48 protein-coding genes are annotated in these 52,878 nt (G+C 45.6%); 12 read left to right on the top strand and 36 right to left on the bottom strand.

Going from position 1 to position 52,878, the window contains the following annotated elements; all coding sequences use genetic code 11:
• Positions 1-298 (top strand): transposase (locus G519_RS44285; RefSeq protein WP_244280112.1); only part of this gene is annotated, 298 nt, incomplete at its 5' end.
• On the opposite strand, the gene G519_RS0123960 is transcribed toward G519_RS44285, so the two are convergent.
• Complete coding sequence (locus tag G519_RS0123960) at positions 299-916, bottom strand: PDC sensor domain-containing protein (RefSeq protein WP_029196857.1); 618 nt, start codon at positions 914-916, stop codon at positions 299-301.
• A 293-nt stretch (positions 917-1,209) separates the two neighbouring features.
• Between G519_RS0123960 and G519_RS44280 the strand changes: the two genes are divergently transcribed.
• From G519_RS44280 to G519_RS0123935, 5 genes are all read left to right on the top strand, one after another.
• Positions 1,210-2,544 carry a circularly permuted type 2 ATP-grasp protein gene (locus G519_RS44280; RefSeq protein WP_084160305.1) on the top strand — a complete coding sequence of 445 codons (1,335 nt, stop codon included), beginning with the start codon at positions 1,210-1,212 and terminating at the stop codon, positions 2,542-2,544.
• 41 nt (positions 2,545-2,585) lie between these two features.
• The gene (locus tag G519_RS0123950) at positions 2,586-3,506 is read left to right on the top strand and encodes an alpha-E domain-containing protein (RefSeq protein ID WP_029196856.1); all 921 of its coding nucleotides are present in this window, start codon (positions 2,586-2,588) and stop codon (positions 3,504-3,506) included.
• Entirely contained in the window at positions 3,503-4,366 is an 864-nt protein-coding gene (locus G519_RS0123945; RefSeq protein ID WP_029196855.1) for a transglutaminase family protein, read from the top strand. Before G519_RS0123950 ends, G519_RS0123945 begins: the two co-directional genes overlap by 4 nt.
• A gap of 128 nt (positions 4,367-4,494) precedes the next feature.
• Entirely contained in the window at positions 4,495-4,797 is a 303-nt protein-coding gene (locus G519_RS0123940) for a hypothetical protein (protein WP_029196854.1), read from the top strand.
• Between the two features lie 593 nt (positions 4,798-5,390).
• A complete protein-coding gene (locus G519_RS0123935; RefSeq protein ID WP_029196853.1) occupies positions 5,391-5,630 on the top strand; it encodes an AbrB/MazE/SpoVT family DNA-binding domain-containing protein in 240 nt (79 codons plus the stop codon).
• 73 nt (positions 5,631-5,703) lie between these two features.
• Here G519_RS0123935 and G519_RS0123930 read toward each other — a convergent pair whose 3' ends face one another.
• From G519_RS0123930 to G519_RS0123825, 22 genes are all read right to left on the bottom strand, one after another.
• The gene (locus tag G519_RS0123930; RefSeq protein WP_029196852.1) at positions 5,704-5,979 is read right to left on the bottom strand and encodes a hypothetical protein; all 276 of its coding nucleotides are present in this window, start codon (positions 5,977-5,979) and stop codon (positions 5,704-5,706) included.
• Between the two features lie 120 nt (positions 5,980-6,099).
• A complete protein-coding gene (locus G519_RS0123925; RefSeq protein ID WP_029196851.1) occupies positions 6,100-6,666 on the bottom strand; it encodes a peroxiredoxin in 567 nt (188 codons plus the stop codon).
• A gap of 36 nt (positions 6,667-6,702) precedes the next feature.
• Positions 6,703-6,942 (bottom strand): glutaredoxin family protein, encoded by a 240-nt coding sequence (locus G519_RS0123920; RefSeq protein ID WP_029196850.1) that lies wholly within the window; start codon positions 6,940-6,942, stop codon positions 6,703-6,705.
• A gap of 29 nt (positions 6,943-6,971) precedes the next feature.
• The gene (locus tag G519_RS0123915; RefSeq protein ID WP_029196849.1) at positions 6,972-7,895 is read right to left on the bottom strand and encodes an NAD(P)/FAD-dependent oxidoreductase; all 924 of its coding nucleotides are present in this window, start codon (positions 7,893-7,895) and stop codon (positions 6,972-6,974) included.
• Between the two features lie 162 nt (positions 7,896-8,057).
• The gene (locus G519_RS0123910) at positions 8,058-9,188 is read right to left on the bottom strand and encodes a glycosyltransferase (RefSeq protein ID WP_127528184.1); all 1,131 of its coding nucleotides are present in this window, start codon (positions 9,186-9,188) and stop codon (positions 8,058-8,060) included.
• Positions 9,189-9,472: 284 nt separating this feature from the next.
• Positions 9,473-9,841, bottom strand: coding sequence for a hypothetical protein (locus G519_RS50440; RefSeq protein ID WP_154669608.1), 369 nt, complete (start codon positions 9,839-9,841; stop codon positions 9,473-9,475).
• Between the two features lie 123 nt (positions 9,842-9,964).
• The gene (locus G519_RS0123900) at positions 9,965-10,282 is read right to left on the bottom strand and encodes a hypothetical protein (RefSeq protein ID WP_029196846.1); all 318 of its coding nucleotides are present in this window, start codon (positions 10,280-10,282) and stop codon (positions 9,965-9,967) included.
• A 343-nt stretch (positions 10,283-10,625) separates the two neighbouring features.
• Entirely contained in the window at positions 10,626-12,521 is a 1,896-nt protein-coding gene (locus tag G519_RS0123890) for a PrkA family serine protein kinase (protein WP_029196844.1), read from the bottom strand.
• Between the two features lie 199 nt (positions 12,522-12,720).
• Complete coding sequence (locus G519_RS0123885; protein WP_029196843.1) at positions 12,721-15,009, bottom strand: glycoside hydrolase family 95 protein; 2,289 nt, start codon at positions 15,007-15,009, stop codon at positions 12,721-12,723.
• 2 nt (positions 15,010-15,011) lie between these two features.
• The gene (locus G519_RS44275; protein ID WP_051253630.1) at positions 15,012-16,856 is read right to left on the bottom strand and encodes a cache domain-containing sensor histidine kinase; all 1,845 of its coding nucleotides are present in this window, start codon (positions 16,854-16,856) and stop codon (positions 15,012-15,014) included.
• Positions 16,853-17,872: a response regulator transcription factor gene (locus G519_RS0123875; protein WP_029196842.1), complete on the bottom strand. Its 1,020-nt coding sequence runs from the start codon at positions 17,870-17,872 to the stop codon at positions 16,853-16,855. Before G519_RS0123875 ends, G519_RS44275 begins: the two co-directional genes overlap by 4 nt.
• 64 nt (positions 17,873-17,936) lie before the next feature.
• A complete protein-coding gene (locus G519_RS0123870; RefSeq protein WP_029196841.1) occupies positions 17,937-20,066 on the bottom strand; it encodes a TIM-barrel domain-containing protein in 2,130 nt (709 codons plus the stop codon).
• Positions 20,067-20,084: 18 nt separating this feature from the next.
• Positions 20,085-21,047 carry a Gfo/Idh/MocA family protein gene (locus tag G519_RS0123865; protein ID WP_029196840.1) on the bottom strand — a complete coding sequence of 321 codons (963 nt, stop codon included), beginning with the start codon at positions 21,045-21,047 and terminating at the stop codon, positions 20,085-20,087.
• Between the two features lie 16 nt (positions 21,048-21,063).
• Complete coding sequence (locus G519_RS0123860; RefSeq protein ID WP_029196839.1) at positions 21,064-22,086, bottom strand: glycoside hydrolase family protein; 1,023 nt, start codon at positions 22,084-22,086, stop codon at positions 21,064-21,066.
• 167 nt (positions 22,087-22,253) lie between these two features.
• Positions 22,254-23,828: an extracellular solute-binding protein gene (locus G519_RS0123855; protein ID WP_029196838.1), complete on the bottom strand. Its 1,575-nt coding sequence runs from the start codon at positions 23,826-23,828 to the stop codon at positions 22,254-22,256.
• A gap of 360 nt (positions 23,829-24,188) precedes the next feature.
• Positions 24,189-25,760 (bottom strand): extracellular solute-binding protein, encoded by a 1,572-nt coding sequence (locus G519_RS0123850; protein ID WP_029196837.1) that lies wholly within the window; start codon positions 25,758-25,760, stop codon positions 24,189-24,191.
• A 28-nt stretch (positions 25,761-25,788) separates the two neighbouring features.
• Positions 25,789-26,658: a carbohydrate ABC transporter permease gene (locus tag G519_RS0123845; RefSeq protein ID WP_029196836.1), complete on the bottom strand. Its 870-nt coding sequence runs from the start codon at positions 26,656-26,658 to the stop codon at positions 25,789-25,791.
• 28 nt (positions 26,659-26,686) lie between these two features.
• Positions 26,687-27,643 carry an ABC transporter permease gene (locus tag G519_RS0123840; protein ID WP_029196835.1) on the bottom strand — a complete coding sequence of 319 codons (957 nt, stop codon included), beginning with the start codon at positions 27,641-27,643 and terminating at the stop codon, positions 26,687-26,689.
• A gap of 121 nt (positions 27,644-27,764) precedes the next feature.
• Positions 27,765-28,964, bottom strand: a complete 1,200-nt coding sequence (locus G519_RS0123835; protein WP_029196834.1) for a hypothetical protein — start codon at positions 28,962-28,964, stop codon at positions 27,765-27,767.
• A gap of 184 nt (positions 28,965-29,148) precedes the next feature.
• Complete coding sequence (locus G519_RS44270; RefSeq protein WP_051253629.1) at positions 29,149-30,405, bottom strand: glycoside hydrolase family 36 protein; 1,257 nt, start codon at positions 30,403-30,405, stop codon at positions 29,149-29,151.
• Entirely contained in the window at positions 30,321-30,644 is a 324-nt protein-coding gene (locus tag G519_RS53645; RefSeq protein WP_161632954.1) for a helix-turn-helix domain-containing protein, read from the bottom strand. The genes G519_RS44270 and G519_RS53645 overlap by 85 nt, the downstream gene beginning before the upstream one ends.
• Positions 30,645-30,845: 201 nt before the next feature.
• On the bottom strand, positions 30,846-32,150 hold the full coding sequence (locus G519_RS0123825) for a sn-glycerol-1-phosphate dehydrogenase (RefSeq protein WP_029196833.1): 1,305 nt from the start codon (positions 32,148-32,150) through the stop codon (positions 30,846-30,848).
• Positions 32,151-32,295: 145 nt separating this feature from the next.
• Here G519_RS0123825 and G519_RS0123820 point away from each other — a divergent pair, with 145 nt between their 5' ends.
• Complete coding sequence (locus G519_RS0123820) at positions 32,296-33,042, top strand: DUF2161 domain-containing phosphodiesterase (protein WP_029196832.1); 747 nt, start codon at positions 32,296-32,298, stop codon at positions 33,040-33,042.
• On the opposite strand, the gene G519_RS0123815 is transcribed toward G519_RS0123820, so the two are convergent.
• The 5 genes from G519_RS0123815 to G519_RS0123795 all read right to left on the bottom strand — a co-directional run bounded on the left by G519_RS0123815 (position 33,039) and on the right by G519_RS0123795 (position 38,593).
• Positions 33,039-33,989 (bottom strand): NAD(P)/FAD-dependent oxidoreductase, encoded by a 951-nt coding sequence (locus tag G519_RS0123815; RefSeq protein ID WP_029196831.1) that lies wholly within the window; start codon positions 33,987-33,989, stop codon positions 33,039-33,041. The genes G519_RS0123820 and G519_RS0123815 overlap by 4 nt on opposite strands.
• Positions 33,990-34,057: 68 nt before the next feature.
• Positions 34,058-35,290 (bottom strand): MFS transporter, encoded by a 1,233-nt coding sequence (locus tag G519_RS0123810; RefSeq protein WP_029196830.1) that lies wholly within the window; start codon positions 35,288-35,290, stop codon positions 34,058-34,060.
• A 101-nt stretch (positions 35,291-35,391) separates the two neighbouring features.
• On the bottom strand, positions 35,392-36,711 hold the full coding sequence (locus G519_RS0123805; protein ID WP_029196829.1) for an ABC transporter substrate-binding protein: 1,320 nt from the start codon (positions 36,709-36,711) through the stop codon (positions 35,392-35,394).
• Between the two features lie 161 nt (positions 36,712-36,872).
• Positions 36,873-37,709: a carbohydrate ABC transporter permease gene (locus G519_RS0123800; protein WP_029196828.1), complete on the bottom strand. Its 837-nt coding sequence runs from the start codon at positions 37,707-37,709 to the stop codon at positions 36,873-36,875.
• On the bottom strand, positions 37,709-38,593 hold the full coding sequence (locus G519_RS0123795; RefSeq protein ID WP_029196827.1) for a carbohydrate ABC transporter permease: 885 nt from the start codon (positions 38,591-38,593) through the stop codon (positions 37,709-37,711). Before G519_RS0123795 ends, G519_RS0123800 begins: the two co-directional genes overlap by 1 nt.
• 248 nt (positions 38,594-38,841) lie before the next feature.
• Here G519_RS0123795 and G519_RS0123790 point away from each other — a divergent pair, with 248 nt between their 5' ends.
• From G519_RS0123790 to G519_RS0123775, 4 genes are read left to right on the top strand one after another with little or no spacing between them, the layout of a single operon-like run.
• Entirely contained in the window at positions 38,842-40,578 is a 1,737-nt protein-coding gene (locus G519_RS0123790; protein ID WP_161632953.1) for a cache domain-containing sensor histidine kinase, read from the top strand.
• On the top strand, positions 40,575-42,203 hold the full coding sequence (locus G519_RS0123785; RefSeq protein WP_029196825.1) for a response regulator: 1,629 nt from the start codon (positions 40,575-40,577) through the stop codon (positions 42,201-42,203). The genes G519_RS0123790 and G519_RS0123785 overlap by 4 nt, the downstream gene beginning before the upstream one ends.
• Before the next feature lie 52 nt (positions 42,204-42,255).
• Positions 42,256-42,690, top strand: a complete 435-nt coding sequence (locus tag G519_RS0123780; RefSeq protein ID WP_029196824.1) for a hypothetical protein — start codon at positions 42,256-42,258, stop codon at positions 42,688-42,690.
• Complete coding sequence (locus tag G519_RS0123775) at positions 42,690-43,763, top strand: phosphodiester glycosidase family protein (protein ID WP_029196823.1); 1,074 nt, start codon at positions 42,690-42,692, stop codon at positions 43,761-43,763. The genes G519_RS0123780 and G519_RS0123775 overlap by 1 nt, the downstream gene beginning before the upstream one ends.
• Positions 43,764-44,037: 274 nt before the next feature.
• Here the strand turns inward: G519_RS0123775 and G519_RS0123765 are convergent, their stop codons facing one another.
• Both G519_RS0123765 and trmL read right to left on the bottom strand, forming a co-directional pair.
• Complete coding sequence (locus tag G519_RS0123765; RefSeq protein WP_029196822.1) at positions 44,038-44,292, bottom strand: AbrB/MazE/SpoVT family DNA-binding domain-containing protein; 255 nt, start codon at positions 44,290-44,292, stop codon at positions 44,038-44,040.
• Positions 44,293-44,474: 182 nt separating this feature from the next.
• Positions 44,475-44,939: a tRNA (uridine(34)/cytosine(34)/5-carboxymethylaminomethyluridine(34)-2'-O)-methyltransferase TrmL gene (trmL, locus tag G519_RS0123760; RefSeq protein WP_029196821.1), complete on the bottom strand. Its 465-nt coding sequence runs from the start codon at positions 44,937-44,939 to the stop codon at positions 44,475-44,477.
• Between the two features lie 143 nt (positions 44,940-45,082).
• Between trmL and G519_RS0123755 the strand changes: the two genes are divergently transcribed.
• Entirely contained in the window at positions 45,083-45,796 is a 714-nt protein-coding gene (locus tag G519_RS0123755; RefSeq protein WP_029196820.1) for a response regulator transcription factor, read from the top strand.
• A 105-nt stretch (positions 45,797-45,901) separates the two neighbouring features.
• On the opposite strand, the gene G519_RS0123750 is transcribed toward G519_RS0123755, so the two are convergent.
• From G519_RS0123750 to G519_RS44265, 6 genes are all read right to left on the bottom strand, one after another.
• A complete protein-coding gene (locus tag G519_RS0123750; protein WP_036633682.1) occupies positions 45,902-46,537 on the bottom strand; it encodes an SGNH/GDSL hydrolase family protein in 636 nt (211 codons plus the stop codon).
• Between the two features lie 31 nt (positions 46,538-46,568).
• Positions 46,569-48,767, bottom strand: coding sequence for a glycosyl hydrolase family 95 catalytic domain-containing protein (locus tag G519_RS0123745; RefSeq protein WP_029196818.1), 2,199 nt, complete (start codon positions 48,765-48,767; stop codon positions 46,569-46,571).
• A gap of 15 nt (positions 48,768-48,782) precedes the next feature.
• The gene (locus tag G519_RS0123740; RefSeq protein WP_029196817.1) at positions 48,783-49,661 is read right to left on the bottom strand and encodes a carbohydrate ABC transporter permease; all 879 of its coding nucleotides are present in this window, start codon (positions 49,659-49,661) and stop codon (positions 48,783-48,785) included.
• 15 nt (positions 49,662-49,676) lie between these two features.
• The gene (locus tag G519_RS0123735; protein WP_029196816.1) at positions 49,677-50,633 is read right to left on the bottom strand and encodes an ABC transporter permease; all 957 of its coding nucleotides are present in this window, start codon (positions 50,631-50,633) and stop codon (positions 49,677-49,679) included.
• A 109-nt stretch (positions 50,634-50,742) separates the two neighbouring features.
• Positions 50,743-52,377, bottom strand: coding sequence for an extracellular solute-binding protein (locus G519_RS0123730; protein ID WP_029196815.1), 1,635 nt, complete (start codon positions 52,375-52,377; stop codon positions 50,743-50,745).
• 217 nt (positions 52,378-52,594) lie between these two features.
• On the bottom strand, positions 52,595-52,878 hold a 284-nt coding region (locus G519_RS44265; RefSeq protein WP_244280199.1), incomplete at its 5' end, for a transposase.

Here is a 52,878-nt window from a genome sequence, read left to right as displayed (position 1 = left end):
CAGCGATAGATATCGTTCTTATCAAGCTTTGGCCAAAAATGGCTTCCACCATGAAGCCAAAAAGTACGACCTGAAAGAAAATCCAGATCATCTAAAGTGGCTTCATACGATCATCTCTAATGCGAAAGCTTTTATTGGTGGTACCTACCACGGCTTAGATCCTAAGCACCTACAAGCATATCTCGATGAGTTTTGCTATCGATTCAACCGCCGTGAGGTCAAAAGCGAGTTATTCAATAGGTTAGTTCATTGTTGCCTATCGTCTACGACGATTACCTATCCTGAGCTAGTTGGATAATCAAAATAAATAATTATCTCCGGAGTCCGGATACACATGCCCTGACTCGCGCTGGATCAGATCCCCGAGCACATCGTTCGGAACACGTCCGCAAATAGCCCCTTTCCATATTCCGTTTACCATGATAGGAGCAATAAAAGCAAGTGTCATAGCATCGTGAAAAGGCGAAGTGCTTGGACCTAGCTGTAATGTAAGGGGATCGGAATAAGGTCCGAATAAGCATTTCTTGCCTTTGCGTGCTTCCTCTAGCCCTTTTGTAAGATCACTTCCTGAATCATAAGATTTCCCAATATGAGTGGGGGACGTGGAATATATCACTGCTGCCTTTTCATTCACTATGAAAATCTCAGAGAAATCAGAACCGCTTTTTAATGCTGCTGCCAGCAACCGCTGAACCATCGAGTCATCCTGCCTCGTTGGTCCAGGTTTAGAATCAGAGAGCTGCTCAAGCAAGCGATCCAAATTGGACCAATAGGCTTCCACCCAGCCTCGTAAAATTTCAGTTCTCGTATGCGCAATCCCTTCGAAGATATGTTCCACATCCTCCTTGAGGTGACGATTCAGACGATACGACCACCACAAAGATAGACCCTTTCGAAATCCCAGCCAATCAAACATACCCCAACCCCCTATATTCACAATTCATGTGTGACTTTACTGTTACTTTATATAACATTTACTTATTCGACATTCTATAGCTGATTCCGACGTAAAGCAAGATAAAAACAGAAAATTCTCGAAACTTTCAACCAATTGAACTATTTGCGCATTTCTTGTCAGTTAATTTATATGTCATGTATATTGACATAATTTTCTGATAAATTTACAATATAAGAAAAATCATTATTATTAAATTAATTAACGTTATATTTTCTTACACAAAATTAAGAGCTTAGATCAGAAAGGAGGCCATGAAGGCGGGGAATTTGAGCAAGCGCCAGACGGCCACCATGAAACGCATGATGGAAGAAGGAATTACGTTTACACTCTACAGCCCTGATCAAGCGGAAGCATTGGAACGAACCATCCCTTTCGATCCGATCCCACGAATCATTCCACGGGATGAATGGCTCAAGCTAGAACGAGGGCTTCAGCAGCGCGTTAAGGCGCTTAATCTATTTCTCAAGGATATTTATCATGACCAATGCATCTTAAAGGAAGGGATTATCCCTAGAAAAATGGTTCTTTCCAACTGCTATTTCCGACCTGAAATGATGCGACTATCCATCCCGAATGATGTGTACGTAACGGTATCAGGTATTAATTTAATTCGAGATGAGCATGGCGAATACTTCGTTTTGGAGGATAATCTACGGTCACCTTCAGGCTTCTCCTATTTGTACAAAAGCCGTTCCATCATGACGCATTTATTCCCTGAGCTTGTTTTTAGCCATTCGATCCAAGATATTGAGCATAGTTTAAATGTATTTTTATCCGCGTTACGCAGGCTAAGCCCCTCGGGCAAATCCGATCCTGTCATTGGCTTACTGACCCCAGGCTGCTACAATTCGGCCTACTTCGAACATACGTTCCTTGCGCAGCAAATGGGCATACAGCTTGTTGAAGGACATGATCTCGTCGTCATTGATCATAAAGTATATATTCGCGGGATCAAGGGACTCCGCCAAATCGATGTCTTATATCGAAGAATCGACGACGATTTCTTGGATCCGCTCGCTTTTGATCCGAACTCGATGCTAGGTGTTGCTGGGATCATGAATGCCTATCGCGCCGGTAATATTAACATCGTGAATGCCCCTGGGACCGGCGTGGCTGACGACAAAGCCATCTACGCCTATGTTCCAGACATGATTCGATACTATCTGAACGAAGAACCAATCCTGAATAATGTGCCTACTTATATCCTTTCTAGACCGGAAGAACGTGATCACGTATTGCAGCATTTAGATAAAATGGTCGTCAAAGAGACTTCGCTCTCCGGCGGTTACGGTATGCTCATTGGGCCTTCGGCTTCTGAGAGTGAGTTGGCTGATTTTCGGCTTAAAATTATAGCGAATCCCGATCGTTATATCGCTCAACCCACGATCCAGCTTTCCAGAGCTCCTGTCATGATGGATGGTCAAATGACTGCGCGGCATATCGATCTTCGGGCCTTCGTCATCGCTGGCGAGAGCATTCAGGTTATACCTGGCGGACTCACTCGGGTAGCGCTTAAAGAAGGTTCACTTGTGGTGAACTCCTCGCAAGGCGGGGGATGTAAGGACACGTGGGTCACTAATTCGTAGTGAAACAAATATAGATTGGAGGCTAGCGGACATGGTTCTGGATCGGCAGGTATACGGAGAGAACGGAGAATCACGCGAGGCTAATCGACGTGTATTATCATATTCGCGAGGAGAAGGAGAATAGCAGCGATCAATCGTGGAGCCGTTTAATTGATACGATTGGCGATCGTGCCGCATTTACGGAGCAATATGGGAGCTTCACCGAGCAGCATGTCCTCCAGTATATTACACTCGATAAAAATAATTCGAATTCTTTGCTCGCTTGCACCAACCATGCTCGCTCCAACCTTCGTAATATTCGCGAGAAAATGCCCGCAGAGCTGTGGGATATTATGAATGGCTTATATCTGTGGCTAAAAGAAAAAGAAGTCCGAGATATCACAAACGATTCACCTCATTTGTTCTATCGCTTTATTCGCGACACCTTGTCTATGTTTCAAGGAGCAGCCACATTCGTCATGCCGCGTCAAAATGAATGGCACTTCGTGGAAGCAGGAAGATATTTGGAGCGTGCTGAGAACTTGCTGCGCTTACTCCAATCGTTATGCCATGATTACGCTAGGGAAGAGCTCTCTTCTTACCCGCTCATGCTTTCCGTTTTGAAGTCGGTTAGCGGATATGAGTCGTATCGCCGGGAACATGCAGACACGGTTAACCTAAGCAGCATTATTAAATTCCTGATGCTTCACGAAACATTTCCGCGCTCGGTTAGCTTCTCCTTCCAATCCTTGGAGCGTTCCTTGCAGGGCATTCAAATGGAGGACCCCGATTTAAACCTGGCTGTACACCGACTTGCTAAGCTAGCGGGGAAAGTAAAGGCTAATCTTGCTTGCATGGACGAAGAGGATATTTTATCCGGCAAATTGGAAATGACGTTGAGTGAACTTCGGGAATCCTGCAACGTGATGGGTTTAAGGATGTCCAAAGTCTTTTTTCCCTCCCGAGAAGAGGTCATCGCATGAAAAAACTGGAGATTACGCATATCACACGCTATTCCTACACCAATACAGCGCAGGACAGTGTCAATGAAGTCCGTTTGACGCCTCTCACTGACAATCGTCAAGCCTGTTATCACCACGCCATCACCACGGAGCCTGCTTCAGCTTTCTTTACCTACTCGGATTTTTTTCATAATCGCGTACATGCTTTTACCGTCAATAAGCTTCATCGCGAGTTAACGATTAAAATGGTGTCCACTGTCGTGACGAACGACAACGATAACATCCCATCAGTCGTTGCTTCACCCTTACAGGAGAAAGCGATGAGACTTAGCGATGACTTCCAAAATCAGCATGCAGAGTACTTGCTTCCTACCAGTTACACGGGGTTGACCCCTGAACTTAAGGCTTACTCAGATGCCATTTCCGATCAAAATATCCGTTTATACGAATTACTACGTACGATCTACACAACGATTCATCGCGACTTCACTTACGATCCCTCAGCCACTTCTGTACAGACCACCGTCGGAGAAATGCTTCAATTTAAGCGTGGTGTTTGCCAGGACTACTCTCATTTCATGATTGCCATTTGCCGAGATAAAGGGATTCCTGCTAGGTACGTTAGCGGTTATCACTTTGTTGGCGATCTACAAGGAGGCAGCACGGAATTCACCCAAGCCTCCCACGCATGGGTGGAGTGCCTGATCCCAGGAACCGGTTGGTTCGGCTACGACCCTACGAACAATTGTGAGGTCAATTGGCGCTATGTTAAGCTCGGACACGGCCGCGACTACAACGATATCGTTCCCGTCAAAGGCGTCTATCGCGGTGCCGGGCAGCAAAACCTGGAAGTCATTGTTGATGTAAAGCTGATTGAGTAGTTCATTCCACGTGCATTCAGCGTTGCTGCCCCGCTTCACCCTCCTCTTTTTATCCTCTTTTGGCACGGACCATGTATTTAGTGTAGAATGGTGTCGAAGCTACACTAAATTGCTAAGAGGTGTTTTGAATGGCTATAAGTTTCACTTTATCTATCATAAATCGATTAAAAAAAGAAATTACTGAAACTCAACAAAGAAGTAATGACGAACAGAAAAAAAAGGAAAAAGCACTTTCAAAAATAAATCAATTACAAAAGGATATAAAAATAAGTACTTCACCCAGTGATTTAAGCAGCAAGATGTCTCGACTTAGTAAATTAAAAGATGAAATCAATAAAATCGACCTTTTACAAGTTGAATTATCCAAACAGTTGGTTATTAAAAATGCGGCGCTTAAAGAGCAAATTTCCAAAGATCAACTACAGAACTAGATAAAACCTCAGGCTCTGCCTCAGGCCCTTGGTGTAAACACATTCTTTTGTGCATAGGGAAGGATGCGGGGTTCCATGCGCTGTTGAATTCGTGGTACGAGGAGAACAATTATTCAACGTCCCACATTTACTGCGAAAGTGCAGGTATTTTTGTTAAAATCGTTTGAATAGAGGAAAAGCCTGCTATTATGCAGGAATTTTTAGCTTTTCAATCCTAAGATTAAAAAAACCACAAAAGCCTGCACGATTGCAGGAATTTAGGATTAGGAGTGATTCAAAGAAAAAAGCATGTACAATTGCAGGCTTACCACAACCGTAGTCACTCCTTCTCGTTAAAGTTCGCTCCAACCATAAACTTACACTTTCTTATCTGTGAACAAAAACTAGATCCTTATGTTGAAAAATAAATATAGAGGGTTTCCACGTGTTTATTGAAATACGTGAAAGCCCTCTATTTGTCGTCCATTTTCATGCATTTCACAGATAATTCACTAAAATATTTGAAGTAAATAAAAGGAATTCAAGTTTATATGTGGAATTGAATATACAACATAATTGATCGAAGTCTAATGAAATAATTAGGAGGCTTTCAGATGAAATCGACAGGAATAGTGAGAAAAGTAGACGAGTTGGGCCGGATTGTTTTACCGATTGAGCTGCGACGAACACTTCATATCGATATCGGCGACGCGATCGAGGTTTATGTCGATCCGGAGCGCATTACACTCAAGAAGTATATGCCAGCCTGTGTATTCTGCGGTAATTTCGAGAATATGACCTATTTCAAAGGCAAGCTGGTCTGCAGCTCCTGCGTAGAAGAAATTGTTGTTTAAATCCTCATTCCGGTTAAAATGGGATACAAAAAGGCGCATAACACTCATCCCGAGGGTTATACGCCTTATATTTTTATTTAGAGCTAAACCAAGAAAGTCCAATGGATATGAGAATGCCTGCTATCGCGATCCAAAATAATTTTGAACGCAGCACACGTCCCAAGCTCTTATCTTGCCGATCCATTACGGCTTTCTTGCGAGAGCCGCTTCCTTGCGTCTCCCCATCCAACTCATCTGTAACTTGTGCGCGCCAATTCACGAATTGAAATCCAATTCCGCTAACAACAATGGAAATCATGAGTAAAATCAAAGAACCCATAAACAGTTTGTCCGATAAGGACTGCATCATGCATCTAACCTCTCTGTCTTCACCTATATTGTTCTTCTATTATACTTCAAAACAGACTTTGAATACATACAAAAGCCCCAATCGAGTGAGAGTCGATGGGGGCTTGTTTATTTGTGCAGCTTAAAGTGTTTTATCGCCTGGCTTCCAGTTCGCTGGACAAAGTCCACCAGCCTGAAGGGCTTGAAGCACGCGCAGCGTCTCATCTACAGAGCGCCCAACATTCATATCCGTGACCACTTGGTAGCGCAGCACGCCTTCTGGATCGATAATGAACAATCCGCGATGCGCAGCGCCGCTTTCGTCATCTAACACGCCATATGCGCGTGCTGTTTCTTTGGAGAAATCACTGACCAATGGGAACCTCACAGGACCGATGCCGTTCTGGTCGCGCGGCGTTTGAGTCCAAGCTCTGTGTGTAAACACACTGTCGACCGATGCCCCTACAATTTCACAATCCAGTTCAAGGAACTGCTCGTAATTGTCGCTGAAAGCTGTAATTTCGGTTGGACACACGAACGTAAAGTCGAATGGCCAGAAGAAGAAAACAAGCCATTTTCCTCTATAATCTTCAAGCGTTATTTTCTCTTCTAAGGTTTCCATATTTTTCGTCGACAGCAAGGAAAATGAAGGTGCTGGAAGCCCTATTTTAGCAAAAGTATGTGCAGGTTGTACGGTTGATTGTGTCATGGTTTGCTCTCCTCTATCTATTTATATGGTATGAAATTAGCTTGCGATTTCAGCCAAAGCTTTTTTGAGTTTGGTAACGTTGAGACCCAGAATTTTGTGTTCGCCAATGACCGTCACAGGCAAAGACATCAAGCCTAAGTCGTGAAGCTCTTGTCCAAATTGATCATTCAGATCAATGTTTCTTTCTTCGTAGGAGACATTTTGTTCCGTTAAATACTTCTTCAACTGTTGGCAATATGGGCAATTTGTACTTGAATAAACAATGACATTAGACATCGGAATTCATCTCCTTGTAGGGTATAAGATTATTTGTATTGCGGGATCAGTTGAGCCCGTTTATTAATAAATTTATCAACCGCCATGGCCGCGATGGCTCCATCAGCGGCGGCAACAACCGCTTGCTTCACCGGTGTGCGTCTAACTTCTCCAGCCCCGAATACGCCTGCAACAGGTGATTGCATCGAGCTATCCAGAATCATAAAACCATCCACGTCCAGCGGAACCTGATCCTGTAGGAAATCTGTGCCTGGCTTACTGCCGGATAGGAAGACAAACACACCATCCACTTGGAGTACTTCCTCAGCACCAGAACTCGTACGTATTCTAAGCCCCTCTACATGCTTGTCTCCAAGCACTTCAAGCGGTTTGGCTTTGTAGAGAAAGTCAGTTCCCGGCAATTCTGGAACATGATGAACGCCTTGCAGTTCAGGTCGTGGAACAATGAAGTATATTTTATCCGTAAATTTACTTAACGCTTGCGCTTCTTCTAAGGCTTCCTCTGAATCGCCAATGACAGCGACCGTTTTGCCATCGAAAAAGGCTCCATCACACGTTGCACATGTGCTAACGCCGCGCCCTAACAAGCTTTCTTCCCCCGGCAGCATACGGTTGCGTCCTTTGGACCCCGTCGCGATAACGATCGACTTGCTTTCATAGATCCCGTCAGCCGTAAATACATACTTTGTATCGCCTTCCACATCTACAGCTGTAATCGTTGTTTGGATGAACTCCGCCCCAAAGCCCTTCGCTTGCTCCCGCATCGTATCGAGCAAATCTTTACCTGATAACTCCCCAATGACCCCCGGGTAATTCGCAATTTTGTGAGTGATGGCCAGAGCTCCTGTGTTCGGTGCCTTGTCAATAACGAGTGTCTTCAGATTTCCTCTTGCTGTATAGATAGCAGCCGAGGCTCCTGCTGGTCCAGCCCCAATAATAATGACATCATACATCGCTGTGCACTCCTTTTAGCCCATAAAGACGGTTTGTCCAATGAGAACTCATATCAGATAATAATTATTATAAATAAAAAATAATAAAAGTCAATCCTTTTTAATAATTATTATAAATAAGAAAAGAACCCTCATGTCATCCATAAGGGCTCTCACTATTTTCTATTGGAAAGCATAGACTTCTTCTAATTCTAGAGCTGCTTCTTTAATATCATACCCAGCTTGTCTAATTGCACGGATTCGTTCATCAACCGGAACAGGATCGCTGCGCAATGCCCTCATTAACCACTGCACCCATACGGCAATGTCTTGTTTCAAACACACGAATGCGAAAAAACCTGCCCTCAGATTCACCTCTGCCGGCAAAGCATCGGATACCACACAGGGAACACCCGCGGCTTGCGCTTCTATCAATACCATAGGTAAACCATCTTTGAATGAAGGAAGGACCATGCAATCAAATTCCTGAAGAAGCTCATGAATATCGTCTCGAAGTCCTAATAGATGAACGCGGTTTTGGATCCCTTTTTGCTCGATCAGCGCTATAATCTGAGGTCGCAACGCACCATCCCCCACCAAAATAAGCCTCGCATTTGGCACACGGTACAGCAGCTCTTCAAAAATCTCAATCAGAAATGTATGATTTTTTGCTGAGCTAAACCGTCCAATATGGCCAATAATTGGTTCCTCTAATGAAATATGCAATTCCTCCCGGAGCGTCATGGGATTGTACATTCTACTTGTAAATCGACCGACATCTATCCCATTACGCACCATTCTGCCGCGTTTATCGTTAGACCATTGATACCCAAATAATGCCTGACTTACCGTGATCGAGCTGCTTACCCATCTGGTGGCAAATTGCCGTATCATGTTCCTTTTTAGCCATCGAGATATCTTAGTTATTAAGGAAGAGTATGTATAATCACTGATGCTGTGACAATGTACAATACGAATATCAATGCCAAACAGCCTTGATGCTAACAAAGTTAAGACACTAGCCTCAAAGTTATGGCTATGTAGAGCATGGAAAGGACCGTGATGCTGAATCGTCGACTTTAACTCATACAGGTAACCCATCCAGCCTGCTCTAGGATTCTGCAGGATGAAAATCCTCCCGCCTAATGCTCGTATTTCTTCCTCATAATCACAAGGATTATAGGAGTGGACAACGAAATCGAATTGAATCTTAGATCGATCCATGTGCCGATACACATTCATAATAAAGCTTTGCGCTTCTCCACGATTCATATCACTAATATGATGTAATATCCGAACGGGTTGATTGCTCAACACACTTTCCCCCCTAGATTTGCACAAGTGAATTCCTCATAAGCAAAAGCCAAGATGGTTTAATCATCGTACCGATGAAGGCTGAGTAAACGAGAAGGAAATTAATGTAAACGCTGTATAAATTGAATTGTAGCATGAAAACGACACAATGCCTATAGGAATATAAAGATTTGATAAAGTTTTATAGTACTCAACACCCATTTTTAGTAAAAAATAGCAAAATACAGAGGAACTCTCTGGACAGAAAGTTTCTCTGTTTTGTTTAAGTGTGCAAGTAAATTTTTTTAAATACCTGGATAACCTGGGGAATATGGTGGGTATGGATAAGTCTGGTATGGATATGGACATTGACATGGATAATCCTGGTATGGATATGGACATGGACATGTTGGATATGGATATGGATAGTAAGGCTGTGTCGCATATAAATAAGGGGCTACAACAATTGGCAGCAGATTGTTCACTCCACCATGTCCAAAGTGATGAAACCCGCCATGCTCTGGGAAGCCATGATGACCAGGACCTCCGAATCCTGGCCCACCATGACCAGGACCACCATGTCCGGGGCCACCATGTCCGGGGCCACCATGTCCTGGACCGCCTCCGTGCCCACCTACTGGTGGACGAAATTCTTGCTCTTCTGGTTTCGTCATCTTCTAAATCACTCACATTCCTGTATAGTTAATTGCCTATTATACAGTATGTGTGTGATTGCCTAGTTGGTGACCGCTTCCCCTGAAATTGGGCTTATTTTCATTTGCTTTGTAACAAGCTTATTACTTCCGGTCTTTCCAGATATCGCAAAGACCGAAGAAAAAAACAACAATTGTCGTGATCACTATAAATCGAATATCCCATGCGTTGGGAAAATCATTCACCTTCGTACCCGAAGCACGGAGAGCAAGAACAAATAAGAGCAGCACTAAATCAAAAAACATACAGTAGGCCATACGAGCTGAAAGCTTATGAAGCGGTAATTTATCCAACATTTTGCCGAATCCAAAGACGTCTGACCATCTTCCAGGTTGGTTGGATTTTTTCTGGGGGGAATTGTCCTCTTGTCGATCAGAGATCGGCTTTTGCTCGTTTCGCATCTTTCTTGCCAGCACCTTGCATCGATTCATGGACATCCAGCCACATCAGAATGGCTCCGCCGAAGCTAAACCCCACTATACATATTCCCCCCAAAGGGGATAATAACCCCACCTCCCAAGTCATCACGAAAGCTAGTAAACTCACTAAAAGTAAAAGAAATGAACCAGTCTTTTTCATTGAGTTGCCTATCATACTCTCTTGCACCTCCCTTATCGTAAGATCTTATAGTATATGAGAGATTACTAGATTCGGTGATATATAGTAGACGGTGTAATTTACACAAAGAAAAAGACCTGAGGGATCGTCATCGCCTCAAGTCCTTTTAACTTCCACTATGAAGTTTTACCTATTCAGCAAGCTCCCTACATAACGCAGCAGCTCATTCGCACATACAGGACAATAGCCGTGCTCATCAATCAATTGCTTTGTCACATCATTAATTTTCTTCAACTGCTTCTCATCCGGCGTCTTCGTGGAGGTCGTTATTTTCACGATATCTTTCAAATCAGCGAAGAGTTTCTTCTCAATCGCTTCACGCAGCCGTTCGTGACTGCTGTAATCAAATTTCCGGCCTTTACGGGAATAGGATGAAATGCGGATCAGGATCTCTTCTCGGAATGCTTTCTTCGCATTTTCAGAAATGCCGATTTGCTCTTCAATCGAGCGCATCAGCCGCTCATCTGGATCCATTTCCTCACCGGTCAGCGGATCCTTAATTTTCCCCCAATTACAGTAAGCTTCAATATTATCGAGATAGTTATCGAAAATAGTTTTGGCTGACTCTTCGAAGGAGTAGACGAACGCTTTCTGCACTTCTTTCTTAGCAATATCATCGTATTCCTTGCGCGCCACGGAAATGAAATTGAGGAACCGTTCACGCTCATCCTTCGTAATCGACGGATGCTGATCCAAACCATCCTTCAGGGCCCGCAGGACATCTAGCGCGTTAATGCACTGAAGATCTTGGCGAATCAATGCACTTGAAATTCGGTTAATAACATAACGCGGATCGATGCCGCTCATACCTTCTTCTTGGTATTCGTTTTGCATTTCTTTGAGATCTGCTTCTTTGTAACCTTCCACAACTTCACCATCATACATGCGCATTTTCTTGACTAAATCCATCCCTTGCTTCTTCGTTTCTTTCAAGCGGGTAAGAATGGAGAAAATCGCAGCAACTCGGAGCGCATGCGGAGCAATATGAATATGGGACATATCACTCTGCCCGATGAGCTTATAGTAAATTTTTTCTTCATCTGAAACCCGCAGGTTATACGGAATTGGCATCACAATCATCCGCGATTGCAGAGCCTCATTTTTCTTGTTCGCAATGAATGATTTATACTCGGTTTCATTCGTATGCGCAATGATCAGCTCATCGGCACTTATGAGGGCGAACCGTCCTGCCTTAAAGTTCCCCTCTTGTGTGAGAGACAGTAAGTTCCAGAGGAATTTCTCGTCGCATTTCAGCATTTCCTGGAATTCCATGATACCCCGATTTGCCTTATTCAGCTCCCCGTCGAACCGATAGGCACGCGGATCGGATTCGGAACCAAACTCCGTGATGGTAGAGAAATCGATACTACCCGTCAAGTCGGCAATATCCTGTGATTTCGGATCGGATGGACTGAACGTACCGATACCTACACGCGATTCTTCTGAAACGAATACACGCTCAACATGAACATCTTCAATACAGCCGTTGTACTCGGTCTTTAAACGCATCTGGCAGGAAGGACATAAGCTGCCTTCAATCTTTACCCCCAGTTCTCGCTCGATCTCAGGACGCAGTTCCATAGGGATCAAATGGAGTGGCTCCTCGTGCATCGGACAACCTTTAATTGCATAGACAGCCCCTAAGTCAGTTCTAGCAAATTGCTCCAGCCCTCTTTTCAGCATGGTCACAATGGTTGATTTACCACCGCTTACAGGACCCATCAGCAGTAATATCCGCTTACGAACATCCAATCGACGGGCAGCGGAATGGAAATATTCTTCCACCAGCTTCTCAATGGCTCGATCCAGGCCGAAAATCTCTTTGTTGAAGAATTTGTAGGATTTGTGCCCGACTTGGTCATTGATTCCTTGCGAAGCAATCATATCATAGACCCTTGAATGCGCTGTTCTCGCGAGTCCAGGATTTTTGCGAAGCAATTCTATGTACTCCGCGAACGTACCGGTCCAGCTCAATGAATCCTTCTCCGTACGATGCTCCGAAATTCTTTTGAATATGTCCATGGGTACCTCCTTTCACTGCTGCCTTTCTTAACTAGGTCAGCTCGTGATGGTGAATTGTGTACTACAATCCTATGCACTCATGGAAGATAACTTGCCCGAAATTTTTTAACTCTAATTGGATTTCTCACATTACAATTTTGGTTAACGTTATGGATTAGCAGTCACGAATAAGCTGCTCGTCCTGCTGAATCGCGGATGATTATTTACTAAAAAGTTCATACATTTTTCCCGCTTCAACGCTAAACTCTACAACCGACTGATCCCCGCCCAAGGCGATATCTTCTCCCTTGCAGCGGACCAGAACCGCGTAGCGTGTACGGACTCTGCATAAGCCATCCTTCGCCGCGCTTATGATGGCTTCCGATAGTTTCCCATCGGTCCATTTCATGTCGACGACGTAACCTCCGCGCCCCCTCAAGCCGATCGCTTCTCCCTCAGACCACACAGGCGGCAGCGCAGGAAGTAAGCTCAGCTCATCAGCATGGGATTGCAGCAGCATCTCGACAATACCAGCCGCAGCACCGAAATTCCCGTCAATTTGAAAAGGAGGATGCGCATCGAAGAGATTGGGATACGTTGATTTGCGCAGCATGTGGCTCAAATGCTCATACGATTGTTCGCCATCTTCCAGTCTTGCAAACATATTGACGATCCACGCACTACTCCAACCCGTATGCCCTCCTCCATTTTCCAATCTGCGCTGCAGTGTAGCTGCAGCTGCTTTGGCTAATTCCGGTGTGCGATGAGGAGTGATCTGGGTTCCCGGATGCAGCGCAAACAACTGTGAAATATGCCGATGACCTGGATCATCCTCCTCATTGTCCTTCAACCACTCCATGATCTGTCCGTGTTTGCCAATTTGCGGCTCAGGCAGACGCTCCAGCAGCGAGGAAAGCCGTTCACGGAGCTCACTATCCATCTGCAGCAGGAGGCTGCTCTGTTTACAGGCCTCGAACAACTCTCGGATGATCTGCGTATCCATAGAAGGTCCCATGGTGAGTGCCCCTCTGGTTCCATCTGCCAATACATATAGGTTTTCTGGAGACACAGAAGGTCCAGTCACAAGCTGTCCATCTGGCGATTCCACCAAATAATCAAGGAAAAATGCGGCAGCGTCCTTCAATATCGGGTAAGCTCTATCCCGTAAAAAATCCGTATCTTCGGTAAACACAAAATGCTCCCAGACATGCAGGCTTAGCCACGCAGCTCCCATCGGCCATATCACACATGTCGGAAATAAACCTTCTGGCCGTGTCTCCCCCCATATGTTCGTGTTGTGATGAGCGACAAAGCCCGAGCAGCCATACAGCTCCCGCGCAGTTTGCCGACCGCTGACCTGCATCCGTTCGATATGGTCGAACAACGGTTCATGGCATTCCGATAATCCGCAAACCTCAGCCGGCCAATAATTCATTTGTGTATTGATATTAATCGTATATTTGGACTCCCACGGAGGTGTAAAGCTGTCATTCCAAATGCCTTGAAGATTCGCGGGCAGACATCCCGGCCGGGAGCTGGCGATCAACAAATAACGGCCATAATGGAAGTAAAGCTCGGCCAAGCCGCTATCCATACGCGATTGCCCCTCTTGTATAAGCTTCAAACGCTCATCCGTCGGCAAATCATTGAATGGATCGTTTACCGTCAAACGCAAACGCACCCGATTATACAATTCCTGATAATCTTCGATATGCCGGCGTTCAATCTCATCAGCATGGAACCGATCGGCGCCTTCAATTTGAAGCTGGCATGCTGTTAATGGATCAGACTCTCGAAATGTGCTGGCTGCAGCAAGTATTAATGTCACAGAGCTAGCCCCTTCCACAGACAGGAAGTCGCCAATCACGGACACATGACCATCTTGGGATTTCGCTTTCAACACACAGGCATATTCAACTCCATGCTTCCCGCAATCACCGCTCATCCATATACGATCCGCCGACAAAGCACCCGTTTCCCCCTCAAACGGCCTGCGATTCAGATTCGCAGAGAAATTAAGCTGGCCTGGCTGATCGCACTCCAATTGAATCATGATCACTTGATCAGGGCTGCTGGCGTACATCGTACGACGGTAGGTGACTCCGCCCACCCTATAGGTTGTGCGAGCGATTGCATGCTTCAAATCCAGTTCTCGCCTGTACGCTTCAACCTCACCTTTCTGGTCATGAAAATAAAGCCTCAGGTCTCCCAAAGGCTGATAAGGGTTGTAGTATTTAGGTGTGGAAAAGAGTGCCATTCGCGTTAATCGCGTGGCCTCCGCAACGTTTCCGGCAAAAAGCAGCTCCCGGATTTCGTCTAAATATCGAGAACCATCAGGGTTGAGTCCATCTTTGGGACCTCCGTACCAGATGGAATCTTCATTTAACTGAATTCTTTCCTCTTGCACATGACCGAAAATCATCCCGCCTAGTCGACCGTTGCCGATTGGTAGCGCTTCTACCCACATCTTAGCAGGCTGAAGATACCATAATTTCTCGCGATTGTTCAACTTTATGCCCCCTGTATAGGAATTGGTTTTTCTTCATGTTTAGGCGATGCGGGCATCACCATGATCATTTTAGTTCCCTGATCAGCCACACTTTCAATCCTCAGTCCATAATTCTCCCCATAAACCATTTGAATCCGGCGATGGACGTTCAGCACGCCAATACCGCCTTTTTTACCCGCTTCATCAATTTCAGCATCGGCCAGTCTGTTTGTACTCAACTTCTCTTGGAGCTGCGTAAGCTGTGTCTCCGACATTCCTGAACCATTATCCTCTACGCTGATCCAGAAGATTCCGTCCTCTACTCCTCCGTCGATTCGGATGAAATGATAATCTTCCAATCCCTCCGGAAATGCATGCTGGAACACATTTTCGACAAGAGGCTGGAGAGTCAGCCGAACCATGACATGAAGCAAATATTCGGGCTTAATCGCAACATCAATCTCAAACTCCCGACCAATTCTATGCCTCAGAACGACCAGATAATACAAAACGTGTTTCAACTCGTTCGCAACCGTTATTTCCTCCAGATTGGTTTGGACCGAGTATCGCAGCATGTAAGCCAGTGCCTTAACGATTTCGGATATCTCCTCTGAATCCTGGATCGTGGCATAGCAGATAATCGTCTCCAGTGTGTTGTACATAAAATGAGGATTGATTTGCAGCTGAAGAGATTGAAACTCAGCCTTCTGCCGCTCCATCCGAATTTCTGAATTGCTTAATTCGACTTGAACCACACGATCAACCGCTTCAGATAGTCGATTGACCATCAAGTTATAGCGTACCATGAGTTCGACAATTTCGTCCCTGTGAGTAGGGAGTGGAATGGTGGCCCAATTTCCTTTTTCCGTCTCTCTCATCCCGGATTTAAGTACTTGAATCGGCTTGGTAATCGACTTACCGAATCTGTAAGCAAGTAAGATCGCTAGTACCAGTGTAAATAATCCGACTACCAGCGTTGTTGAACGGATGTTAGCCACCGGCTTACGAAGTTCATGAAGCGGCATCGAGACAACAAGCTGCCAACCCGAGTAATCGGATTTGCGGCTTAGATACATGCGCTGATCCCCCTCACTGGTATCAATAAAGGATCTATTCCCAGCCTGTTGAAGCTTTTGCACAAATTCATTGGGAACATCTGATCCGACTTTACTTCCATCAGGGTGATACACATAGCGCCCCTTATCATCAATGATAAACAGGTACCCGTATTTACCTAAATCAATCCCTTTCCATAGGGCAGACAAATCAGCGGATCTCATCTCAATGGCGAGCAAACCATTCAATTCAGGCGAGGTGAAGCCTCTTATACGGCGGACTAGCGTAAGCATTTGGTTCTCTTGACCTTCAATAATGGTGTGGTTCAAAATACTCAATTTTCCGTCAGCCGTTGTATTGGCGAGAAAATATTCACGCTGTTTCCGTTTATCGTCCGCATTGAAGGATTGCTCGTTCACCCCATTATAGTAATAGACCGCATTCAGCTTATCACTAAGCAAGTAAACAGAAGCTAGTTTAGGGTTGCGAATAAATAACGGATCGACACTCGTTTCGAGAATCATTTTCCGATAGGTATAAAAGTCATATTCCTCCCGATTAGCCTTCAGGTCAATAAACTCCATCACCTGTCTGTTCGTCAAAATAGAGACAATGGAGCGCTCATAGTCTTTCAAATACAGATCCGTATGATGAACCGCGTTTCCGACGATTTGATTCATTTGGTTCTCAACCATTTCCGCTAACTCATCGGAAGAGGTCATATAAGAGAAAATACCGACACTGCTAAGTGAAAGAATGATGACAATCAGAAAATAGACGAATAGCTTTTTAGTTAAACCTCTAATTTTCATTTGATACCGAGCCCTGCGCGATATTCAGAAGGCGAAACGCCAACAATTTTTTTGAAGGTTTTAGTAAAATGAGGGTAATCGTCATACCCGACACCTGCGGCTACATCCACGATTCGAACATAAGGGATAGCCAGCATTTCCTTCGCTTTCGTCATCCTTTTTTTGATCCGGTACTGAACAAAGGTCTCATGGGTTACTTTTTTAAAAAGCGAACTGAAATAGGTAGGTGTCAAACCGACCATCGCAGCGACTTGATCCAGCGAAATGTCTTCTGACAAACGGCTGTCGATAAAGCATTTGGCCTCTTCCATGGGATCTTTGAAGCTCCCGCTTCGAACATCTTGAAGTCCTTTCGCCATGTGAATCAAACCCTTCTCGAACGCTTCGAGGGCTTCCTTCACACTATCCGCTTGCAAGTGAGCTTGTACGGAGGAAGGGGAGTAACTGCGGGCTTGAAAGCGTTTGACAAGAAGCGCATTGCAATCATCCAACAGCTCCTTGAGCTGGGCCAACGATAAATTGGCAGATAGGCAGTATTCCTGCCAGCGGCTGATTAAGCTGCATAGTTCCTCCATTTGCAAAGCCCAAATTTGCTGTTCCATTTGATCGATCCACTCGATATAACGGGAAGGCGGCATATAGCTGCGTGATGGCTTTTTGATCAATTGATCCAGCATGCCATGCACATCCGATTTGGTAACCGGTTTCAGCATATAGTGACGAACACCATAATTCATGCTTTTTTGGGCATATTCAAAGTCACTATAACCGGATATCACAACGGTTTTAATTTGCGGAAATTCCTCATGAATGATTCTGCAGAGCTCCAATCCGTCCATTTTGGGCATGCGAACATCCGTCAACACAAGATCAGGTTCACAGGCGCGAATCCGCTCCAATACAGCCACGCCATTCTCTGCCGTCTGTATTTTTGAGAAAGCAGGTGCGTACATTTCCGCCATCTTGACCATTCCTCTTCGAATGACAGGTTCATCGTCTACAATCAGTACATGCATGTCCAGCCCTCCCTCATGTTTCTCGGAATCGCTATACAATGATGATAACTCACGGAAATTGGTTCTACAACGGAAGGAATCCCTTGTGTGCGAAACGCCATGTGACTGAGCTAAAGGATGTAGGCTCCCCGTCAGTCCCTATGAGTTCCCCGGAGTAGACACCAGCTGCATTTTGCGTGACTGCTGCCTTCCACCAGCCGAACTTGCCTTGTTCATAATCAAACGATTCCCCGTCATCGTCGTATAGATTGCCTTCACCCATTCCATCACCGAAATGAACCAATTCAAGCGGAACACGCGTGCCTAAAGGAGGGACATGCGCCAGCGCAGGCATCATCGGAATGACGGACCCGTTTCTAACAAATACAGGAATTCGCTCCAAGCCTGATTGAACGCGAATAATACATCCGCCGGTGTAGCGTTCCCCTGTCTCTAACCCATACCAGATGCCGGATGGCAGCAGGACCTCCCGCTCGGACTCGCCTTCAACTAGCGGAGCTACTAACAATGCATCGCCAAACATGTATTGGTCATCCCATTCTCTTACTTTTTTCTTGCCGTAAGCGGCATCTGTCGTATTCAAGGTTTGCTCAGCTGCTTCGGCATACAGCGCCTCGGCTTCCGCGATTTCTGATGCGGACATAACGAAAGGCATTGCCCGAAAAGGAGGAATACCTTGCTCTCGGTAGGTGGCGAAAGCCGTATATAAATAAGGCAGCAATCCCATCCGCAGCTTGATATAATGACGGACTGTTCCTTCCACCTCTGGGAAAGACCATGGCTTCGTTCCATCTCCCCATGCATTCAGCATGGCGAGTGGCGAGAAGCATACCGTCTGCATCCGCCGTACCCAATCTTCAGCATTTCGGGCTCTGCGAACCTCCGGTGTCCACAGCAAGCCGCTGAAGGAGGAGCTGCATAGACCGCGAATAAATTGTTTATGATCATAGAGATCCGAATATAGGACATAAGGCATCGTAGAGGCTGCGGCATTCGAAGCTCTAACAAGCCCGTACGTTCTACGATTTTTGCTGCGGAACAGCTCAGCCGTCATTTTTTGGAACATCAATCCGTACATTTGTCTCATCTGCTCGCCGTCCAGACCGGATGGAAACTGAGCATGTCCCGGAAACATCCATGAATTGTTGGTCAAGTCACTGCCGTCACATTCATCCAGCTTATAGCCGGAGACTCCGATATTGACATGCTGCTCTTCATGCTGCTTCTTATAAAGCTCCACTGCTGCTGGCAGCGAATAATCCGGCGCAAGCCCGCCCCATACCGAATGACTCCCCGAAAGCGGCTTCAGTTCCTCGTAAAGCTCACTCTTGGGCGATACGAAGGGATGCTCCCACAGGTTCACTCGAAAACCGCTTTGGTCCAAAGCTTTTACGAATTTTTCGGGCTCAGGGAATCGGCTCTTTTCCCATTCATAACTGACAGGGTAGCTTTGGCTGTGCCAACCGGGCTCGAGTCCGATCACATCACAGGGAATATCGTGTCGGCGGAACTGCTCCGCTTCTTCAAGCACTTGCTGATCCGTATACAGCGTCGGAACACGGTGCCAGAAGCCAAGTCCCCACTTCGGAGGCAGTATGCCGCCACCGCAAAATAAATTATATCTAGCGACCGCATCCGAAAGGGTTGGTCCGCCAAATACATACACATCTGCACCTTCAACAGGAAGCCGGATCTCCACCCGCGATGCAACTAGTGTTGCTTTCCATTCCTTATCGGTGTTGCGATCACGAATATCCTCGCTTTGCGTTTCCTCCTGCCTCATCGTTGACCCGCAATACATTGTCACAATCCGTGAGGTATCTACCAAAACGCCGTACCCGAGATCGCTTACGTAAAAAGGCACGGGAGCGTGCGTCTCGCCCGTATCCTGCTTGGGATCGCTATTCACACGCAAGTATCGGTTTCTTCCCCGTTGATTCATTCTTAATAATTGCAAGCCAGTACCATACAGCTTTTCTGTACGATCAAGCGGAATAGATAGAATAAGACAGCCACTTGCTTCCTCAAGCTGAACACTTTCCCAGGCAAAAGGCGGCTGTACCTGCGGCATATGCTGCAGAGCCTCGGCTTTCGGCGAAACGCCCATCAAGGATAGCGGAGTAATTCCTTGCGGTTCTCCGATCGTAAGGCGCCATACGCCAGGCGCTGATGGTCGCCAGTTCGTTATTTGCATGCTAATTCCCCCATTCATCTATAGAGTTGGAACCTTAATGGCCTTCGTCTGACCGGATTCGCTTGCCAGCTTCGTGTAATGAACAAGCGCTTGGGTTTTCAAATAGTCCCTGCCGCTTGTTTCCGCTTCCCGGCCCTCCTGAAGCGATGACAAAAACTCAGCCAGTGTATCCGTTTGATCCACTCCGCTAATATCATCGACGAGCAAGACTTCTCCGTCCCGAATTAAGCGGATTTCTTTATCGATGACTTCCATAGCACCTTTGGTTCCTTCAATTCTCCAATTGCCTGTCCACGGTGTTTCTGTCCCTCTTGCAGCGATGGAAGCATTGTAGGCAGCTGTGATCCCATTATCCATTTCAAGGAAGGCATAAGCATTGATAATAGCCCCTTCCTCTTCCCAGGCGCCAATTGGATTGTACAGCTTGGCCTGGACCGATTTTCCTTCTCTTCCGGTAAAATAACGGATCATATCAAAGTGATGTACCCCAATGTCATCCAGGATACTAACGGTATATCTCCGCTGCACATGGTGGTACCTGTAGAACTGTATATCCAAAGTAGAAATGCTGCCAATCGCACCTTCGTCCAAAAGCTGTTTCATTTTACGAATATAAGGCATCCTGCGGTAATTTTCTGCGATCATAAAAGGAATGTTTTCCCGTGCAGCTCGAGCTACGACCTCGATGGATTCCTCATAATCAAAGGAAATCGGTTTTTCACACAAAACAGCCAGCTTACGGTCAAACGCCGCATGGTTCACAGCTGTGTGCATCATCGGCGAGGTCACATTGACGAGAAAATCCGCCTGCTCGTTTTGCAAAGCTTCATCTAATGAGGTGTAAAAGGGGAACGGATCATCCATCATCTTCTCTTTCATGGCCATATCCACCTCAACAACGGCTGCTAATAATCCTTGATCTCTTAGACGTTTATACCAACTGAACCCCGCAGATCCCAAACCAACCAGTATAGCTTTCATATGTAAATTAACCTCCCTAAGGCTTCAATGGAATAACCATATTCCAAGTGTTCTCTGCGTTGCGAAATCCCCCGGGTCCATCGGCAACTGCTGCGAACAGGTGAGTCGGTTTCCCGTCATGAAATAACAGAAATGGCCGTTCAAGATTGCCCATCGTCTGCTCCGTTCCATCATCCCAAAGAACCGTGCGTGAATATGCCTTTGGCGTCTTAGACAATTGCCAATTCAACCCATCTGGAGAAACAGCATGAATGCCTCCATGTCTTTCCCCGCAAAGCGTCCCCTCCATATCCTTGGCTAACAGCTCATACCCTTCCGGCGTCTTCCAAATGAATGGATCCTCAATATGAAATTGATTTGGCGGAAAAATGGGCTCTTCTGTTAATACGCGATAGGGTCCCTGATAGCTATCCGCTGCAGCTGCCCCGATCGTCATTTTCCCATGAACATTACCCTCGTATTGACGAGCTTTGTATACAAGCAGCACGGAACCGTCTTCCTGTAAGCAAGGTGCCGGATTGGAGGTCAAATAGCTGTCGAACCGGTTTGGGCGCACGGGGAGTATCGGTTTCTCGCTTCTTTCCCAAGGTCCGAAAACACTGTTTGCCATAGCGAGACCCACTCGTTTATTAGAACGTGCTACAATGCATCGCGGATCTTCCAACCCGAATCCATCACCGGCGACCACATCAGGCAGCGGGTGCATAGAACCCATATAGTAGAGAAGATACTTATCTCCGAATTTGGTGATATGTGGATTATGTGTGCTGCGCCCGTCCCAATACTGGGCTCCTCTAGCTGGCAGAACGACCTCTTGAAAGAAATATGGTCCTTCCGGAGTATCCGAAACCGCTCTCACAATTTCCGAAGCAACCAGCCAACCAGGATGCATGGGCAGCGATTTGGGCCAACGAGAAGCAAACATATGATAGCGGTCATCCTCTCCCCGAATAACCGAACCGCACCATACCCAATAACCTTCCATTCGAAATCCGCCTTCGCGGGGCGCGGGCAGCATACGTTCTGCGATACTTTGCATTCAGACACTCACCTCTCCATCGTTTTGTTGCCTTCATTATAGGAGATTATTCACTCTAGTAGAACGGACAAACTTAAGATAACATGTGTTTTTTTACGATTTAGCATATGAAAAACATCCCTCCGCTGAATACTTCTGCGTGAGGGATGCCTCTTTTGAAAAACCGTTTATTTCGTATCGATCATAATCGCGCCTTGCTTCTTGTTCCAGCGATCGGTCGCTTCTTTAATAATCTCGTTGCCGCCTTTGGCTTTATACTCTTCGATCACCTTTGGCCAATCGGAGATTGGCTCTTTGCCGTAAATCATTTTGATCATGTGATCGATAATGATTTTCGGGCCTACGTCAGGCTGAGGAGCTGCAAGATCCGGAAATTTGGCGAAGCTGCTCAAATCAGGGTAAAATCCGATACCGGACAACCCTTCCTTCGATAGAACCTCATCGAATGCTTTCAAGGTCGCTTTTCCATCTTCGTTCAGGAGCAATCTTGGTTTATTGTAAGTGGAGTCATGCACCGCCCACATCGTTCCGCTGCGGAACCCTTCTTCATCTGTTTCTTCCTTCGTCGTTGGGAATTTATAAGTAATTTTGCCGCTGCTATCCTTCGTGTAGGTATCTCCTTCAATTCCGAAGGTAAAGAAAGTTTCAGCTTCCGGAGAAACCATCCAATCAAACATTTTAATAATTCCCGCAGCCGTATCTGGTTTCACATTTTTATTAATGAAGAAGGTACGAATGACAGGTGCATAATAGAAATATCCGCCTTTTCCTTCCGGTCCTTTAGGTGAAGGAATAATATCAATTTTTGCTCCTGGAACAGCTTGTTGAGCCTTCGTACGGTAACCTGGTAATCCAGAAGCATTTTGCGACCAGATTCCCGCTTTGCCCGACTCAATACTTTTCGTAAAATCGGTCGAAGTGATGGTTGCGAATTCCTTTGGAATCAAACCTTCGTCATACATTGTTTTGTACGTAGTGAGTGCTTTCTGCACATTTTCTACATCGAAAAATTTCGGGACAACTTGACCATTTACCAGCTCAAATTGATCCTTATAAGGCAAAACATCGTAAGCTCCTAGGATAATGTCCGCATACTTGAAGTTTTCCCTCATTTGATAGGGATTCTCTACACCCATCTTCTTAAATGCCCGCAGCACATTCAGAAATTCATCTACGGTTTTAGGAGGTTGAAGCCCGGCCTTCTCCAGCAAATCCGTACGAATGTACGTGGAACGACGGGATGGATTGCTCAAAAATTCAGGAACGCCATAAATCTTCCCTTCATACGAAACACTATCCCAGGCTGCTTTGGGAACCACTTTTAACAAATTCGGCCCATTTTGCTTCAAAAGCTCGTTGAGCGGCATGAAAACACCGTTCTCTACAGAACCGGACATCGACTTACTGCCAGGACCGCCGATACTGCCAACGACGTCGGGAATATCGTTACTTGCGAACATAACGCCGAATTTGGCATCCTCCACAACCTTGACGTCCACATCCGTATTCGTTAACTCTTCCAGCTTCAATATCCATTTATCCTTATTCAAATCAGGTACCCGGGTATGATATCCCGTACTGACCGTCGTTGGATAGAGCATGGAGAATTTCACTGGTGCTTTCTTCACGTTACTCGATGGCTGTGGTGAACCATTTCCCGCTACCTTTCCATCCGAAGAACATGCGGTTAAAGATGAAGCTGTCAACACGACAGCCAGGGTAAGACTGATTGTTTTTTTCATATAACACCCCTTCTTTCCATTCAAAGTGCAAGCGGTTTCACATCTCTGTATGTATCATAACGAAAAGCTGGCGTTTCCTGTATGTATAAATTTAAGACGCCCTGTCATTTTATACGATTAAAAATAAACGTTTTAGCGCACTCTACGTTTCGCTAAGTATATGGTGACTGGAGTGTTTAGTATAAAGTTGAATGCGAGGGCGCTATTTTGTCTTTTTTGGAAAGTCGATTCGAAATGGACGGTTGAGCGGTTTACGGTTGGGGGGCTTGGCCTTGGGCTTAAGATCGGGCTAGACTTATAACCAAACCCACAAAAAACAAAAAACTGCCCACACACAGAGCAGTTTCATATCAATTTCTATCACTGTTTCTTACCCAGAAAAAGCACGCCTTTTTTATTGTTATAACGGTCCGTCGCTTCTTTAATGATCTCGTTGCCGCCTTTGGTTTTATATTCTTCAATGACTTTCGGCCAGTCGGAAATCGGTTCCTTGCCGTAAATCATTTTAATCATATGATCCATAATAATCTTCGGCGCAGCATCAGAAGCTGGGGAAGCGGCATCGGGGTACTTGGCATCGGCCTCTAGATTAGGAGAAAAGCCAATACCCGATAAGCCTTCTTTGGCTAAAATATTGTCAAAAGCATTCAAAATGTAGGGTCCGTTAGGATCCGTTTGCATTTTCAGACGGTTAACCGTACTTTCATGGGAGGAATGCAGCGTACCACGGTGATCCTGCTCCTCTTGTTCTTCTTTGTTGGTCGGCTCTTTATACTTCACTTTGCCATCAACGACCGTATACGTATCGCCTTCGATACCGAAGGTAAAGAACTTGAATGCTTCCTCTGACGTCATCCAGTCGAAATATTTAACGATTTCTGCGGCCGTTTCGGGCTTCACGTTTCTATTGATATAATGAGCACCAATCACTGGCTGGTACATCAGATAACCGCCTTTGCCATCCGGTCCCTTCGGCGAAGTGATAACATCAATCTTCGCATCTTTCACCGCATTCGGAACGTTCGTCCGAAAGTCATTCAAGCTGACTAAGTTGGAGGACCAGATACCAACATCGCCGGAGCGGATATTTTTCAACCAATCGGTCGAAGTCGTCGTCGCGAACTCTTTGGCCATCAAACCTTCATCAAACATGGTCTTGATCACGTTAAGCGCTTTCGTCATATTGTCCACATCAAAAAACTTCGGCACAACTTGACCATTTACAACCTCGAATTGTTCTTTATAAGGCAGCACATCAAATGCACCCAGAACAGTGTCGGCATATTTCAAATTTTCACGCGCACCGTAGGGATATTTAACGCCCATTGCCTTAAACTTCCGGAGAACGTTCAGGAATTCATCGATTGTTTTAGGTGGCTGTAAGCCTGCCTTTTCAAGCAGATCGGTACGAATAAATGTAGCCCGTCTGGAAGGATTCTCTAACCAGTTGGGGATTCCATAAATCTTCCCATTATAGGAGACGGCGTCCCATGCTTCTTTTGGTACTGTTTTCATTAAATTAGGGGCATTCTGTTTCAGCAAGTCATCCAGTGGCAAGAACATTCCAGCTTCTACGGAACCTGACATCGCTTTGTCTGTTGCTGTGCCCAAGCTGCCAACCACATCTGGAATGTCATTGCTCGCGAACAAAACACCCATCTTGCTTACTTCCGTTACTCTAAGTGTAAGATCGGTATTCGTCAGCTCTTCCAATTTCTTTACCCATTTGTCATTGTTAATGTCAACACGCGTGTGGTATCCAGTGTTCGTCGTGGTCGGATATGAAATAGAAAACTGGGTCGGTGCCTTTTTTGCCGCTGTTGTGACTGATGACGGCGTTGCTTGTGACTGATCGGTTTTTCCCGTTGAACAGCCCGCTAAAGTACCAACAGACAATACAGCGACGAGTGCGACACTTGCAACTTTTTTCAAAAGAACCCCTTCTTTCCAATTGAAAATATTAGGATTTCACTGAACCCACCATCATCCCTTGGATAAAGTGCTTTTGCAGGAACGGATACACACAAAGGATCGGGATCGTAGCCACGACAATGACCGCCATCTTAATCCCTTCCGGTGATAGTAACATCATTAATTCCGATGATACATCGGATTGCCCCATCTGGTCTGTAAATACAATTTCTCTTAGCCGCACTTGAAGCGGAATCCAATTGCGATGATCGATATAAAACACGGCCTCGGCATAACGGTTCCAATGACCCACCGCATACATGATACCCATCGTAGCCATAGCAGGCTTAGAAAGTGGGAGTACAATATTCCACAATATCCGAAACTCGCCACACCCGTCAATTCTTGCCGAATCCAGCAGCTCCGTCGGTAAGTTCAGGAAGAATGAACGCATAACGAATAAATTAAAAGCGCTAATCGCCATAGGAAGCATTAAAGCCCAAAGCGTATTAAGAAGCCCTAACTGTTTCACCAACAAATAATTCGGAATTAACGGTGCGCTGAAAATAAGGGTAAACAGCACCATCACCAGAATGGATTTACGGAACAAATATTCAGGTCTGGATAAAGGATAAGCTAATGTTGTTGTCATAAACAGGTTGATCAAGGTTCCAAAAACCGTAATAATGACACTATTTCGAAACCCAATCCATATCGTCGGATCCTGTAAAATAAGTCTATAGCTGCCCAGTGTGAAGCCAACAGGCCACAACGATACTTTACCTGCATTAATGGCAACGTTATTACTTAATGACTGTGCAATAATGTGAATAAGCGGAAGCACCATGCTGAGTCCGATCATACCTAACAAAATGATATTGAATACATTAAAAATTTTATGGCCTCTTGTCATAATCATAGCGATTCACCTCCGGTCTCCTTCCGTATCAATACAAACCTTCCCCGGTCATCTTTTTACTAAACATATTGCTGATCATGATTAACATAAGACCCACAACCGACTTAAATAACCCGATAGCGGTCGTGTAACTATATTGCCGATCAACAAGACCTGCCCGATACACAAACGTATCGATAATCTCCCCATTTTCATTGTTAAGCGGGTTAAGAAATACAAAGACGCGTTCGAAGCCGAAATCGAGAAAATTCCCAATATGAAGCAGAAATAAAATAACAATCGTAGGTAAAATACTTGGAATTGAGATGGAAAACACTTGACGAATCCGGCTGGCTCCATCAATTTGTGCAGCTTCATACAGATCGGGATTGATGCCAGCAATTGCGGCTAAATAGATGATGGTCCCCCAACCGCTATCCTTCCACACCCCAGAACTGATTAGAATGGTCCGAATATACGTATATTCCCCTAAGAAATAAATAGGTTCTACTCCAAATAAGGACAGCAAATGATTGACGATTCCCGTGGAAGGCGATAAAACTCCTACGACAACTCCGCCGACGATAACCCATGACAGGAAATGCGGCATATAAACCACGGTTTGAACAATTCGCTTATACATCATAACGCGCACTTCATTGATGAGAAGAGCCAAAATGATCGGTATCGGAAAAGCGAAGAACATATCGTAAATACCGATTAATATCGTATTTTTCAATATCTGAAGGAAATCCGTATACGCGAACATGCGTTGGAAATTTTCTAAGCCTACCCATTTGCTTCCTTTAATTCCTTTGAAAATGTTGTAGTTTTGAAACGCAATGACGGAACCGAATAACGGGATATATTTAAAAAGTAAGAAATAAATAATTCCCGGTAATGAGATCACATAAATCGGCCAATGTTTTCGTATAAAAGCCCATTTCTGACTCTGAGATGTGAAATCGTAAACCGTTCGATCGGATGGCTGAATTTTACTGGCCATGTTGTCCTCCCCTTCTTGCATGCTGCATCAATTTGACTTCTTCATCTTACTAGGGTTGTCCGGGGGTAGCGATGGTGAAACTTATAGAGGATTGTGTTTTTTTACGATTGGAAAATCAGAATCAACGAGTGATGCCATAGCGCTTCGCTGCACTTCCGTACAGCCAATTCTCCGCAACAAAAATGGCCGTGTCATGATCGATCCAACCTGCTTCGACCTGCCCCCACAGGAAATCGCTCACAATCCGTTTGACAAGTAAAATCTTGCCGTAGCTCCACTCCATACAGCGGGCATCGGATACGATAAGCGAGCTTTTGATCGCTGGAAGCGCTTCTAACCGGTATTGCATGCTGTCTCGGTATGTACTTGCCCGAAAATTAAACCACCAATGTCCGCCCACATGAACATTCGGAAAATTCCATGCCGCTTGCACAATATCCAGATTGTTAAGCTCCGAGGCCACCACAAGCTCGAAGGTACAGGCATAAGCTTCAAACAAAGCAGACAGCTTCAAGATACGGGCCGGGTCATTGACCGGGGTGGCTGTTCCACACCAGGAACGTTCCACGCCGAGAAACAACTGAATGAGAAGTCCCCTCTGCTCAGCAGCGGCACCTAATTCGTGCAGTAGCATCATTAAGATCTCATCCTTAGTGCTGCCTTGCCCGATCACAACCTTGCGGTTCGCCCTGGCTTCATAGCTCGGCAATGTGGTCATGATGCCAAGATAACCGGCTTCCTTGAACTCGTCGAGTAGTTGCGTAAGCTTTTCACGCGATTGAGCGAATGCTGCAGCCGGGTCATGCGACAGCTCAACTTCTTTGACCCACCCGCCCAATTTCCCGTCGATTCGCGGGATCAGTATGGCATTTTCTCGCATGCCTTGGAACTCCGCATGCTCGGGTATATTTACAACGAACCTGCTAACGTTCATACGGTCCGCGACTTCTTGCGCCCATGTGGCACTTTGCGCGGTCTGTTTGACAGCAGCGTCGGCTTTCAGTACCGAGGCAGCGTCGCTGATCACAATGCCATATAGATTTTTGAAAATTTGGGTCAACACCACATTCATCATCGTGTTTCTTGATCCATGGTACGCTTCCAAAAAGGCAGCGATTCGTATATCCTCTGGGAGCTCCATGGCATTCGCCGGATAACCCGCAGCCTGCAGCTCGCGAAACAACCAGAAATAATGCGCAATCTCCCAGAAGTCGCTTGCACAGAGACGATCCCCTACAAGATGGGTGTGCGTATCCAAAACAGGCAGCTGCATGATACGTTCCTCAAACGCTTCCTTACCGTGCTTCATCTCCATATTCATTCCTTTTCCTCCTCCTATCACAACTATGTCCTGATGGTACAATGGTTGCTGTATCTGTTCCATGGGATAACTTCCGCTGGGTTGTGATTTTTTATGATGTCCCTTAACTACCCTTTATTCATAACAAAAAAACCACCGACAAAATGGTGGTTCGATGATCCTCCCAGTGTGCTTACCTTAAGTTCTATTGGATAAAGATGGTTGCTAAGCCCGAAGCCGGAATATCAAGCTTATGAATGCCTGTCGTCAGCATGGCAGACAGCTCCTCGACAATGTCTCCGCAGCAATTTTTAATAATCACCTTCGCTGTTCCAACCTCACCGGTAACCTCTAGATAGAGTCCATCCTGCCTTCTGCCGTTGACAACGATCCATTGTGACACAGGTGTTCCTGCGTCAATAGGTACTAATTGCTCATGATAAGCGACAACAATCCCTCTATCTTCTTTAACTGCTCTGACTATCGGATACAACAGCTCCGGATTCAAAGGCTCAATACGACCGTCTAATAACAAATCACGGTTCTCTTTCCAGAATGAAAGCCAGTATTCTAGCATCGTCAAATGGTTGGAAGGCAGCTTATCCAGGAGGACGGATACCTGAGGCACCGAAAATAGACAGTTAATCAACTGTAAGGCGGCGCTTTCCACGGGTTCCTCCGGGTGCCACATGATCATATCGGCATGAGTCGCCGTATCTCCGCAAGTCAGCCTAATGTCTAAGGTGCGCACACGATTCTGGATGCTGTCATTCGGACAATCGGCTGCACGGAACATATTGCCGTATTTGCGCATAGCAGGACCTATGTACATCTGACGGAACTCGATCATGATATCAGTATTCAATTCTCTCAATCTACCTATGGAGTCAGTCAATAGGCGGTCAACGGCTGCCGGTATGGACTCATAATCCTTGCCGGGGGTTGTTGATGGAAGCTGCTGTTCAGGCGAGTAGAACGTATCAATGAAATCTAGCTTGAAGCCGTCCAAGCCCCATTCTTTCACCGCTTCTTCATATTTATTTATGATATACTCTCGAACATCAGGGTATCTCGGATCGAGCACGGCTGCCCCATGATTTTCATTAAATCGCAGAATCTTATCTTTGAATCGATCCCACACCTTACTGTATTTACCGATAAAAGGTACCGAGTACCAAAGGATAAACTTCATGCCTAGCTCATGAACTGCATCAACATGCCGCTTCATATCGGGGAATTTGCCGTCATAAGTCTCCCAATCGCCACAGTACGCATACCCCCTGCGGTTATCTTCCGTCTGCCAGCCATCGTCCACAATGACGGCTTCCATCCCCAACTTCTTGGCCAAACAACACTGTTCTTCGATATGTGTGTCTATTACATTCTGATGCATACTGTACCAGGTCGAATACATCGGTTCCTTGGCAGCCGCAGGAACGAACGCCGGACGATATTCCGGCATGGCGCTCCACCACTTTTGAACGCCGTGAAGGCTTTCATAGTAAGGAATATCTCTCGTATCCACTCACTCACAGAAGGAAGGGATTCCTCACCAAATCTTTCTTTGTAGAACTTAACCCAGTTCGTGATCGTGCTAGGAGACACTGAATATTTACGTGCAAGATAAGATAACTTCGTTCCACTAAGTGCCTCTTGAGCTACCTTGATTCGTTGCTCATCATATAGGATATTGCTTTTCATACGTCTCATTCCCCCTCACCAATATTGTACCTTATTGCATATTGATGACTCCAATCTAATTAGGGGGCTTCAGAGATTTGATTGGATTTGCTCCAATGGAGTTGCAGTTTTCGTCCTGATAATCTAATCGGATGAGCAAAAAGGCTGCCCCTCAAGTTAATCTATCTCCTTGAGGGACAGCCTTATTTAAAGATAAAACGTCTACAGCAAACGCTGTAAACGCAGGATCGTGAAACGGTTGCGTACGAAAAGCGCATCCTGCAGGGACGCCTCCACCAGCTCCGGCTCCACACCGAGCTGCTCCGGCGTTACCGGTCCCTGCACGGCCTCGAGCCATGCGATGAGCTGCGCCGCTGCAGGGACCGCTCGGGCGATGGCTTGCACATCGCCCCACTTCTCCGCGATGCGCGCCTTCAGTGCGTGCGCAGGGGCAGCCGTGCCATTCGCCGGGAAATTCTCGGCGATGACCTGCTCGGCCATGTCCCCATAGACCTGCCGGATGCGCTGCGCATCCGTAAGCTCGCTGGGGACATGGCCTTGCGCTAGGCGCGCAGCGGCCTCGTCGGCCGTGAGCCCCCGCAGCGCCTCATAGCGCTGCGCCATGAGCACGGTCGCGACGCCGACCTTCGCGCCGTGCAGCAGCGCCCGACGGCGCTGCTGCAGAAGCACCATCTCCCAATAGTGGGAGAGATGGTGCTCAGCCCCGGAGGCCGGCCGCGAGTGGCCGACCAAGAGCATGGAAAGGCCTGATAGGATCAGGCCTTCCATGAGCCGGAGCAAGCCGAGATCCGTGCGCTGCGCGATCTCGTCCAAATGAGCCGTGCAGAGCTCCACGGCCTCCAGCGTCAACCGAGCGCTCAGCTCGCAGTAGTGCTCGCCGAGCAGCACGCGGCCAAGCGACCAGTCGGCTAGCGACGTGTGCTTGCCGAGCATGTCGCCGAGGCCGGCCGCGATCATCGCCTGCGGCGACTTCGCCAGCACGGCGAGGTCGGCGAAGATGGCCTCCGGCGCGCAGGCCGGGATCGTCATCTTGAAGCCGCGCACGATGAGCGGCGCGCCTACTGACGCGAAGCCGTCAACGGACGCCGCCGTCGGCACAGACAAGAACGGACGCTTCGTGCGATGCGCTACGAAGCGCACGATATCGTGGACGGTGCCCGCGCCCACGGCCACCAACACCTTCGATGAAAGCGGCGTGTCCAGCATCACCTGGACAATCGCTTCTTCATCGGCTGCCACTTCCCCCATCGCGTTCTCACGAATCACGCTGATGCTTACCTTCACCTGCGCGGTTTCCAGCAGCTCGCGCAGCTTCTCTCCAGCCGCTTGATACGTCCTTCCGTCCGCGACAAGCGTCACTTCCCCATAGCCGGCTTCCTTCACATACCCGGCTACCTGCGCCAGCGCATCCCGTTCAATGACGATGCGCCGAATCCCCACTTCATGCCGTTGACCACATACACACTCGAAGCTGCATCCCAGCCAAGCATCTAAAATCTCACTCATCACACTCGTCCTCCTCGGTCCCGCTGCTCTACTCGCATCAACATGTACGTACAAGTAATTCTTCCCCTATTCTAGCAAAAGCTATGCTATAATGGAACACATTCTGGCTGCAATTCTTGTAACTAGAGAGGAGTTCATTAACCTCATGCCTATCCAAACAGAAACGGAGCTTTACGCTCCGATTAAACAATATTTCGAGCAGCGGGGATACACCGTTCGTGCAGAGATTAAGCATTGCGACTTAGTTGCCATTCGCGGTGATGAGCCGCCCATCATTGTCGAATTGAAAAAAAGCTTCAATATTCCGCTCCTCGTGCAAGGCATCGATCGTCTGCGGCTGACGGATCAGGTCTATGTCGCTTTCCAGCTTCCCAATAAAGGACGAGCGCCGCATCGACTGCAATGGGAAGAGATTCGACGTTTATGCCGGATGCTCGGCCTAGGTGTCCTGACGGTTCAATTTTTCAAACGCAAACAGCCCGCAGTGGATCTCGTCTGCGAGCCTACTCCCTATCTATTGCGCCCAAATAAAAGGGCAGCCTTGAAAGTCGTCAATGAATTTCATGAACGCAGTGGGGACTACAATGTCGGAGGCAGCTCTCAGCAGAAGCTCATGACCGCCTACCGTGAGAAATCGCTTCATTGCGCCTACCTAATGCGTCAACACGGACCACTCAGTCCTCGGCAGCTTCGCGAATTCACGAGCAATAAAGCCGTGAGCTCTCTTCTTCAAAAAAACTACTACCGCTGGTTCATACGCCAAAGCCGCGGCATTTATCATATTACCCCACTGGGGGAGCAGGCATTAGCGGAGTATGCCCATGTTGTAACTACTTTTCCAGGGGCGGAGACGTCCTACTCATCTACTCACCTATCTACGCTAAACTCTTAAGAGCGAACTACAACCCGATGTATGTTCGCTTCTTCCTTCAACATCAACAGCGCTTTGTTTATCCAAATCGCCGCCTGCGCCCCTTCTCCCATGGCAATGGTCACTTGCTCCGCGTGGACACCAACGTCCCCAGCTGCCCACACAAAAGGCACACTTGTCATTTTACTGCGGGCATCCGTTACAATGTGGCGATTCTCCATTCGCTCAGCGCCTAACTGCCGTGCCAAATCCGACTTCACTTCATTCCCGCCGAAGGCTATGAACCCGCGCTCCGCACCGATTCGCTCCCCATTTGCCAAAACGATCCCGCGAAATAACCCATTAGTTTCAGCCATCACCTCTAGAATATCTTCCGCGACATAGGTAATTCTTTTTTCCTTCAACTTAGCTAAAAGCTCGCTGCTCACAGCCCTTTGCTGGTGATTCACATAGGTCAGCCTGTCCGTACGAGAACTAAGCGTCAAGGCCATTCCCGCTCCGGAATCACCAGATCCCATCACGATGGTCTGTTTGCTTTTAATCTCATAGCCATCGCAATCTGGACAGACGTAAACAGTCAACCCTAGACAGTCTTTCAGCTTGGGCAGCTCGGGAATACGGTCCAGAAGTCCTGTAGCCAAGAGTAAAGTTGGGGCTTCATATCCCATACCCGACTTCCCCCACAGCTCAAATCCGTCCCCAGGTTTACCTTTATTTACAGCTTGCACAACTTCATCTTTGACGAAGCTTACACCCAGCTTCTCAGCTTGAAGCCTTCCTAACCGGCGAAGCTCTTCCCCCGATACACCATCTGGCCACCCCAATAGGTTATGATAGCTTTTACATAGTGTAGACCGGCCATAGCCGGCGTCTATAACAAGCACACGATGCTCATATCTTCCTAATTGAATGGCCGCTTGAAGTCCAGCAATGCCTCCGCCCACAATTAGGCTGTCATACTGCTCCATAACCGCACGTCCTCTTCTCCTGTCATCTACATTTTAGGATATCCGAGTTAACGCGCTTTCATGCTCAACTATTCATTCTTAATCGACCATACAAGGGCAATTTGTGACATTGCGGCAATCATTAAAATCCATGGGATCAAGCCCCCATCTAAATCACTTCCAAATGAAATTAAACAAATAATGGAAATCACACGTCCAACATTTAAGAAAAACTCCCTAACAACTACACTTTCTACTTTCAATTGACCTTTAAGCGGCAGCTTTGCAATGAGGCCATAATAGTAGCCAGTCATTGTATTCCCTTGCAGCGGAGAGAAAATAGAGTACAAAATCATGAAACTTACAACCGTCCATACATTAACATTCCCTAGTAAAAAAGATACACCAAGGAGGTAGCCAAGTGTTGATATCGCCAAATAAAGCCGAGCTTTATTAACATTTGCGTATTTAGATATAAAAATGCCCATTACGATGGATAGACTAGAGTATAATACCCCGAGATAACCTACAATATCTTCACGCGGCATCACTTTAAAAAGTAGAATATTCGGTAGGAAAAGCATCGTGCCTTGTAGCAAACCCATTCCCATAAATCCAAGCAGCGCTTTCAACCAGTCACGTTCTTTCTTCATAATAAGACCAGTCAGCTTCAAGTAATAAACGCGATGATGTCCGCCTGAAGCTTTAATTTTCAATGAAATCAGCGCCGCTAGTAAGAACATACAGAATGCTATGGAGAAGACGATGGTGTAACCGCTAAGTCCTTCTTTTAAACGGATAATGAATCCGGCAAGCGCCGGCCCCGCTAAGGTCGCAGCTGTGAAAAAAATCATATTAAATGCCAGATACCGAATCCGGTTCTGTTCGTTAGACACATCATACATCAGGGTCAAATAACCTACCCAGTAAAAAGCACCAGCAAGTCCATTAAAAATGGCAAATAGGATATAATATTCGACCAGTTTCTCTTGTGCTAGAATGACGCTCAAATAGAAAAGACCTATGAGCATGATCCCTAGTCGATACGAAACCATTCGGTCTTTCTTCTTAATCATCAGGCCGCCAAGCGCAAAGCCAATCGGTGTTAAGATGAAAACGACCATACTGTATGTACCATTCACTACGACACTGTGCGTTAACCGCCATAAGTACAAGTTTAAGAACACGCCCGACATGGAAGCGCCAAACTGAAAAATAGAATGAATAATTAATGAAATTACGGCCTCACGAGACAGTTGCTTCTCACGCGGAGATGAATTTCCTCTGCTATGCAGCCAAGACCTGATTCTTATTATCATCATAGACCTCCAGTCCTCTTCATTGTAACAGCCTATTCCTTTTCTGTTAAACAGCAAAAAGCCTCAGCATTGGCGCTGAGGCTTTATTACCACCCATTATTGAGTTACTTCTTAAGGCTATCCCATGTTTTCTGGAATTCCTCAAGCATTTGATCCTTCGTATACTTCTTCGCTACATAACCTTGCATAATATCGCCGAATTTTTTACTGGAAGCTTCGCCGCCTGGGAATTTGAACCAGTTCCAGCTAAGTGTTTTACCAGCTTTGCTGTAAGCGATAATGTCAGCTGCCAAAGGTCCTAGAACTTTCTCGTCAGCAGGAATGGATTTGAATGCAGGAATGAATTTGAATTCTTCTGTAATGTATTTCTTACCGATATCGGAAGTTACCATCCAGTTCAAGAATTTCTTCGCTTCGTCTTTCACAGCAGAGTTCTTGTTGATAACCCAGTTGTTTGGTACACCAACGAACAATTTATCGTTCGCTGCAGCGTCATCGTTGATCGGCATTGGCAAGAAGCCAATTTTGATGTTTGGATTTGTTTTGGTAATTTGAACTTGTGTCCAGTTACCTTGTTGTGTCATTGCTGCTTTACCTGTAGCAAAGTCAGTTACTTGCGTATTGTAATCTGTTTGAAGCGGATTTTTGTTACCGTATTTCAACTGTAGATCAAATAGATTTGTCCATTGGTTAAATACTTCGTTACCCGGAATTTTAGCAGTGCCTTTGTTCAAACCATCAATGAAAGCATTTGGATCCTTTTGGTAAGCAAACGGTAGGTTTACGAAGTGGTTACCCAGTACCCACCACTCGCCATAGCCGGTTTCAAAAGGTGTAATTCCTTTTGCTTGAAGCTTTTTAGCTGCATCTTCCAATTGTGTGAGCGTTTTTGGCAATTCCGTAATGCCAGCTTGTGCAAACAAGTCTTTATTGTATTGGAAACCATAACCTTCAAGGTTCAGCGGTTGTCCATATATTTTACCGTTTTTCGTCATTGGCTCTTTCGCTACGTCTACAAGATCATTGACCCATGGTTGATCGGAAAGATCTTCTAGGTTTTCGATCCATTTATCGAGATCCGTGAAACCACCGTTGTTGAAAATATCCGGTTTGTCGCCGGAGTTGAACTTCGCAAGCAAAGCTGCGCCGTAATCAGCACCGCCGCCAACTGTATCCACTTGAATTTTAACGTTTGGATTTAGCTTTTGATATTCTTGAACGAGTTTGCCAAGTTGATCGGCGATTTCTACTTTGAATTGGAACATTTTAATCGTAACTTGTTTACCGCCTGCAGCAGGTGTTGCTGTTGCCGCTCCACCCGTAGTTGCACTTGGAGTTGGCGCTGTTTCTTTCTTCGCGCAGCCAGTAGCAACTAAAGATAGAGAAAGTACAGCTGCCATACTGATCATTGTTAATTTTTTCATTTTGGTAAAGCCTCCCTTTTAAGTTTCAATCAGCTTACCCTGATAACGATTCGTTAGCTCGTCATCAGCTTACATGGTTTATTGTAAACACTTACTTAAACCCTTAACACAGAGGATATTGAACATAAAGGTGGAAGATTTTGAACATATTTGCAAAATTGTTAACCTTTTACCGAGCCAGCCGTTATACCTTCAACAATATGTCTCTGCATGGCTAAAAAGAAAATAACGATCGGCAGGACGCCTAGTGTAAGACCAGCTAAGGCCAAATCCCATTGCTTCGTATATTGACCAAAGAAAGAGAACGTTGCTAGAGGTATTGTTCTCAGATCTGGGCTATTTAACACGAGGGAAGGCAACAAATAATCATTCCATATCCATAAGCTGTTTAAGATGACGACTGTCGTAGACATTGGCTTTAACAATGGGAAAACAATTCGCCAAAATACCCCATACGGAGAGCATCCATCCACTGTGGCTGATTCTTCAATCTCCAGCGGAATGGATTTAATAAAACCATGGAACAAGAATACGTTCAGTGAAACACCGAATCCAAAGTAACAAATAATCAAACCGATCTTGCTATCCATAAGTCCAACTTGACTCGCAACACGCACGAGCGGAATCATGATGGATTGAAACGGAATCACCATAGCAGCAACGAAAGCTATAAATACGAGATTGTTGAATTTACTTGATTTGCGCACCATTCGATAAGCGGCCATGGAACTAATCAACACAAGCCCTACATTACTGAGCACGGTAATAATTAAGGAGTTCATAAAAGCACTTGGGAACTTCATGATTGTCCATACCTTCGTATAGTTGTCAAGATATAAGCTTGACGGAAGCTTCGCTGTGCTGGCGGCCAGCTCCGGAAATGTCTTAAGGGAGTTGACGATGACAAAGTAGAAAGGGACTAGAAATACGAGTCCAATCAAGATGCCAAGCACCTCGAGAGTGAATAGTCGTCCAGAGTATTTTTTGACGGATTCCATTAAACTTCAACCTCCTTGCGTTTCGTATACATGACTTGGATGGTCGAAATAATGGCCACTACAACGAAGAATACTAACGCTTTTGCTGTTCCTAAACCATAGTTGTTATTGCGGAAAGCTTCTTGATAAATATTGATGGAAACCGATTCTGTTGAGTTGAACGGTCCACCTTTGGTCAAGGCAAAGTTCAGGTCAAACATCTTGAAGTTCCATGAAATGGTCAGGAACAAACATACGGTAACAGCCGGCATAATGAGTGGTATTATAATGTTCTTAAGCACTTGTAATCGTGTAGCTCCATCAATATAAGCCGCTTCAACCATATCTTTGGGCACATTCGATAGCGCCGCAATATAAATGATCATTAAGTAGCCCGAACCTTGCCATATACTGACGATGGCGATTGCCCAGAAGGCTGTAGGTGCATCACCCAACCAAGGAAGTTGAAAAAAACTGATATGGGTCAAATCTCCTAACGTCGCGAACCCTTTGACGAAAATAAACTGCCAAATGAAACCAAGCAGAAGTCCGCCAATCACGTTCGGCATGAAGAAAATAGTACGCAGTACATTTCTGGTTTTCAGTGCCTGAGTGAGCAAGAGCGCCAAAAGAAACCCGACAAGATTCGTGAGAATGACATCCGTCACGGTTATTCTTGTTGTAAACCAGAATGCGTTGCGATAGTCGGTGTCATGAAAAAGAAGGTGCTTGAAATTATCTAAGCCGTTGAACTTCACGGTTGTTGTCACACCATTCCACTCGGTAAATGAATAATAAATACTCATGAGAAAAGGAGTAACAACAATGAGCGCGAAAAAGATCAACGCTGGTCCGATAAACACCCATTGTTGGATAAGTCCTGCTAGCCCTTTGTTGTTCTTCATGGGAATTTCCCCCTTACGATTATGTAACTATACCTTAAGTATAAATCCCTTATTCTTGGTAAAACACAGATTCTCGTGATGCATTAGGTGGAATTTGTTGACCTCTCCTGCTACAATGTAGGGTGAAAACTTCTATTATGAAACCGAGTTGATGCCGCTTGTTCCGACATAGTATGCGCAATAAATTAATTCTATTTTTGCTCATTGCGACCCTTGTCCCGTTTATTACATCGATCGTGGTATCTTACTTGTTTACGAAAGAAAGAGTCACGGAAGACACGATTACGAATAATTCTGCCCTTATCTCCCAAGCAAAAATGAATATATTGAACTACTTAAATGGTGTTGTCCAAGCTTCAACGACCATTTATACAGGTCAACATTTGTCTGAACTTGGTCAGCTTTACGAAATTTTGCAAACCGAACGAGACATCAACTACATGAGTGATAAGGTTATCAAAAGCGGACTTCAGGTCATGTCTCATTCTGTTAAAGAGATCAAACAAATTTACCTTTACGCCTCCGTTAGTGACCGTTCTTTTTTGGCAAGCAACGACTATCAAAATAGCGCAAAAGGCAAATATGAGTCTCTTCGTCCTTTTCCTGATAACAAAAGCGTTTATTTTGAAACGACCCATCCAAGTCATAATTACAATATTGCACTTAACGTGTATTCTGCTCCAACTCCTGTCCTATCTATGCATCGTAAGGTCATGTACTCACCGAGTAACACCTCGATTGGTGAGCTGGTTATTGATCTTCAGCTTAATTTAATCTCTGACATCTCCCAAAGCTTATTCACCCATAACCAAGAAGAGCTATACATCCTTGATGATGACGGGTTCATTGTCTTCGGTCCAGATGCTGCGAAATGGGGACAGCCTCTTGATAGCAGCTGGGGAAATGAAGCTATTCACAGCGGGCTCGATAAAGGATCGTATGAATGGACCAAAGGCCCTTATGCGGGAATAAATGTGTATGAAAAAATGAAGACTGACTATGTCAGCTGGACGATCGTCAAGCGTCTTCCTTACGATCAATTAACGAAAAATGCCAGACAGTTAGCATTAATTAACTCTTTAGTGCTTACTTTTTTTATGTTGATTGTTATTGCTGGAACTGTTTATATCAGTATTCGATTTACAGCACCTATTAAACAATTGATTCGTTACATCACACGCATACAGTCTGGGCAAGTGCAATTAGGTGAATTGAACGCGGATATTGAACTGGCTCGAACGGATGAAATGGGGATTCTTGCTAATCGATTCCATGGCCTCATGCAGGATTTAAATCAAATGGTCATGCGTGAATATCGTCTTGAGCTTGCGAACAAATCGAATCAGCTTATGGCCCTTCAAGCTCAGATCAATCCTCACTTTTTGAATAACGCGCTCCAATCGATCGGAACACTAGCTTTGCAGCATGATGCACCAAAGGTCTATGCTTTGATTGCGTCCCTTGCCAAAATGATGCATTACAGCATGAACACGAATGAATCCGTCGTTCCTTTACGTAAAGAACTCGATCATATTAAAGCCTATCTCGAACTGCAAAAACAGCGCTTCGAGCACCAATTCGAAATTATTTATGATATCGAAGAAAGCACGAAAGCAATCTCTGTACCCAAGATGATCCTTCAACCTCTCGTTGAAAACTATTTCAAGCATGGCTTTAAACCGAGCTCCTCAGCTTCGGGCTTATTACGTATTCAAGCGATGAAGCATATCGTTCATGAAGATGAATACTTGAAACTCATCGTGGAGGATAACGGGATTGGTATAACCGAGGAGCGGCTCCGCGAAGTAAGAAACAGACTGAATGCCCCATCGATAACCGATGAGGCTTGTATTGGGCTTAGTAATGTACTGACCAGAGTACAGTTGTACTTCACTGATGATGCATTTCTAGATGTTGAACACGTACAGCCCCAAGGTCTACGGATCGTGATCCATATTCCTATGAAAAAGGGAGCACTTGAATGAAAGTATTACTTGTTGATGATGAGAAGCATGTGCGGGATGCTATCCGCCTGCTTGTAAACTGGAAGCAGCATGGCATAGAAACGATCTTAGAAGCTCAAGATGGTGAATCGGCCATCGAGATCGTAAATCGTGAACATCCTGCGATTATTATGACCGATATGATGATGCCAATTATGAATGGCGTAAAATTGCTCGAGTGGCTGCATACGCATGCCCCTAACTCGAAAACGATCGTCATCAGCGGCCATGATGACTTCTCTCTGCTTCGCCATACGTTGAAGTATGGCGGAACGGACTATATATTGAAGCCCATTGATCCCGAGCAGTTAAATGAAGCGTTAGATAAAGCCATTCATGCTTGGAATAAGGATGAGGAGCTTCGTCATACCAATCGAGAACTGAATATCGAAATGAACCAAATTAAACCCATGTATTGGGACAAGCTGCTATCGAACTTAATTGCCGAACCCTCCGCTTATGAGCAAGCGGCCGAACAGCTCGAGAAAGAGCTTCATTTATCTCGGACAATTCGAGAATGTCGTGTCGCTATTTTATCCTTAGATACGATGGAACGCAGTGTGAAGAACAAGTTCAGTCACAATCTGGACCTGCTGCTCTTCTCGCTTATTAACATATGTAATGAATTCCTGGTTAACGATCAGCGCGGTTACGCTTTCCGCCATTGGAACAGCGATAACGAAATTGTATTGCTTCTATGGAAGGATCAATCTGGCTCCGAGGCATTTCTCGCAAAAATTAATGAAGGTATACGCACCGCACTTCATACCCGTGTGGACTTCGGTATTGGAAGCTCTCAGTCGTTTCCTACGGATTTGGCATTATCGTATCAGGAAGCTCGCAATGCCCTCAGACAGCGAAATCTCAAGGCCAAGGAAACATGGATTCATAGTACATTGAAAACAGCCAAAACCGTTCAGCCTGCGCTTACTTTCAGCCAATATGAGGAACGAATTCAACTCGCTATACGCAGCGGCAGCATTGACCAAATTCAAGAAACGGTTCAAGCGTGGATGGATGCCGTCAAACTGAGCGAAGCCATTACACTTGAACAGCTCGATCATTGGTGGCGGGAGTACAGGGTGATGAAGCGCCGGTGGGTGCAGCAATTTTTCTCAAACATTAGTGAAGATCAGGTCAAGCAGCTTCTCCTGGATGAGCCATCCAGTTTAATCGTTCCGCTGGATGAGTATGGGATCCTGTCCCTCTCTTTATGGCAGCAGGAGCTCACTCGGAGCATTGTTCACTTGTCGAAGCTGCTTCTTGAAAGTCAACAGAAAGACAAAAGCGTTATTTTTGAAATCGCCGAGTTCCTTGAAAAGCACTATCACGAAGATGTTTCGCTTCAGGATATTGCGAATCGCTTCTACCTCAGCCGCGAGTACATCTCACGGAAATTCAAACAAGAGTTTGAAGTAAACCTTTCTGACTATTTAGGGCAAATTCGCATGAGTAAAGCAAAGGTTTTGCTGCGCAATCCACATCTTCGGATTTCTCAAGTAGCTGAAATGGTCGGTTACCAGGACGAGAAATATTTCAGCAAAGTTTTCAAAAAACTAGAGGGGCTTACCCCAAATGAATATCGAAAAACAGCGAATTCTATCTAAAATTCTGTAAAAAATATGGAATATGTTATACTAGTAATTAGAGGTGATTTTCATGAACATGCCCATCGAGACTACGACTGCGAATTCTTTCCCTCGCGCTGCTTCGAAGGCTACCAAGGTAAGAAAGAAAACGTACGTATACTTGTTTGTGGGTTGGGTCATGCTGATCGCAATCGGAGTGGCCGCAGCTATGATGTATACAGAGCATTTGAGGCAAAAAATTGCAACCGATATCGCACAGCAAACCCAGCAACAATTGCAAGTGGTTCAACAAGACTATCAGAAGCAAGTTAGCCAATTGAAAGATAGCGTTACGACCGATATGAAAGCTTTACAGACAAAGGTAGACTCACTGAATGAATTACTGGCTTTCACGAAGGACAGCGCTAACAGCAAAACCGATAACAGCAACCAACTCTATACGCAGCTTGCCGACGTTAAGAAGAAGCTGGAAGAACTGCAAAAAAATCTGGATGTGTTAAAGTAATGAACGTAATTAGCATTCAACAGATTAACCGCATCCTTCTACTTGCTATCGCCCCATTCCTGGGGATGCTGATTTGGCTGCTTTTCGTTTCGGCGAATGTCCCTATCAACCCATTGGTACATAACGCGTCTACGCCGATCTCTTTTCAACAAGAAACGCTTACGCTTGATAATTTGCTGACTAAGGCGAATACAGATGCTGTGCAAACCAAGTCAATTATCCAGCAATATTTCCAACTTTATGAGAAAAGCTCCGCGGAAGTAGCAGCCATGCTCCAGAATGCTGCAGCACAAGCTGCCAAACCCGGCATTATCTATAATACGCGGATAACGGCCAAGCTCGGCAGCCCAATTAGACAAGCTTCTTCTGGGAATATCGACTTGAAACTTTTCGCTTTAAATGAAAGCAATTATAAAGGTTATGCACTTAAAGTAAACCTTAAGAGTGATAAGGCCATTAAACTTGTGCTTGGCAAGGATAAAATTGGCTCCAGTGAAACAACGCTGGATGCAGTCACACGTTATGGGGCTATCGCTGGTGTGAATGCAGGCGGCTTCGCAGATGATAATAAAGGCAAACGCTATCCGCTCGATACAACTATGATGAATGGCAAGTATGTGAATGGGTTCTTTCCTACCAATAACGATACGACCTTCATTGGCCTGAATAAAGACCGCAAGCTCATTGGCGGTAAGTTCAGTTCTCAATCTGAGCTCGACAAGTTGAACCCGCTTATGGGATCTACCTTCGTTCCGGTTCTCCTGAAGAATGGCAACAAGATGTCGATTCCCTATCAGTGGCAAAGCTCACCGTCAAGAGCAGCGCGGACCGTCATGGCCAACTACAAGCACGACCAGCTGTTGTTTATTGTGACCGACGGCTATGACGAGAGTGGTAATTCTGGAGCAACACTTACTGAGCTGCAGGACAAAATGCAGCAATTAGGCATAGTCGATGCGTATAATCTGGATGGGGGCGGCTCTACCACTTTAGTATGGGGGGGCAGCGTCCTCAATCGCCCGTCCGATGGGAAGCTTAGGCCGCTAGCGACCAACTTTCTATTTTTTAAATAACCGAAATTATTCACACTTTATTCGTTTCTTTTTTTAGAAGGGTTGGGTATAATAAGCCTTAACTATATGCTTTTACGGTTTACAACCCAAATTAGGAGGTGCAGCAATGTTTGGTTTATCAGCTACATTTTGGCTCGTTAACACCGTTTTTCTATTATTCATCGTCGCTATGATGACGGCTTCCTATAACGAGGACAAAACAAAAGGTCTGTAGACAATTGAAATGCAAGTAAAAAAGCATCTTTCTCCATTAAGAGAAAAGATGCTTTTTCTATTACGCTCTAACCTTTAACAAGTTCATTTCAGTTACACATACGCCGCAAATATAGCGATCTTTGAATTCATTCACACTTTCCATACTTCCGCAGAACACACATTTTGGACGATATCTCTCCAGAATGATATGGTCACCCTGCACCAAAATTTCAACAGGATCTCCTTCATTCATTTGATATCGCTTTCTTAATGATTTAGGCAGTACAATGCGTCCCAATTGATCGACTTTACGAACGACTCCAGCTGGCTTCATCATAGGACTTCACCTCTCTTCCGCTCACGTTTTCCATGCTCTCTACTTCATCTAGCATATCTATACGGACTGATACCGATAACTATTCGCCGTTATTTAAGAAACTCCTGCTAATAACATGCTGAAACTTTCTTTTCCTGTCAAATATGTCGGCACAGCCTAGTATGGATAGGGCTTATGGATTAATCAAGACCTACGAAACCGGTCTGACGCAAGCCTTCATACAGCATGATCGCTGCCGAATTCGATAAATTAAGCGATCTGACCGCATCGGACATCGGCAATCGAAGCAAGGTTTCGGGATGCTGAGCTAACAGTTCCTCAGGAAGTCCTTTGGTTTCTTTGCCAAATACAAAAAAATCTCCGTCCTGAAATGTAAATTCTGTGTAACGCTTGGTTGCCTTCGTTGTTGCAAAGAAAAAACGATGCTCTTTGTAAGCCTCCAGCACCTCATCAAAGGAGTCATGATACTCGAGCTTAACCGAGTGCCAATAGTCCAGCCCAGCGCGCTTTAACGTCTTGTCATCCGTCTGAAAGCCTAGCGGTCTAACCAAATGGAGATACGTGCCTGTCGCCGCGCAGGTTCTGGAAATGTTACCTGTGTTTGCAGGAATCTCAGGTTCTACTAATACAATATGGAAAGCCATCTCTGTCAAATTCACCTCATTCTCTATCCTATTATAAGCGAATGCGGATTGCAATTTTACACAGGGTTAACTTTATCTTAATATCTCGATGATAGAGCGCTGTCATAATAGAGTTATCCTCGATAAAAGGAGTCCACCCATCGATGAAAAAGAAAATTCTAGTTGTTGACGACGAACCTTCCATTTCCATGCTTATAGAATTCAACTTGAAACTTGTAGGTTTTGAAGTCCATTGCGTTTTCGATGGCGAAGCTGTCTTCGATGCTATCCAAACGTTTCGCCCGGATCTCATCGTTCTCGACTTAATGCTGCCGAAGATGGACGGGTTTCAAGTGTGCCGCAAGCTTAGAAACCAGAATAACCTCGTTCCCATTATTATGCTTACAGCCATGCAGGATCTCACGGATAAAATTGCCGGCTTGGATAACGGTGCTGACGATTATATGACCAAACCCTTTTCACCGCAGGAGCTCATTTCTCGTATTCAGGCCATCCATCGTCGAATCCAAACTTTACCGTCCACGACAGAAAATGCGCCTATCACAATTGGCCAAATCGCAATAAAAGCCGATCAACGCGAAGTCATGGTGAATGGCTCCCCGATTGAACTTACACCTAAGGAATTCGAGCTGCTGCTCTTCCTGTGTAAGCATCGCGGCAAAGTTCTTAGCAGACAGCAGCTTCTCCATGGAGTGTGGGATTATCACTTCCTTGGAGATACCCGAATCGTCGATGTGCATATCTCTCATTTAAGAGATAAAATTGAGAACAATGCACGCAATCCGGAATATATTATGACCATCAGGAACGTTGGCTATAAGCTAACTGAGCCTGTTGTGAAGGAATCGCTGGCGTAATTGCCTCTTCGCCTTTCCGCTTCCGCATTCGGCGGAGCACCAATACGAAAGCCCCTGAGAACTCAGGGGCTTTTCTTTATGTTCGCATATATAAAAGACCATAAATTATATTTCCGCTCCGACCGCCTTAAGCCATGCTTTGGCTATTAGAGCATGCCCTGCCGGCGACGGGTGTACGCCATCTGGCGCCCAGTAGCTGGAGGGTGCAAGCATCGAGGCTTGTGCGAAAATCCCGTCAAGCGGAACCAGAAGGGCACCAAATTCCCGTGCTAACTCCCGTACGACATTGATTTTGGGGTCTAGATCCTCACGCCATAACTTTCTGTCCTCGGGCACTGGCAGCACAAATGGCTCGATCAAGATGAGGTTGGCTCCAAGCCCCTCTTTCGTGCGAATAAGCAGTTCCCGATAGCCTTCTTCGAATTGTTCCACAGATGTAGGATCATTCCGATCGTATCGTCTCCAGCAGTCGTTAATACCGATATAGATTGATACCCAGCTCGGCTCCAGCGCGATACAATCCTGTTCCCAACGAGATTGGAGGTCTTTCACTCGATTCCCGCTGATCCCACGATTCAAGAATGTGACTTGTTTTTCCGGATAAGTGGAACCTAATAGAGCTGCCGTCATCAAAGCATACCCTTTACCCAAATCGGATGGATTATCTCTAACCCTACCGGCGTCTGTAATACTGTCCCCTTGAAATAATACAATGTCGCCTTGCTTGAATGGCACTCCCATTTGCACATCCTCCTAATCTAATTTTAACCTGTTAAAATCCGTAAAGACGCCAAGGCTTATGTCCGCCGAAAAAGCAGACAACCTTCCGCGGTGATTCCACGGGAAAGATTCGCCAATCAGGCATCTCAGCTCCTAGGGAGAGGATCGCTTCATCCCCCTCGTTCAAATCCAAAACGATTTCATCTTCACCTGCTTTTACATAGACGGTATGCTCGGCAGCTCTAGTTCCTGATATCTTCCAGTGAATTACACCGGTCATGCCTGTCTTGATGATACACGGCTCCCCAGCCAAGCTTTTCACTCGAATCATTTGGGTTTCACCATTACGACGCACCGCACTGATTAAGAATGCTCCTTCGGTCCGTAAATTTTCGAAAGATGCCTCCTGCCACTCATCGGGCACGGCTGGGAATATGCGTATCTTGCCGCCCCAGCTTTGAAGCAGCATGTCGTGGATCGCTTCTGCACCAGCGAGGGGCGTCTCAATGACGGGCCCTGCTTCTTTATACATTGTATTGGGTTTCAAGATCAACATCAACGATTGCAAATAGCGCAGCGCCTCATCTCCTGAGCCGAGAATAGCAGCTATGGAAGCCGCCCCAGTAAGACTGAAGCCGCGCAAGTCGCCTTCCTTCCCGATCCAATGACGCAGCGAGGTTGCGATCAGCTTCCGATCCTCTTCCTTGTCGCAGCCTATCAGGTGAAGCGGAAAAATCGCAAGCAGATGACTGAAATGTCGGTGACCATATGCAAGAGGTGTGTCTTGTCCAATCATAAATCCAGTCTCATCTACTGGTAACGGAGCCAGCCTTTCCAGAATTTCCTTCCATTGCCCTGTAAGCGGATCTTCCACCGTCAGCCGCTGGCATATTTCCAAAAGAGTCTGGCAGCCCCAGCGCAGCAAAGCAAGGTCATAATGACAGTCACGCACCTTTGTTTTCATAAAGGAGCCATATTCAGGTGAAATGGTAGGCGGAAGATGCAGACAGCCATCATCGCCTTCTTCAAGAATGTGAAGATAATAATTCACACTTCTGCGCAAAAGCGGAAATAAGATGGTTTTGAGCATCTCATCATCCATGCTGTACCGATACTGCCGCCACACATTATGGCAAATCCAGTTCAAATTCCCTACTTCATCATCTACTTTGGCCTGCAAATCATAGCTGCAGCTGCGACCAAGTCCTGCAGAATCATGCCTGCAGGACTCCGGAACATTCGTTATTAGATTTTCCCTGTTTTCGTCTAATGCGCGAACCAGCGACATCCCTATGTCCAATCGATTGGCGGTATACACCGGAGAATAACTCATTTGTACATTCATATTGAACCAAACGCCAGGCCATGGCGTTGAAGTTAGCCACGGGCCTTGATTATCAATCAATGGCTGATCCGCTCTCGTGGCTGAGGCCAATTTATACATTTGAATCCAATAGAAGCTTTGGAGCCGCCCATCCGGAATCGAGACGAAGCTTTGCTGATAATAGTTGTGCCACCATCGACGGTGTACGCCCACCCATGCATCGAAATCAACGCCTGAGGCTTGAACAACCGCATCCACCGCCTCACCAATTACAGCTTCGTTATGCCCATTAATAACAGACATGAAGCAAACTCGGCGATTTGGCGACACTTGGACCTCCTTCCAGGCTGTCACGCACCCATCCTCGCCTGAATATCGTTGAATGCAAAGGTTCACGCCATCTCTAGCCGTTTTTTCCACACCAGTTGCAGGTATATATTGATTTAAATTAAAGCCATCCGCATTTTTCAACACGTGATCCACTTCCGGGTAGGCATACCACGCAAACTGCGTGCCACGCTCCCCTTCTGATATCTCTATCTCGATAGCCATAACCGGTTCCTCGCTATGGACAATAGAGCGAAGCTTTACCTCACCCCGGGTCGTCGTCAAATGAGCACGAAGCTCCGCGTTCCATAAGTCCACTCGCATGCTCGTCGGATGATAAATCATGCCTTCCATCTCTAGGTCAAGCTCACCAATGGGCACGCGTGGAGAAAACCCGGGTTTATCCGTTCGGTTTGCTGTTACGTCTGTGCGTCCCGTGACAAAACGGAGCACATGCCGTTTCTTCGCATTTTCCTCCCCATATACCATCGCGCCGATCGAACCATTGCCAATGAAGGCTCCTTCTTCCCAACTGACAGGCTTCACAACCCATTCCATATCGTTGTCGGCCATAAAATGTTCCCATTCTATGTCATTCATTGCCAGCAGCCTCCCCTATCCTTTAATCGCTCCGATTAGAGCGCCTTTGACGAAATACTTTTGGAGAAACGGATAAACAAGCAGAATCGGTACCGTTGCCACGATAATGGTCGCGTATTTCAATGTAACTGAGAGCATGGCCGAGGCGCCGTCTGAGGCCCCTAAGTTTGAGCTAGCTTCCCCTTGGAGCAATACTTCGCGCAGTACGAGCTGCAGCGGATAAAGTGACCGGTCCTGCAAGAAAATCATCGCATTAAACCAAGAATTCCAATGACTGACGCCATAGTACAATAACATAACGGCAATAACCGGCATGGAGAGCGGCAAAATGATCCGGAACAAAATGACAAAGTCATTCGCGCCGTCTATTTTAGCCGACTCCTCCAACGCATCAGGAATCGCTTCGAACGCAGTTTTCATCAGAATAAGATTAAAGGTGTTAATCGCTTGAGGAATAATGAGCGCCCATAGAGAATCGACGAGTCCAACCCCTTTAATCGTCAAATAGAGAGGAATCAATCCACCGCTGAAAAACATCGTAAACACGATAAACAGCAGCAGAGGTTTACGGTAGGCTAAGCTTTTCCTCGATAACGCATAAGCCCCGAAAGCTGTAAGCACGATATTGATAAACAATCCCACCAGCACAACAAAAAACGTATTCCCGTATCCTTTCAGGATCATGGGGTTGCGAAACACATTCGTGTAAGCATCAAATGAAAATCCGAGCGGCCGCCATAAAATACCTTTGTGCCCCATCAGAGTTCCAGCGTCACTAATAGAGGCAAACGCCACATAAACGATAGGATATATCGTAATGATCATCAAGAAAGTCAAGAAAATCACATTGATAGAATCAAAGCTTTTTTCTGAAAATGTTGCCCGGTTCAGCATGGCTATACCTCCTTTCTACCATAAGCTAGTATCATTAAATTTACGGCTTAACCAGTTGGAACAAATGAGCAGAATAAAATTGATCACCGAATTAAACAAGCCAACCGCCGAGCTGAAGCTATAATTGAAATCCTGTAAACCGACCCGATACACGTAAGAAGATATCACATCTGCCGTTTCATAAGTGCCTGGATTATAAAGCAAAATGATCTTTTCGAACCCGACGTTCATCATTCTTCCGATCTCCAAAATAAGCAGAATGATGATCGTCGGCATTAAGCCGGGAAGCGTCACATTCGTCATCTGCTTCCACCTGCCTGCGCCGTCTATTTTAGCCGCTTCATATTGTTCCTGATCAATGCCAGTCAAAGCCGCCAAAAAGATGATCGTTCCCCACCCGATATGCTGCCACACACCCGACGATACATAGACGGAACGGAAAAAGCTAGGTTCAAGTAAAAATGTCGTCCGTTCCCCACCGAAAAAGACAATGATGTCATTCATTACGCCGTCGCTAACGGTGAAATCTTTGATGATGCCGCAGATGACAACTAGTGAAATGAAATGAGGCATATACGTAATGGTCTGCACCGTGCGTTTAAATAAGGCATGTCTCACTTCATTGAGAAGAAGCGCTAGCACGATCGGTGCCGGGAATCCGAACAATAGCTGATAGAAGCTGATAAGTACTGTGTTTTTTAACGTCCTCCAGAAATAAGGTCCGGTAAAGAATGATTGAAAATGCTCAAAGCCTACCCATTCGCTCCCCCAAATGCCAAGGCGTGGAGAAAAATCCTTAAAGGCGATAATAGCCCCATACATCGGTCCATAATGGAAGATCACATAGTAAAGCAGTACGGGAAAGAGCATCACATAAAGCAGTTTATTTTTACGAATATCGATCAATATCCCTATTCGGGATCTCTTTTTCGGTATGAAGGTACTGACCGTTTCAGGACTGATTGTGTTCATTTCTCTGCTCCCTCTCTATCCTTAGGCTAATTCCTTGCAGGTGAATACAAGCCACTTACCAAAGGCTGGCTTATGATTCCGTATTCACCTGCAAGATGCCCAAAAGGTGTTATCTTTTGTTATAGCGGTCAAGCGCATCCTGATAGATTTTTGTGACCTTATCGATACCCATTTCATTAATGCGTTTTACGTACTCATCGAACTTCTCGATAGGTTCCTTGCCCATAATGAATTTCACGAACATTTCTTCTTTATAGCTCGAAATCACTGTGTTCAATTTGGCAACTTCCTTGCTTTCGTCTATTGTTGGTGTAATGAAAAGCGGCATAACATGCTTGACTGCATCCGTTTCACCCCAAATTTTAATCGCTTCGTCCTGCTCCTTGAACGTATTGAAGCTTTTTCGGGAGTCACCTAGAAAAGGACCATTCGGCTTCGTATACTGTGATACCATTTGTTGAAGATTAAACTTCTCATTTTTGGTAATTTTCTCGCTAAATTTAGGGACATTGTTTTCCATCTTGTAGCTGTCGCCTTCAATACCGAAGTTGAACAGCAAGCTGCCTTTGTCACCATAAGCATAATCCATCCATTTAACCGCGAGCTCAGCGTTCTTCGAATCGCCTGACACGGCTTTACTGGCAACCGGATTGTACTTGAAATCACGCTGACCGATAAAAGCGCGTTCCCCTTGCTTCAAAGTCGGATATGGAGCTGCAACCAGCTGGAATTTCGGGTTTTTCTTCTTCCCGGTATCCATCCATCTGCCCATCCCACCGCTTAAAAGACCTACCGTTGCTCCCGCACTGTCACTCATTAATTTGTTGTCCAACGCTTTGGAATCCGTGTTAAGTGCAAAGTCTTTATCAAGCAGTCCTTCCGCATACCATTTACGCAGCAGAGTCAAAGCATCTTTAAACTGCGGATCGATTGGACCGTATTTCACCTTTCCTTGATCATCGATATAGAATCGATTGGCCGTTTTGAAGGCGCCAATAAATGCGTCCTGAATGTTCAGCTCGTTACTATACTGAGCCGTAAATGGTGCAGTTGCGCCTTTCTTTTCTTTGAACGCTTTTAACACGATATACCATTCATCGATCGTCTTCGGAACCTGCAGGTTCAATTCATCCAACCAGTCCTTGCGAATCATCGGTCCTCGGAATACTAACCCATTGTCGGGACGAATCATCGGAAATGCGTAATATTTGCCGCTGTCCGTTTTGATCATCCTGTCTAATTCCTTGTCCTGTTGAAGCAATTTCTTTAAGTTCGGCGCATTCTTATCTATCAAATCGTTGAGCGGAAGAATGACTTTATCGGCAATCGCTTTCTCAGGTCCGCCTGGATAAGCGGCAGTCCCGCCTCCGCCCCAATTATATTCAATTACATCCGGTAATTTATTGGATGCAATCATTAGATTGAACTGCTCCTTCGATTGCCCGTCAGCCGGATGTGTATACTTCACTTTCACACCGGTTTCTTTCTCAAGCTGCATGCCGAATGGCGATTCCGCCAGATTAGGAACGAAAGATGCCAAGTTGGTGTCGATCTGTTCCCAAGATGTTAACGTTTCTTGCGTACTAATTGGATACTTAGCTCCAGCCGCTGTTGGGGCAGCAGATGCTTTAGGCGAAGATGTGCTCACACCTGCCTCTTGTTTGGAACAACCAACGAACATACTAGATGCCACTACAACGCTTAATGCCATACTAAAAGACTTCTTGTTCACATATTTCCCCATGTAAATCCCCCTCAGATGAATTGGTTCTAGGCACTTCGGTGCGCCGTGGTTTCATTATGTAACGAAAACCATGCGGCGGATATCGTTAAAACCGAAACTGCATCATTAAAATCGCTAATAATCAACCTTCAATTTACGCAATCGCTATGTAAAAATGGAAAAGCCGTGCAAGCATGCTTGTACGGCTTCTTTTAAGTCATTGAATATCTTTATTTGATTATCCAACTAGCTCAGGATAGGTAATCGTCGTAGACGATAGGCAACAATGAACTAACCTATTGAATAACTCGCTTTTGACCTCACGGCGGTTGAATCGATAGCAAAACTCATCGAGATATGCTTGTAGGTGCTTAGGATCTAAGCCGTGGTAGGTACCACCAATAAAAGCTTTCGCATTAGAGATGATCGTATGAAGCCACTTTAGATGATCTGGATTTTCTTTCAGGTCGTACTTTTTGGCTTCATGGTGGAAGCCATTTTTGGCCAAAGCTTGATAAGAAC

It is taken from the genome of Paenibacillus alginolyticus DSM 5050 = NBRC 15375, assembly GCF_000422905.1.
GTDB classification, from domain to species: Bacteria; Bacillota; Bacilli; order Paenibacillales; family NBRC-103111; genus Paenibacillus_E; species Paenibacillus_E alginolyticus.
Note: the sequence above shows the minus strand (reverse complement) of the source record. Positions and strands in the feature narration are given on the sequence as shown.

Excerpts from the sequence above, each read along its gene's own strand:
- G519_RS0123820 (WP_029196832.1), top strand. The coding sequence starts at position 32,296 with ATGCCTATCCAAACAGAAACGGAGCTTTACGCTCCGATTAAACAATAT.
- G519_RS0123785 (WP_029196825.1), top strand. The coding sequence starts at position 40,575 with ATGAAAGTATTACTTGTTGATGATGAGAAGCATGTGCGGGATGCTATC.
- G519_RS0123815 (WP_029196831.1), bottom strand. The coding sequence starts at position 33,989 with ATGGAGCAGTATGACAGCCTAATTGTGGGCGGAGGCATTGCTGGACTT.
- G519_RS0123730 (WP_029196815.1), bottom strand. The coding sequence starts at position 52,377 with ATGGGGAAATATGTGAACAAGAAGTCTTTTAGTATGGCATTAAGCGTT.
- G519_RS0123865 (WP_029196840.1), bottom strand. The coding sequence starts at position 21,047 with ATGAAAGCTATACTGGTTGGTTTGGGATCTGCGGGGTTCAGTTGGTAT.
- G519_RS0123775 (WP_029196823.1), top strand. The coding sequence starts at position 42,690 with ATGAACGTAATTAGCATTCAACAGATTAACCGCATCCTTCTACTTGCT.
- G519_RS0123940 (WP_029196854.1), top strand. The coding sequence starts at position 4,495 with ATGGCTATAAGTTTCACTTTATCTATCATAAATCGATTAAAAAAAGAA.
- G519_RS53645 (WP_161632954.1), bottom strand. The coding sequence starts at position 30,644 with ATGAAAAGCAATATCCTATATGATGAGCAACGAATCAAGGTAGCTCAA.
- G519_RS0123745 (WP_029196818.1), bottom strand. The coding sequence starts at position 48,767 with ATGAATGACATAGAATGGGAACATTTTATGGCCGACAACGATATGGAA.
- G519_RS0123920 (WP_029196850.1), bottom strand. The coding sequence starts at position 6,942 with ATGTCTAATGTCATTGTTTATTCAAGTACAAATTGCCCATATTGCCAA.
- G519_RS0123835 (WP_029196834.1), bottom strand. The coding sequence starts at position 28,964 with ATGAATATGGAGATGAAGCACGGTAAGGAAGCGTTTGAGGAACGTATC.
- G519_RS0123870 (WP_029196841.1), bottom strand. The coding sequence starts at position 20,066 with ATGCAAATAACGAACTGGCGACCATCAGCGCCTGGCGTATGGCGCCTT.
- G519_RS0123755 (WP_029196820.1), top strand. The coding sequence starts at position 45,083 with ATGAAAAAGAAAATTCTAGTTGTTGACGACGAACCTTCCATTTCCATG.
- G519_RS44270 (WP_051253629.1), bottom strand. The coding sequence starts at position 30,405 with ATGCCGGAATATCGTCCGGCGTTCGTTCCTGCGGCTGCCAAGGAACCG.
- G519_RS44275 (WP_051253630.1), bottom strand. The coding sequence starts at position 16,856 with ATGAAAATTAGAGGTTTAACTAAAAAGCTATTCGTCTATTTTCTGATT.
- G519_RS0123945 (WP_029196855.1), top strand. The coding sequence starts at position 3,503 with ATGAAAAAACTGGAGATTACGCATATCACACGCTATTCCTACACCAAT.
- G519_RS0123915 (WP_029196849.1), bottom strand. The coding sequence starts at position 7,895 with ATGTATGATGTCATTATTATTGGGGCTGGACCAGCAGGAGCCTCGGCT.
- G519_RS0123800 (WP_029196828.1), bottom strand. The coding sequence starts at position 37,709 with ATGGAATCCGTCAAAAAATACTCTGGACGACTATTCACTCTCGAGGTG.
- G519_RS0123735 (WP_029196816.1), bottom strand. The coding sequence starts at position 50,633 with ATGAACACAATCAGTCCTGAAACGGTCAGTACCTTCATACCGAAAAAG.
- G519_RS44280 (WP_084160305.1), top strand. The coding sequence starts at position 1,210 with ATGAAGGCGGGGAATTTGAGCAAGCGCCAGACGGCCACCATGAAACGC.
- G519_RS0123780 (WP_029196824.1), top strand. The coding sequence starts at position 42,256 with ATGAACATGCCCATCGAGACTACGACTGCGAATTCTTTCCCTCGCGCT.
- G519_RS0123935 (WP_029196853.1), top strand. The coding sequence starts at position 5,391 with ATGAAATCGACAGGAATAGTGAGAAAAGTAGACGAGTTGGGCCGGATT.
- G519_RS0123845 (WP_029196836.1), bottom strand. The coding sequence starts at position 26,658 with ATGATTATGACAAGAGGCCATAAAATTTTTAATGTATTCAATATCATT.
- G519_RS0123855 (WP_029196838.1), bottom strand. The coding sequence starts at position 23,828 with ATGAAAAAAACAATCAGTCTTACCCTGGCTGTCGTGTTGACAGCTTCA.
- G519_RS0123740 (WP_029196817.1), bottom strand. The coding sequence starts at position 49,661 with ATGCTGAACCGGGCAACATTTTCAGAAAAAAGCTTTGATTCTATCAAT.
- G519_RS0123860 (WP_029196839.1), bottom strand. The coding sequence starts at position 22,086 with ATGCAAAGTATCGCAGAACGTATGCTGCCCGCGCCCCGCGAAGGCGGA.
- G519_RS0123925 (WP_029196851.1), bottom strand. The coding sequence starts at position 6,666 with ATGACACAATCAACCGTACAACCTGCACATACTTTTGCTAAAATAGGG.
- G519_RS0123810 (WP_029196830.1), bottom strand. The coding sequence starts at position 35,290 with ATGATGATAATAAGAATCAGGTCTTGGCTGCATAGCAGAGGAAATTCA.
- G519_RS0123930 (WP_029196852.1), bottom strand. The coding sequence starts at position 5,979 with ATGATGCAGTCCTTATCGGACAAACTGTTTATGGGTTCTTTGATTTTA.
- G519_RS0123825 (WP_029196833.1), bottom strand. The coding sequence starts at position 32,150 with ATGAGTGAGATTTTAGATGCTTGGCTGGGATGCAGCTTCGAGTGTGTA.
- G519_RS0123900 (WP_029196846.1), bottom strand. The coding sequence starts at position 10,282 with ATGCGAAACGAGCAAAAGCCGATCTCTGATCGACAAGAGGACAATTCC.
- trmL (WP_029196821.1), bottom strand. The coding sequence starts at position 44,939 with ATGGCTTTCCATATTGTATTAGTAGAACCTGAGATTCCTGCAAACACA.
- G519_RS0123750 (WP_036633682.1), bottom strand. The coding sequence starts at position 46,537 with ATGGGAGTGCCATTCAAGCAAGGCGACATTGTATTATTTCAAGGGGAC.
- G519_RS0123805 (WP_029196829.1), bottom strand. The coding sequence starts at position 36,711 with ATGAAAAAATTAACAATGATCAGTATGGCAGCTGTACTTTCTCTATCT.
- G519_RS0123840 (WP_029196835.1), bottom strand. The coding sequence starts at position 27,643 with ATGGCCAGTAAAATTCAGCCATCCGATCGAACGGTTTACGATTTCACA.
- G519_RS0123875 (WP_029196842.1), bottom strand. The coding sequence starts at position 17,872 with ATGCATGTACTGATTGTAGACGATGAACCTGTCATTCGAAGAGGAATG.
- G519_RS0123960 (WP_029196857.1), bottom strand. The coding sequence starts at position 916 with ATGTTTGATTGGCTGGGATTTCGAAAGGGTCTATCTTTGTGGTGGTCG.
- G519_RS0123890 (WP_029196844.1), bottom strand. The coding sequence starts at position 12,521 with ATGGACATATTCAAAAGAATTTCGGAGCATCGTACGGAGAAGGATTCA.
- G519_RS0123765 (WP_029196822.1), bottom strand. The coding sequence starts at position 44,292 with ATGAAGCCAGCTGGAGTCGTTCGTAAAGTCGATCAATTGGGACGCATT.
- G519_RS50440 (WP_154669608.1), bottom strand. The coding sequence starts at position 9,841 with ATGACGAAACCAGAAGAGCAAGAATTTCGTCCACCAGTAGGTGGGCAC.
- G519_RS0123795 (WP_029196827.1), bottom strand. The coding sequence starts at position 38,593 with ATGAAGAACAACAAAGGGCTAGCAGGACTTATCCAACAATGGGTGTTT.